The sequence below is a fragment of the Streptomyces sp. NPDC058221 genome (assembly GCF_042882365.1).
Lineage (GTDB): Bacteria > Actinomycetota > Actinomycetes > Streptomycetales > Streptomycetaceae > Streptomyces.
In genome coordinates this window covers 1-48,582 of the sequence record NZ_JBHVWF010000054.1, presented here as the reverse complement: position 1 = coordinate 48,582, position 48,582 = coordinate 1, and the positions used below count along the sequence as shown (strand labels likewise).

Sequence of the window (48,582 nt, the reverse complement as noted above, 5' to 3'; positions counted from 1 at the left end):
ACTGGTCCCCCACGCCCTGTCGTAAAAACCTACCTCCCCCGCCCCGGCGCCAACCGTAAAACGCCCCCCCGGGGGGCGGCCGTTTTCCGTGAGCGGGGGTGGTGCGGTCAGGGGAGCGTGAGGATCTCGGCCCCCGTCTCCGTCACCACCAGCGTCTGCTCGAACTGGGCGGTGCGCTTGCGGTCCTTCGTCACCACGGTCCAGCCGTCGTCCCACATGTCGTAGTCGTGGGATCCGAGCGTCAGCATCGGCTCGATGGTGAACGTCATGCCGGGCTTCATCACGGTGGTGGCGTGCGGGCTGTCGTAGTGCGGGATGATCAGGCCGGAGTGGAACGAGGAATTGATCCCGTGCCCGGTGAAGTCCCGCACCACGCCGTACCCGAAGCGCTTGGCGTACGACTCGATGACCCGCCCGATCACATTGACCTGGCGGCCCGGCCGGACCGCCTTGACCGCCCGCCTCAGTGACTCCTCGGTGCGCTCCACGAGCAGCCGGGACTCCTCGTCCACGTCGCCGCAGAGGTAGGTGGCGTTGTTGTCGCCGTGCACCCCGTTGATGTACGCCGTCACATCGAGGTTCACGATGTCGCCGTCGCGCAGCACCGTCGAGTCGGGGATGCCGTGGCAGATGACCTCGTTGAGCGAGGTGCAGAGCGACTTGGGAAAGCCCCGGTACCCCAGTGTCGACGGGTAGGCGCCGTGGTCACACATGAACTCGTGGGCGACCCGGTCGAGTTCGTCGGTCGTGACGCCCGGGGCGATGTGCTTCGCGGCCTCACCCATCGCCTGCGCGGCGATCCGCCCCGCGACACGCATGCGCTCCAGGGTGTCGGCGTCCTGGACCTCCGGGCCGGTGTACGGCGTCGGAGCGGGCTTGCCCACATACTCGGGGCGCCGGATGTTTCCGGGCACGGAACGGACGGGAGTGAGCTCCCCTGGTACAAGCAGCGACTGGCCAGACATGCCAGCGAGTCTAACCAGCGTGTCTGGGGCAGCATGGCACCGAGGAAAGGAACCGACGATGGCCCTGTTCAAGAAGCGCACGGTCGGCAAGCCCGGCGAGTGGTACTACTGCCTGGAGCACAAGAAGGTCGAAGAGGGCCCCGAGTGCCCGGCCAAGGACCGCTTCGGCCCGTACACCTCCCGCGAGGAGGCGCAGCACGCCATGGACACCGCGAAGGAGCGGAACCTGGAGTGGGAGACCGACCCCAAGTGGCACGACCGCCAGGGGCCGGACGAGAACGCGGGCGGCTGAGGGCGCGGGGCCGGGTGTGACGGCCCGGGCTCAGCCGGTGGCCGTGGCCACCGGGCCCTCCTCGCTCCGCGCGCGCCTGCGCAGCGCGTCCTCGTCCGTCGCGGAGTCGTACGTCAGCAGCTTCGGGAGCGCCGCCGCCAGCAGCGCCACCGAGGCCACGCACGCCACACCCCCGGACCAGACCGCGGACCGGGTCCCCGTCCACCCCGCCATCCCGCCGGCCCGGACCTGGCCCAGCTGCGGGCCGACGCTGTACGAGAGCACCTCGATGCCCGCGAGGCGGCCCCGGAGCTCCTCCGGAATGGTCTGGTTCCAGATGGTGGAGCGGCCCAGCCCGCTCAGCATGTCGCCCGCACCCGCCACCGTCAGGCAGACCAGCACCAGCCACACGTTGCCGAACCAGCCCGCCGCCGCGATGGCCAGCCCCCAGACGGCGGCGCCGAACACCACGAACAGCCCGTGTCTGCGCACCCCTCTGGTCCAGCCGCTGGTCAGGCCCAGTACCAGGGAGCCGACCGAGCCCGCCGCGTACTCTCCCATAGCCTAAAGGGCATGGGAGGTGCCCCCCTGCCCCAGCGACCACTCGGCGTCCAGCTCGTCGCTGAGGAACGGGAAGATCGCGTTCGGGAAGGCGAAGAACATCGCGGCCATGTCGATCGCGTACGTCCCCAGCAGCACCGGCCGGCTCCAGGCGTACCGCGCTCCCTCCGCGATGCCGCGCAGCGACGGCTTCTGCCCCTTTTCCACGGGCGGTGCGGGCGCGAGCCGGCGGCACAGGAACACGGAGACGGTGAACGTGACGACCGTGACCGTGTAGGCCGTGGCGTGACCGGCGTACGCCACCACCACGCCGGCCAGCGACGGGCCCAGGATGGCCCCGAACTGCCAGCGCAGCGAGTTCAGGGCGGCGGCCGCGGCGAGCTGGTCGTGCGGCACGATCCGGGCCATCAGTGAGTCCAGCGCGGGCCGCTGGAGCCCGGAGAGCGCGGAGACGCCGCCGGCGACCAGGTAGAGAGGCCAGAGCAGCGGGTCGGGCAGGGCGGCGTTCACCAGCAGGACGAGCGCGAGCAGCCCGAGCCCCGCCTCGGTGGCCAGGATGACCTTTCGGCGGTCCACGGCGTCGGCGAGCGCGCCGCCGTAGAGGCCGAAGACGACCAGCGGCACCAGCTCCACCGCGCCCATGGCCCCCACGGCGAGCGGGGAGCCGGTCAGCTCCTTGATCTGGAGCGGCAGCGCGATCAGCGCCATGAAGCTGCCGAAGAAGGTGACGAGCCCCTGCACCCACAGCAGCCGGAAGTCGGCGGAGGACCGCCAGGGCGAGAGGTCGGGCAGCAGCGCGGCCAGCCTGGCGGCGAGGGAAGAGCGAGAGGTCACGAGGAGACATGGTCCGTGGAGGTGCGATCCTGGGCAAACTCATTTCCCGGAGCCGGGCGGACCGCCCCGGGGAAGGCGGCGGCCGCCCCGCTCACCACCGCGGCGGCGGGGGCGCCGTCAGCTGGTCGGCGAGCCGGGACAGCCGGTCGCGGAAGCGCCGCCGCCCACGGGCGACAGGCGCGCTGTTCTCCCCGGCCGCCGCGCTCACCAGGTGCTGGACCGTGTCCAGGTCCACATCGTCGCCGTCCGCCACGGACAGCGCCTCATGGGCGAGGCCGCGGACCTCCGGATCGCCGTTGTCCAGCGACAGCACGGTCGCCCCCGCGCGGCGCGCGTCGTGCACCCGCTCCAGCAGGCCCTCGCCCGGCGACCTGGGCACCACCACGAGCAGGGTCTCGCCCCGCCCGGCCGCCTCGATCCGGCCGAGGCCCACGGCCAGGTGCGCCGGGGCCCCGGGCTCCACCCGGTGGCGCACCAGGGTGGGCGTCAGCTCCGGCAGCCCCGACCAGGTGGACTCGTCGACCAGATGCGCCGCCAGATGCCACGGCTCGTACGCCTCGGTCCCCACCAGCAGCATCCCGCCGCGGTGCGGGACGACGGACGAGCGCAGCGTCCCGGCGAAGCGCCGGGTGGCGGCCGGCCACTCGGTCCCGGCGAGCACCTCACGCAGCAGCGCCACACGTACGGCATCCATGGCCCGGCATCATGCAGCACATCCCGGGTCCCGCGCGGGGGAACGGCCGCGCACCATCCGAACGGGGCCGGGGCCGGCGACGGGGCCGGGAACGTGATCCGGATCGCGGTCCGGCGACGGGGCGGCACCTCCCCGCCTGGAAGTACTGTCGGGGCCATGACTACGAATGACAGTGGCAGCGCCCCCAAGCCCCCGGCCAAGGACCCCTGGGACCTTCCCGATGTGTCCGCACTGACCGTCGGCGTACTCGGCGGCACCGGACCGCAGGGCCGCGGACTCGCCTACCGGTTCGCCCGCGCCGGACAGCAGGTCGTCATCGGCTCCCGCGCGGCCGACCGGGCGCAGGCCGCCGCCGAGGAGATCGGCCACGGTGTCCGGGGCGCGGACAACGCCGGGTGCGCCGCCGCCAGCGACGTCGTGATCGTCGCCGTGCCGTGGGACGGGCACGCCAAGACCCTGGAGTCGCTGCGCGAGGAACTCGCCGGGAAACTCGTCATCGACTGCGTCAACCCGCTCGGCTTCGACAAGAAGGGCGCCTACGCCCTGAAGCCCGAGGAGGGCAGCGCCGCCGAGCAGGCCGCCGCCCTGCTGCCGGAGTCCCGGGTCACCGCCGCCTTCCACCACCTGTCGGCGGTGCTCCTCCAGGACGCGGCGATCGAGGAGATCGACACCGATGTGCTGGTGCTGGGAGAGGCCCGCGCCGACACCGACGTCGTCCAGGCGCTGGCCGGCCGGATCCCCGGAATGCGGGGCATCTTCGCCGGACGGCTGCGCAATGCCCACCAGGTCGAGTCGCTGGTCGCCAACCTGATCTCGGTCAACCGCCGCTACAAGGCACACGCGGGGCTGCGCACCACCGACGTGTGAGCGGTATCGCCGTGGCCGCACCCCGAGCGGCTCGGCCCGGGGCATGGGGGACACTGGACGGGACCGCGCGCCATCCCCCGACAGGAGCCACCCCCATGCCCCGCCTCGCTCTCTACGCCTGCGCCTTCTGCGTCCTGTCCGTCGCGGCGGCCGTGATCTCCTTCGTGCAGGGCAGCTGGCCCCTGGGGATCGTCTGGGTGCTGCTGGTCGGACTCTCGTCCAACATGGCCTGGTACTACCTGCGCCGGCAGCGCGCGGCCCGCACTCCGCAGAGCGCCGCCTAAGGGCTGTCCCGTAACCCCTGGTCCGCCGGGCAGCCCTCGTACTCCGGCCGGACGAGTCCTAGCCGTTCAGCGAGCAGACCGGGTTCTGCGTCTGCCAGAACCGGTAGGCGTCGAGGCCGCAGTACGTGTCGAAGTCGCTGACGCCGAGCGAACGCAGCAGCGCGTCGACCGCGTCGAAGAACGCCTCGTTCACCCCCGGGACCCACAGCAGGGCGAAGACCGCGATCAGCCCGAACGGGGCGAACGGCTCCACCTGGCGGCGCACCGAGTGGGAGAGCCAGGGCTCGATCACCCCGTAGCCGTCCAGACCCGGGACCGGTACGGAGTTCAGGATCGCCGCCGTCACCTGGAGCAGCGCCAGGAAGCCCAGCGCGTACCGGAAGGCGGCCGGGACGCCGTCCAGCGCGTCCAGCCAGAACGGCGCCGTGCACACCACCGCGAACAGCACGTTGGTCAGGGGGCCCGCCGCCGAGATCAGGCTGTGCCTCCAGCGGCCGCGGATCCGGCCCCGCTCGATGAACACCGCACCACCCGGCAGACCGATCCCGCCCATGATCACGAACAGCACCGGCAGCACGATGCTCAGCAGGGCATGGGTGTAGCGCAGCGGGTTCAGCGTGAGATATCCCTTGGCGCCGATCGAGATGTCGCCGCTGTGCAGGGCGGTCCTGGCGTGCGCGTACTCGTGGAGACAGAGCGAGACGATCCAGGCCGCCGTGACGAAGAGGAACGTGGCGAAGCCGGGCTGAGAGGCGAAATCCGTCCACACCGCCCAGCCGGACACCGCCGCGACGGCGACGATCCCGAGGAAGACCGGGCTGATCCGCCGGTCGCTGCGGGCTGTTGCGGTGGTCATCGGCGGGCTCCTGGTGGCTGCGGGACGGGCGGGAGCGGGCGGGCGGCGAGCCACGACCGTACAGGCGACACGCCGGAAACGTCTGGCATCCGGGCGGTGGTTCCGTAAAGGGTGGGGGCATGACAGGCAGCACGGCGGACGGCCGGCATGGATACGGCCGGGCCGCGGTCCCGCCTCCCGTCCCGGTCACGGACAATGGGCGCGTGCGCTACAGCATCCTCGGTACCACCCAGGCACTTCGCGACGACGGCACGCCCGTCGCCATCGGCGGGGCGCGACTGCGCGCCCTGCTCACCGTCCTGGCGCTGCGGGCCGGCCGGACGGTGCCGGCCGCCGTGCTCGTCGACGAGGTGTGGGACGGGGACCCGCCCGCGGACGCGCCCGGGGCCCTCCAGGCCCTCGTGGGCCGGCTGCGCCGGGCGCTCGGCCATGAGGCGATCACTTCGGCGGAGAGCGGCTACCGGCTGGCAGCCGAGCCGGACACCGTCGACCTCTACCGCTTCGAACGGCTCGCGGGGGAGGGGGCGCGGGCCCTGGAGGAGGGCGACCCGGCGAAGGCCGTGAGCGTCCTCGACGACGCGCTGGGCCTGTGGCGCGGACCGGTACTCGCCGACCTCCCGGACCGCCACGCCGACGAGGTCCGCTGGACGGCCCGCAGGCTCGACGCCCGCCGCACCCGCCTCACCGCCGCGCTGGCCCTCGGCCGGGCCGAGGAGGTGCTGCCGGAGCTGGCCGCGCTCTGCGGCGAGCACCCGCTCGACGAACCGCTCCAGGCCCTGCGGCTGCGAGCCCTGCGCGATGCCGGACGCACCGCCCAGGCGCTGGCCGCGTACGAGGAGGTGCGCACCGTGCTCGCCGACCGGCTCGGCGCCGACCCGGGCGCCGAACTGAGCGCGCTGCACGCGGGGTTGCTCCGCCAGGAACCGGCGCGTCCGGCCGTACGAGCGACCCCGGCGGGCCGGCCCGCGCGCTCCGGCCCCGCAGCCCCGGCCGCCCCGCACGGCAATCTCCGGGCCAGGCTCACCAGCTTCGTCGGACGCGAGAGCGATATCGACGCCCTGCGCGGCGATCTCTCCCGGGCCCGGCTGGTCACCCTGCTCGGCCCCGGCGGCGCGGGCAAGACCAGGCTCTCCCAGGAGGCCGCGGAGTCCGTCGGTCCCGCCGTCTGGCCGGACGGGGTCTGGATGGCCGAGCTCGCGCCGGTCGACGACCCGGAATCGGTGCCGGAGGCCGTCCTCACCGCGCTCGGCGGCCGTGAGACCGTGCTGCGGGGTGCGGGCGCCGAGGAGCTCCGGGTCGCCGAACGGGGCGGCAGCGAACCGCTCAGCCGGCTCACCGAACACTGCTCCGGCCGCCGCATGCTGCTGCTCCTGGACAACTGTGAGCACGTCATCGAGGCCGCCGCCGCCCTCGCCGACCATTTGCTGGCCCGCTGCCCGGAGCTCACCGTCCTCGCGACCAGCCGCGAACCCCTGGGCGTACCGGGCGAGTTCGTCCGCCCCGTCGACCCGCTGCCCGATCCGACGGCGCTGCGCCTGTTCGCCGACCGCGGCGCCGCCGCGCAGTCCGGCTTCCGGACCGACGCGGACGAGCAGACGGCCGCGGCCGTCGCCGAGATCTGCCGCCGGCTGGACGGTCTGCCGCTCGCCATCGAGCTCGCCGCCGCCCGGCTGAGGATGCTCACCCCGCGCCAGATCGCCGACCGGCTCGACGACCGCTTCCGCCTGCTGAGCAGCGGCAGCCGCACCGTACTGCCGCGCCAGCAGACCCTGCGGGCCGTCGTCGACTGGTCCTGGGACCTGCTGGACGAGGACGAACGCACCGCGCTGAGACGGCTGTCGGTCTTCTCCGGCGGCTGCACCCTCGCCGCCGCCGAGGCCGTCTGCTCGGACCGGTCCGAGGACGCGCACGACGTCGCCGGAGTGCTCGGCTCACTTGTCGACAAGTCCCTCGTCGTCGCCGCACCCGCCGCGGACGGCGGGATGCGCTACCGCCTCCTGGAGACCGTCGGCGAGTACGCCGCCGAACGGCTCGACGAGGCGGGGGAGCGGGAGACGGTGGAGCGGCAGCACCTGGTGTTCTTCCGGGAGCTGGCGCGTACCACCGACCCCGGGCTCCGCGGCGCCGGGCAGCTCGCCGCCATCGGACTGTTCGAGCGCGAGTACGAGAACCTGCGCACCGCCCTGCGGCACGCCGTCGCCGCCCGCGACGAGCAGGAGTCGCTCTGCATGGTGCTGTCGCTCTCCTGGTACTGGCACATACGCGATCTGAGCAGCGACGCCCTGCAGTGGGCCGAGGCCGCCGCGGCGCTCGGCCCCGACCCGTTCGCCCCGCCCGGCAGCCCGGCGCCCTCCCTCCACGAACGCTGCACCGACGCGCCCCCGCCGATGAGCCCCGAGCTGCTCCAGGAGGCGCGGCGTGAGGTGGCGCTGGTCCGGATGGTCAGCACGGACCACGGGATGGACGAGTGGACGAACGTCGACAGCATGGCGCGGCTGCGTGCCATCGCGAACACCTACCGGGCGGGCCAGCCGCAGACCTGCCGCTTCCCGGCGTCGCTCTGGTTCTTCGCGGTGCTGGTCACCGGGGACATGAGCGCCCTGCGCGACCTGCTGGAGGAGACGGTCCGGGCCGCACGGGGGTTCGGTTACGAATGGGAGCTGGCCTCGGCGCTCCAGATGCGCGCCAACGTGCTGGCCAACCGGCTCGACTGGGCGGGCGAGGCCCGCGCGGATGCCGACGAGAGCCTGGAGATCTTCGTCCGCCTCGGGGACGACTGGGGCGTGGCGGAGGCGCTCTCCTCGCGGGGCGAGGCCAACGAGAAGCGTGGCGACTACGGCCGGGCGGCCGAGGACTACCTGGCCGCGGTCGGCTACGCGGAGAAGATCGGCGCACGGGCCCAGGTGTCGGTGCTCCGCACCCGGTACGCCTCCACCCTGACCGAGCTGGGCCGTGGCGCCGAGGGCGAGGTCATTCTGCGGGAGGTACTCGACGAGACATGGCATGCGGGGCACGGGGCGAAGTCCTTTGCCCGGCTCTTCCTGGCCCTGTGGCTCGGGCGGTCCGGCCGTATCGTCGAGGCCCGCGAGCACCTCGCCGCCCTGCGTGAGGAGTTCACGCCGGAGACCGAGGCGGTCTTCCACGGTTTCGTGGTGGGCGGTGTGGCCTGGCTGGACAACCTGGAGGGGCGGTACGCGGATGCCCTGGACCGGAGCCGGCAGGCGCTGGAACGCTCCGGCGACCCGCTGACGCAGATGGTGGCGCCGCACATGGCCGCGATCCACCTGGTCACCGCCGCGCGGGCGCTGGGCGGCCTCGGCGAGGAGCGCGGGGCGGCCCTGGGGGCGCGGCTGCTGGCCACCTGCCGGGAGCTGCTGCCGAGCGGGCATGTGCCGACGTCGATGGAGCGGGAGAACCACGAGGCGGCCGAGAAGCTGATCCGGGCCGCTCTCGGGGACGGCGCCTTCGAGACCGCGTACGACGGGAGCGGCGGCCTCTCCCTGGAGGAGGCCACCGCTCTCGTGGGCGCGTACCGGGCCTGAGCCGGCCCGTCGGTCAGGACTTCTTGCGGAACTTGGACACCGCGAGCGGGGCCATCACCGCGGTGATGACCACGGTCCAGCCGAGCGTGAGCCAGACCGAGTGGCCGAGCGAGGTGCCCATCATCAGGCCGCGTGCGGAGTCGGCCAGGTTGGACAGCGGGTTGTAGTCGGTGAACGCCTGGAGCCAGCCGGGCATCGTCTGCGGCGGGGCGAAGATCGAGGAGCCGAACTGGAGCGGCATCATCACGAGCATCCCCATCCCCTGGACGGCCTGCGCCGTCTTCATGCTCAGTCCGAGCAGGATGAAGATCCACATGATGGCGGCGCCGAACGCGGCCGCGAGGCCGATCGCCCCGATCAGCCCGAGCACCGAACCGTGCAGCTCCATGCCGAGCGCGAAGCCCATGCCCAGCAGGATCAGCGTGGCGACCATCATCCGGCCGAGCTCGACCACGATCTTGGCGATGAGCACCGAGGAGCGGGCGATCGGCATGGTGCGGAACCGGTCCATGACCCCCTTGCGGAAGTCGTCGTTGACACCGCTGCCGACGGCCATGGCGATGTTCATGCCCATCATCGCCATCAGACCGGGGATCAGATAGTTCAGATACTCCTGCCGGCCGCCGCCCATGCTGCCGCCGACGGAGCCGCCGAAGACGTACACGAACAGCAGCACGAAGATGACCGGCATCAGGAGCGCGTCGAACATCGACTCCGGATCCTTCTTGATCTGGAGCAGGTTGCGCCGCACCAGGGCGCCGATGTGCCGCAGGTTGTTCCGCAGCCCGATCCCGCCCTCGTCGTGGAGGTTCGTGGCCGGGGCGGGTGTGGCCGTGCCGGTGGGGGCGGGCGTCAGAGTCGTCGTGCTCATGCCGCGACCTCCTGGGGAATCGTGTCGGTGACAGTGGCCTTGCCGCCCGTGATGGCGAGGAACACCTCGTCCAGGCTGGGCAGCGCGGTGGCGACGTGCGCCAGCGAGAAACCCCGGGTGCCGAGCAGGCCGATGACGGCCGTCAGCTGCTCGTCGCTGAGGATCGGTACGTACAGCAGCCCCTCGTCCGGGACCGCCTGCGCGCCCGCGACGCCGTCGAGACCGGCCTCCCGCAGCGCCTGCGCCATCGCGGCCAGCTGGGCCGGGTCCGACGGGCGGATCTGCAGGGTGCGGCCACCGACCTTGGCCTTGAGCTCGTCGACACCGCCGCGGGCGATGATCTTGCCCTGGTCGATGACGGTCAGCTCGTTGGCGAGCTGTTCGGCCTCTTCCATGTACTGGGTGGTGAGCAGCACGGTCGCCCCCTCCGCGACCATCCTCTGCACCTCGTCCCAGACCTCGTTACGGGTGCGGGGGTCGAGCCCCGTCGTCGGCTCGTCCAGGTACAGCACGGCCGGGCTGCCGATCATGGAGGCGGCGAGGTCCAGCCGGCGCCGCATGCCACCGGAGTACTCCATCGCGGCCTTCTTCGCCGCGTCCGTGAGCGAGAAGCGCTCCAGCAGCTCGTCGGCGCGCGAGCGGGCCTTCCTGCGCGGCAGGTCGAGCAGCCGCCCGATCATGTAGAGGTTCTCCCAGCCGGAGAGCTTCTCGTCGACCGAGGCGTACTGGCCGGTCAGCCCGATGGTGCGGCGCAGCGCGCGGGGCTGCTTCACCACGTCGAAGCCCGCCACGACCGCGTGTCCGGCGTCGGGCAGGATGAGCGTGGAGAGGACTCGCACGAGGGTGGTCTTGCCGGCTCCGTTGGGGCCGAGTACTCCGAGGACGGTGCCCTCGCGCACATCGAGGTCCACACCGTCCAGAGCTTTGGTCGAGCCGTAGTGCTTGACCAGTCCCCGTACCTCGACGGCGTTGGCGCCGTTCCTGGGGTTCTTGTCGATTCGCGTCATGTCCACCATCAGACCAGCCGTCACCGACAAGCCACCGACAGCGGGCCGACAGCCCGCCGATGGGGGAAGTCGGCGGGCTGTCGGTGGTGCCGGCAGTGGTCGTGCGGGTCAGTGGAAGGTGTGCTCCGGCGCCGGGAAGGTGCCGCCCACGACCTCGTCCGCGTACGCCTTCGCGGCGTCGCCGAGGATCTGGCGCAGGTCGGCGTACTGCTTGGTGAAGCGCGGCACCTTGCCGCCGGTCAGGCCGACCATGTCGGTGTAGACCAGCACCTGGGCGTCGGTGTCGGGACCGGCGCCGATGCCGACGGTCGGGATGTGCAGGGTGCGGGTGACCTCGCCGGCCAGTTCGGCCGGTACGAGCTCCAGGACGACGGCGAACGCGCCCGCGTCCTGGACGGCCTTGGCGTCGCGCAGCATCTGCTGGGCGGCCTCCTCGCCGCGGCCCTGCACCCGGTAGCCCATCGCGTTGACGGACTGCGGGGTCAGACCGATATGGGCCATGACCGGGATGCCGGCGTCGACCAGGAGCTTGATCTGCTCGTGGCTGCGCTCGCCGCCCTCCAGCTTGACCGCGCCGACCCCGGACTCCTTGACCAGCCGGGTGGCGTTGCGCAGGGCCTGGACGGGGCCCTCCTGATAGGCCCCGAAGGGCAGGTCGGCGACGACGAGGGCGCGCTTGGTGCCCCGGACGACGGCGGCGGACAGAATGGCGATCTCGTCCATCGTGACGGGCACGGTGGTCTCGTAGCCGAGATGACAGTTGCCCATCGAGTCACCGACGAGCATGACCGGGATGCCGGCCTCGTCGAAGACGGACGCGGTCATCGCGTCGTAGGCGGTGAGCATGGGCCACTTCTCGCCGCGCTCGGTGGCGGCGGCGATGTCGTGGACGGTGACGCGGCGGTTGCTCTTTCCTCCGTACAGCGCCTTGCTGCTGTCGGCGGGGGCTCCCGCGGGGGGTGTGGCGGACTGGTTGTGCGCAGCCTGAAGCGACATTGCCAACGGCTCCTTCGTCATCTCGAGGCGCCCTGACGGCGTCCCCGGATCCCTTCCATGGTGGCATCCCGGGCCCGGTCGCGGGAAGTGGGCCCGCACACCTCGCCCGGACGGCGGCAGAACGGGGCGGGTTCCTGCCCGGTAAAGACTTTCCAATACGAGACGGTCTCGTATCGAAATGAAGCTAGGCTCGTGCCCATGTCCATACCGTCCGGCGCTCCCGCCGTCGTGTCCCAGGTCCCGGAGGCGGTCCACCGCCGCCGCTGGGCGATCCTCGTTGTCCTGATGTTCAGCCTGCTCATCGTGGTGCTGGACAACTCGATCCTGAACGTCGCCGTCAAGACGATCGCTTCGCCCGCGCCCACCGGTCTCGGAGCCACCCAGAGCGAGCTGGAGTGGGCGATCAACTCCTACACGCTCGTCTTCGCCGGACTGCTCTTCACCGCGGGCCTGCTCGGTGACCGCATCGGGCGCAAGAAGGTGCTCCTCCTCGGCATCGTGCTCTTCGGCATCGGCTCGGCCTTCGCCGCCATGTCCGGCTCGCCGGCCGAACTCATCACCTGGCGCGCCGTGATGGGCTTCGGCGCCGCCTTCGTGATGCCGGCCACCCTCGCCGTCCTGATGAACGTCTTCGAGCGCGAAGAGCAGCCCAAGGCCATCGGCATCTGGGCCGGCAGCGTCGGCCTCGGCATCGCGATCGGCCCGATCACCGGCGGACTGCTCCTCGAACACTTCTGGTGGGGCTCGATCTTCCTGGTCAACGTGCCCGTCGTGGTCATCGCGCTGATCGCGATGGTGGTGCTCGTACCGGACTCCAAGGACCCGAAGCCCGGCCGTCTCGACCCGATCGGTGTGGTGCTCTCCATCATCGGCCTGGTGCTGCTGGTCTACGGCATCATCCGCGGCGGCGAACTGGCCGACTTCACCGACGTCTCCGTCCTCCTGCCGGTCATCGGCGGCCTGGCCGTCCTCGTCGTGTTCGTCCTGCACGAGAAGCGCAGCAGCAGCCCGGCCATCGACATCACGTACTTCCGCAAGCCGGCCTTCTCCGCCGCCGTCGCCGCCATCGCCCTGGTCTTCTTCGCGCTGATGGGAGTGACGTTCTTCTCCGCCTTCTACATGCAGAGCGTGCGGGGCTGGAGCGCCCTTCAGTCGGGCCTGCTGATCCTGCCGCTGGCCATCGCGCAGATGGTCTTCGCGCCACGGGCCCGGCTGGTCGTCGCCCGCTTCGGCGCCCGGGCCGTGTGCACCGTCGGCATGCTGATGGTCGCGGCCGGACTGGCGGCGTTCGCGCTGTTCGACGCCGGCACCCCCGTCTGGCTGATGTGTGTGGTCTTCTTCGTGCAGGGCACGGGCATGGCCCATGTGATGCCGCCGGTCACCGTCGCCGTGATGCAGGCGCTGCCGCGCGAGAAGGCCGGCTCCGGATCGGCCGTCAACAACACCTTCCGGCAGGTCGGCGGCGCCCTCGGCATCGCCGTCCTCGGTTCGGTGCTGTCCGCCGTCTACCGCGGCGACATCGAGGGACACCTCGGTACGCTCCCGGCCGGCGCCAGGGACGCCGCGGCGGAGTCCATCGAGGCGACGCTCGGCGTCGCGGAGAAGCTGGGCCCCAAGGGCGCCCCGCTGGTCGCCGCCGCGCACGACGCCTTCCTCGGCGCCATGCACGTCACGGCCATCGGCTCGGCCCTCGTGGCCCTGATCGGAGCGGTCGTGGTCGCGGTGTTCCTGCCGGGCAGGCCGTCCGCCGAGCAGGCCCCGCAGGACGAGAAGAGGGCCCCCGCACCCGCGGCACGGTGACGCCGGCAGCCCCGTAAGGATGACGGCGTCATGCCGCCGACGGCCTCGTACGGCTGAAAGCGGCCGGACGCCGTCCGCTTCGGCGAGAATCGGGGGCGGCGAAAGGTGGATTCACGTGCAGGCTCAGGTATCGGACCGGGACGAGCGGCCTCCGGGCGAGGGCGGTCGCGGCTCCGGCGACGCCCGGGAACCCCGTCGCGGCCGCCCGCGCAGCGCGGCGGCCGAGCGGGCCATCCTGGACGCCGTCGTCGAACTGCTGGAGGCCGGTGAACCCCTTGCCGGCCTCTCCATCGAGCGGATCGCCCGCACCGCCGGGGTCGGAAAGGCCACCATCTACCGGCGCTGGAAGGGCAAGGAGGAGCTCTTCGTCGACGTCCTGCGCGACATCGAGCCCCCCGAACCCGACGTCTCCGGCACCGGCGGCCTCGGCGACCTGCGCGTCCTGCTGGAGTCGATGCGCAGGCGCGGTCTGGCCCAGCGCTCCTCGGTGCTGCTGCACAACGTCTTCGCCCAGATGAAGAGTCATCCCCGGCTCTGGGCCGAGTACCAGTGCACCGTGATAGCCCCACGCCGGATCGCCATGCTCGCGGCCGTGCAGCGGGCCGTCGACGCCGGTGAGCTGCGCGGCGACACGGATGTGGAGCTGATGGACGACCTGTTCCTCGGCCCGATGCTCGTACGCACCATCCACCGGCCGGACGCGCCGTTGCCACCGGACCTCGCCGACCGCATCATCCAGCTGCTCGTCGAGGGTGTCGGACCGCGCCCGACGGGTGCCGGGCCCGGCGAAAGCGCAGGCCAGGACTGACGCGCCCGGCCCGGCAGGAGTGTGAGCGTTCTGTCACAAGCCCCAGCGGACCGCCTCCGGCCGGAACCCGCCGAGCCACCTCGTTCGTCCTCGTGGCAGTACGGCCGTCATCGGCGGCGGGAAAAGCACCGCCCATCGCCTAGGGTCGTTGGCGCGGCGATGTGCACGGCAAGGCAGTGAGGACAGCGCGATGGTGCAGGCGTACAGGGCGGACACCGGGAACGGCGTGGGACCGCAGCCCTCCGGATCCCGCTTCCGGGACCTGCGCGACAGACTGACCCGGGACCGGGGCATCTGGCGGCGCGGGATCGTCCTGGCCGGCTGCTCGGTCGTGCTGACCCTCGTGATGCTCCTCCACTCCCACATGCCGAACACCATCGGCAACCTGGGCAGCCTCACCGAGACGTTCCTGCCGTGGATCGCCGTCTTCGTACCGGTCCTGCTCGTGCTCGGCCTGGTACGGCGCTCCGCGACCGCGCTCATCGCCCTGCTGCTGCCGGTCATCGTCTGGTTCAACGTGTTCGGCGGCCTGCTCACCGACAAGTCCGGCGCCGGCGGCGATCTCACCGTCGCCACCCACAACGTCAACGCCGACAACACCGACCCCGCGGGCACCGCCCAGCAGGTCGCCGGCTCCGGCGCCGATGTCATCGCCCTCCAGGAACTGCCCGCGGGCAAGGTCGCCACGTACGAATCGGCGCTCAAGGGCCGCTTCCCGTACCACTCGGTGAAGGGGACCGTCGGCCTGTGGAGCAAGTACCCGATCAGTGACACCCGCCCGGTGGACATCAAGATGGGATGGGTCCGGGCCATGCGGACCACCGTCACCACCCCGGAGGGCAAGGTCGGCTTCGTGGTCGCACACCTGCCCTCGGTACGGGTCAAGCTGCACGCCGGATTCACCGCCGGCCAGCGCGACCGGAGCGCCGACGCGCTCGGCAACGCCATCGCGCACGAGAAGCTCGACCGGGTCGTCCTGCTCGGCGACCTCAACGGGACCATGAACGACCGCTCGCTCAACGCGGTCACCTCGCAGATGCGCTCCACCCAGGGCGCGGCCGGTGACGGCTTCGGATTCAGCTGGCCCGCCTCGTTCCCGATGGCCCGGATCGACCAGATCATGGTGAAGGGCGTCGACCCCCAGTCGTCCTGGTCGCTCCCCGCGACGGACAGCGACCACCTCCCGATCGCCGCCCGCGTCAAGCTCTGACGTCACGGTCCGTTTACCTCCCGGCATAAACCATCTGAGAGTATTTGTTCCGATCAGGGATCGAGGCCGACCGGCGACGGAGCCGGTCCGCCGCTGTGCGCTCCGGCCCCCACGCCCGGCGCCGCCGCCATGCCTCGGCTCCCTCCTGCGCCTCGTGCCGCGGCCGGCCTGTCCGCCGCGGTCGACAAGGCCCCCTGCGGAAAGGTCTCTCTTCATGCCTCTGGCTCTGCTCGCTCTCGCGGTGAGCGCCTTCGGCATCGGTACCACGGAGTTCGTGATGATGGGCCTGCTGCCCGACGTCGCGGACGATCTCGGCACGTCCGTCCCCACGGCGGGCTACCTCGTGTCGGCCTATGCGATCGGGGTGGTGCTCGGCGCCCCGCTGCTCACCGCCCTCGGCTCCCGGATCCCGCGCAAGCGGATGCTCCTGCTCCTGATGGCGCTCTTCACCGTCGGCAACCTCGCCTCCGCCCTCGCCCCCGGCTTCGGCTGGCTGCTCGCGGGCCGGGTCCTGGCCGGACTGCCGCACGGCGCGTTCTTCGGCGTCGGCGCGGTCGTCGCCGCCCGGCTGGTCGCCGACGGGCGCCAGGCACGGGCCGTGGCGACGATGTTCCTCGGCCTGACCGTCGCCAACATCGTCGGCGTACCGGCCGCCACCCTGCTCGGCCAGCACCTGGGCTGGCGGGCCACGTTCGTGGTGGTCGCGGTGATCGGGCTGTGCGCGATGGCCGCGCTGGCCCGGCTCGTCCCGCAGATCCCCGTCGAGGCCCACCACAACGTCCGCCACGAGCTGCGGGCCCTGGGCAACCGGCAGGTGCTCCTCGGACTGCTCACCGCCGTCTTCGGCTTCGCCGGCGTCTTCGCCGTGTACTCCTACCTCTCGGCGATGACGACCGAGGCGATGGGCTTCGGCGAGTCCTCGGTGACGCTGGTGCTGGCGCTCTTCGGCATCGGCATGACCCTGGGCGCGCTGGCCGCCGGGCCGCTCACGGACCGGGCACTGCGCCCGACCCTGTACGGGTCGCTGGGCGCGCTCGCGGTCGTCCTGGTGGTCTTCCCGTTCGCCGCCCATGTGCAGTGGGCCGCGCTGGTGATGGTGGTGCTGCTGGGCGGGGTCGGCTTCATGACAACCACACCGTTGCAGATGCTCGTCATGAACAAGGCCAAGGACGCCCCGACCCTGGCGTCGGCCTCCAACCACTCGGCGTTCAACCTGGCCAACGCGGGTGGTGCGTGGCTGGGCGGGATGGCCATCGCGGCCGGCTGGGGCTGGACGTCCCCGGCCCTGGTCGGCGCGGTACTCGCCGTGGCGGGCCTCGCGGTGGCGGTCACCGCGGGCGTACTGGACCGCGACCGCACCCCGTCCCGCGTGGTGGCGGGTGCGGACCCGGCTTCCGCACGGAGCGATTACCGAGTGGACGCGTACTGAGCCAGGCGGCCGCACATCGGATCGGCCTCGCCCTCAATCGCCGGGCCGGCTTGATTTTCGAGCCCGCCCGGCGATTGAGGACAAACCCTCGGCCGGACGGGCCCGAAGCACCGCACCCCCGGCGTCAGCCGGACTCGCGCCAGCGGTTCGTGATCGGCAGCCGCCGGTCCTTGCCGAACCCCTTGGGCGAGATCTTCGTCCCCGGCGGATACTGCCGCCGCTTGTACTCCGCCGTGTCCACCATCCGCAGGGTCTTCGCCACCAGTGCCGCGTCGAACCCGGCCGCCACGATCGCGTCGAGCCCCTGGTCCCGGTCGACGTACATCTCCAGGATCCGGTCCAGCACGTCGTAGTCCGGCAGCGAGTCCGTGTCGACCTGCCCCGGGCGCAGCTCCGCGCTGGGCGGCTTGGTGATGGAGGCCTCCGGGATCGGCGGGGTCTGCCCGCGCTCCTCGGCGGCCCGGTTGCGCCACTTCGCCAGCCGGAAGATCGACGTCTTGTAGACGTCCTTGATCGGCCCGTACGCGCCGACCGAGTCCCCGTACAACGTCGAGTAGCCGACCGCCAGCTCCGACTTGTTGCCCGGCGCCAGGACGATCTGCCCCTCCTGGTTGGAGACGGCCATCAGCATCGTGCCGCGCAGCCGCGACTGGAGGTTCTCCTCGGCGAGACCGGTGAGCCCCAGCGAGCCCATGTACGCGTCGAACATCGGCTCGATCGGTACGGTGCGGAAGTTCAGCCCGGTACGCCGCGCCAGCTCCGCCGCGTCGCCCTTGGAGTGGTCCGAGGAGTACTTCGACGGCATCGAGATGCCGTACACGTTCTGGGCCCCCAGCGCATCGCAGGCGATCGCGGCGACCAGTGCCGAGTCGATCCCGCCGGAGAGCCCGATGAGCACGCTGCTGAAGCCGTTCTTCGCGGCGTACGCCCGCAGGCCCACCACGAGCGCGGAGTACAGCTCCTCGTCGTCGTCGAGCCGGTCCGCGTACCCTCCGGCCAGCTCGGCCTCGTACGGCGGCAGCGGCTTCTCGGAGAGGACCACGTGGTCGATCCGCAGCCCGTCGTTCACCACCCCGGACGGCGCCTCGTCCGCCGCGGCCGGCAGATCGAGGTCGATGACCACGCTGCCCTCGGCGAACTGCGGGGCACGCGCGACCACCTCGCCGTGCCTGTCGACGACGATCGAGTCGCCGTCGAAGACGAGCTCGTCCTGACCGCCGATCATCGCCAGATAGGCCGTCGTGCAGCCGGCCTCCTCGGCCCGCCTGCGGACCAGTTCCAGCCGGGTGTCGTCCTTGTCCCGCTCGTACGGCGAGGCGTTGATGGAGAGCAGCAGCCCGGCCCCGGCGGCCCGGGCGGCGGGCACCCGGCCGCCGTCCTGCCAGAGGTCCTCGCAGATCGCGAGTGCGACGTCGATGCCGTGCACCCGTACGACGGGCATCGAGTCGCCCGGCACGAAGTACCGGAACTCGTCGAAGACGCCGTAGTTGGGCAGATGGTGCTTGGCGAAGTTCAGCGCGATCCCGCCGCGGTGCAGTACGGCGGCGGCGTTGCGCGGGGACCCGGCGGGCTGGCCGTAGCGCGGCGCCGGGAACTCGGAGCGGTCCAGGTATCCGACGACGACCGGCAGCTCCCCGAAGCCCTCCTCGTCGAGGCGGGCGGCGAGCGCACGCAGCGCGTCCCGCGACGCCTCGACGAAGGACGACCGCAGGGCCAGGTCCTCGACGGGGTAACCGGTCAGCACCATCTCGGGGAACGCCACCAGGTGGGCGCCCTGCTCGGCGGAGTGCCGGGTCCAGTGGAGGATCGCCTCGGCGTTGCCGGCGAGGTCACCGACGGTCGAGTCGATCTGATTCAGTGCGAGGCGTAGTTGAGGCACGCCGCCCAGTGTAATCGTCTGACTGACGCGATGTCCTGGCGGGCCGCGTGAAAGGCCGTGCGGCCCGCCAGGGGGCGGGTCAGCGGCGGTAGCCGACGACCGTCATCATGCCCGCCTCCGCGTGGTAGAGGTTGTGGCAGTGGAGCATCCACAGTCCCGGGTTGTCGGCGTCGAAGTCCACCGTCAGCGACTGCCGGGGCAGCACGACCGCGGTGTCCTTGCGCGCCCCGGACGCCTCGCCGGCCAGCGCGAACGTGTGCCCGTGCAGATGGACCGGGTGCCACATCGACGTCGCGTTGCGGAACTCCAGCCGCACCCGCTCCCCGGCCTGCACCGGATGCCGCTGGTCGGCGCTGTACGGCTTCCCGTCGAAGGCCCAGTCGTACGCCGCCATGGAACCGGTCAGCCGGATCCGCACCGTCCGGTCCGGCTCCTTGGCGGCCAGGGCCACGGACGCGTCCGGGACCAGCCGGTCGGCCGTCACCAGCTCACCGTCCAGTTCCTTCGGCTGCACCGAGGCGGCGGGCGCCGCTCCCGAGCCGGTCCGCAGCAGCGCCCTCGCGGAGGCCTTCTTGCCCTCGGCCAGCGCGGTCAGCGGGAACACCCCGTCCCCGGCGGTCACCAGCACGTCGTACCGCTCGCCCATGCCGAGCAGCAGCGCGTCCGTCGTGGTGTGCCGGACCGGGAAGCCGTCGGTGTGCGTGACCGTCATCCGGTGGCCGCCGAGTGCGACGCGGAAGGCGGTGTCGCCGCCCGCGTTGACGATCCGCAGCCGGATCCGGTCACCGGCCTTGGCGCTGAACACGGAAGGGTCCTCGGGGACACGGCCGTTGACCAGGTAGTACGGGTAGCCGACATCGCCCGCGTCACCGCCCAGCAGCTCGCTGGTGGCGCCCATCAGCATGCGGGACGGGCCGTCGTCGCCGGCACCGGACGGGGACGGCGCGGGCATGGCGTGCCCGCTGTGACCGGCGCCGCCGGTGAGCTCCTTGAGCACCGCGTCGGGTGTGGAACCGTCCACGCCGTCGACCCAGTCGTCCAGGACGACGACCCACTCCTTGTCGTACGACAGCGGCTCCTTCGGGTCCTCGACGATCAGCGGCGCGTACAGCCCGCGGTCCAGCTGGACGCCGGAGTGCGGGTGGAACCAGTACGTGCCGGGGCTGGGCACCGCGAACCGGTAGGTGAAGTCCGCACCCGGCTCGACGGCCCGCTGCGTGAGCCCGGGAACCCCGTCCATGTCGTTGCGCAGGGCGAGCCCGTGCCAGTGCAGCGAGGTCGGCTGCGGCAGGTGGTTGGCCAGGGTGAGGGCGAGCGTGTCGCCCGCGGTGACCCGCACCTCCTTGCCCGGCAGCCGGTCCCCGTACGCCCAGGAGCTGACGGTGCGGCCGCCGCCCAGGTCGAGCCGGGACGGGGTGGCGGTGAGGGCGACCTTGCGCACGGGGCCTGATCCCCGGCGCTTCTCGGCCGCCGCGACCTCGGGGCCGTCGGGAGTGACGTACCCCTCGGGGGCGGTGGTGCCGGACGGGCCGCCGTGATGCATGCCGGAGTGGTCCGGCATACCGCCGCCGCCTGAGCAGGCGGCGAGGACGCCCGTACCGGCCAGGGCGATCGATGTGCCGAGCACGGCGCGTCGGGTGTGCTGAGCGGGCATGACTGAGTGCACCTCAAAGATGTTGTCGGTGTGGTGAAAGGCGGATGGGCGCGGTGCGCCTATATCCGCAGTACCGACAGATCGGTGAGGACGGCCTTGCGCGGCCGTGGTGGGGGAGGGGGCCGCGGCAGGCGTGACGGGCCGGCTGCGGTGTTCCGGGGCAGACCGCCCGCGGGCCGCCGGGCCGTCAGCAGTGCGGTGAGGAGGGCGAGGCCCCAGACGGACAGCACGGCGAGGCAGACGGCCATCGGATCCATGCCCCGCATCGGCGCGGGACGGTCCGGGCGGAGGGCGTGCGTGTTCACCGCCCGGGTATCCGCTCCGGCGGACGTCGCACCAGCCATGACCATCGAGTGCGACGCGTGCGAGGACGTCGTCCCGGTGCCGTGTCCACCGTGCTCCGCCGGGTGCCCGACGGTGTGCATGGTGAAGATCCCGAAGAGCAGCGCGGCGAACAGCAACAGCTGCCCGTACCTCGCACTCCTCGTCCCGAACATGCCGGCCACCTTACCCCTGCCGGGTATATGAACGCCGGTGGCCCGCCACCCCGCGCGCGGCGGTGGCGGCGGGCCGTCCGGCCGTACGTCGTGCCGGTGCGGTGCTGCTCAGCCGCGGGAGTAGACCTTCTCGGCCCAGCCGGCGATCTGGTCGTCGGAGAGGTGCTGGGCCAGATCGGCCTCGCTGATCATGCCGATCAGCATCTTGTTCTCGACCACGGGAAGCCGGCGGATGCGGTGACTCTGCATCTCCTCCAGCACCTCCTCCACCTCCGCGGCCGCGTCGATCCAGCGGGGCGTGCCCTGGGCGAGGTCGCCGGCGGTCACCTTCGACGGATCCCGGCCCATCGCCACACAGCCGACCACGATGTCGCGGTCCGTGAGGATGCCGACCATCCGGTCATGCTCGCCGTTGGCCGAGATGGGCAGCGCGCCGACGTTGTGTTCACGCATCAGCTGGGCGGCGCGGTCGAGGGTCTCGTGCGCCGGGATCCAGGTGGCGCCGGTGTGCATGATGTCCTTGGCGGTGGTCATGAGGGGTTCCTCCTGCGTGCCGATGGGCACTGCCGTACGGCCCCGAGCGAACCCATCGTGGGGGGCCCGCCCGGGGCACGCGACCGCTATCACCCATTCGGGTGCATCTGCGGCATCGGGGAACCTTTCGGCTGACCTCAGCTCCGCGGAGCGGCCCCGCGCTCCGCCAGCATCTTGGCCATCGCGTCCAGTTCGGACTGCTGGGCCTCGACCATGCCCTGGGCGAGCCGCTTCTCCGCCTTGACCGTGCACAGGCTCGCGCAGCCGCGGGCCATGTCGATACCGCCCTTGTGGTGGTCGGTCATCAGCTGGAGATACAGGATCCCGGCCTGCTTGCCACTGGCCTCGCGGAGCCGGCCGAGCTCGGTGCGGGTCGCCATGCCGGGCATGAGGGAACCGTCATGGGCCCGGTACCCGCTCCCCGCCGCCGTCCCCGCCATGTCATCCGTGCCGTCCATGTCACCCATGTCGTGCCCGTCGTGACCGGCGTGCTGCCCGTCCATCCAGGCCATCGGCTCCTGCCCGGCGGCCACCTTGGGCAGCTCCCACAGATCCAGCCAGCCGAGCAGCATGCCCCGCTGGTTGGCCTGCGTGTTGGCGATGTCGTACGCGAGACGGCGCACGTCCTCGTCCTTCGTGCGGTCCCGCACGATGAAGGACATCTCCACGGCCTGCTGGTGGTGGACGGCCATGTCGCGGGCGAACCCGGCGTCCGCCGAGTCCGCCGACGGGGTGCGCGGGGCCGACGCGGCCGTGTGCTGGCCCGCCCCGCCGTCCCGCCCGTCGTCCCGCGCGGAGGCCACCGTCGCGGCCCCCGCGAACAGCACCGCGAGTGCGACGGCGGAACCCGCCACCCAGCGGGTGCGCCGGGTGCGCTCCGTAACCGTCACTCCGCTCCCCGCCCGCCGGTGCACGCCGCGCCCGGCTCGGGGGTCTGCGGGCCCTGCACGTACTTGGTGAAGAACTGCGCCACCCGCGGGTCGTCGGCACCGTCCACCGTGACCTGCTTGCCCCAGGCACTCAGCATGATCGTGCCGGCCTGGTCCTTGTACGGGCTCATCAGCGAGTACGGGGTCTTCCCGACCCGCTCGGCGAGCTTGTCCACGTCGGCGGCCGGGGCCTTGTCCGTGTACGTCACCCACACCGAACCGTGCTCCAGCGAGTGCACGGCGTTCATGTCGGGGATCGCCTCCTTGTATACCTCCCCGTCGCAGTTCATCCAGACGGGGTTGTGGTCACCGCCGACCGGGGGCTTCATCGGGTACGTCACGGTCTTGGTGACGTGGTTGCGGGTCAGCTTCTTCGCGTCCCAGGTCCTCTCGCCCTCGATCGCCCCGCTGGCCGGGTCCTTCGCGTCGGCCCCTGACGTCTTCGGGTCCTTCGCGGCGCTGTCCTGCTGGTCCGCGGACGCCTCGGACCTGTCGATGATCATGTAGCTGCCGAAGCCGACCAGACCTGCGACGACGACGGCACTGAGGCTTATGGCCAGCACACGGTTGCGGCGGTCTCGCGCGCGGTCGGAGTTGCGCATCTGCTCTATGCGGGTCCTGCGGTCGTGGCTGTCGTTGCTCATGTCGTGGGTCCTTCTGCGAAGGGGCGATGAGGGATCGGAACGGGGCGGGAAACCGGTGTGCGCAGGGCAGTTGCGAGGCCGCCGCAGCCCGTGCACACCATGGCCGACGATCGTAGTGGGTGGCCGGGTGCTCCATCTCACGTCGTGTGCGTAATCTGGGTGAAATCCCGGGTCGTGATACTGGCAGTGTCTCCCCTACCCCGGGCGGTGGTGCACGGACCGTCTGAACTGCAAGGATGTGGCTATGGACAAGCAGCAGGAATTCGTCCTCAGGACACTTGAGGAGCGCGACATCCGGTTCGTCCGGCTGTGGTTCACCGACGTGCTCGGTTACCTCAAGTCCGTGGCCGTGGCCCCTGCCGAGCTGGAGCAGGCGTTCGACGAGGGCATCGGCTTCGACGGCTCGGCCATCGAGGGCTTCGCCCGGGTGTACGAGTCGGACATGATCGCCAAGCCGGATCCGGGCACCTTCCAGATCCTGCCGTGGCGCGCGGAGGCCCCCGGCACGGCCCGCATGTTCTGCGACATCCTGATGCCCGACGGATCGCCGTCCTTCGCCGACCCGCGCTATGTGCTCAAGCGCATCCTCGCCAAGACCTCCGACCTCGGGTTCACCTTCTACACCCACCCGGAGATCGAGTTCTTCCTGCTGAAGAACAAGCCGGTCGACGGCACACGCCCCACCCCGGCGGACAGCTCCGGCTACTTCGACCACACCCCGCAGAACGTCGGCATGGACTTCCGCCGCCAGGCGATCACCATGCTCGAATCGATGGGCATCTCGGTCGAGTTCAGCCACCACGAGGGCGCCCCCGGCCAGCAGGAGATCGACCTGCGGTACGCGGACGCGCTCTCCACCGCCGACAACATCATGACGTTCCGTCTGGTCATGAAGCAGGTCGCGCTGGAGCAGGGCGTGCAGGCGACGTTCATGCCGAAGCCGTTCTCCGAGTACCCCGGCTCGGGCATGCACACCCACCTCTCCCTCTTCGAGGGCGACCGCAACGCGTTCTACGAGTCGGGCGCCGAGTACCAGTTGTCGAAGGTCGGCCGCTCCTTCATCGCGGGCCTGCTCACCCACGCCGCGGAGATCTCCGCCGTGACCAACCAGTGGGTCAACTCCTACAAGCGCATCTGGGGCGGCTCCTCCCGCGCCGCGGGCGCCGGCGGCGAGGCCCCCTCGTACATCTGCTGGGGCCACAACAACCGCTCCGCCCTCATCCGGGTCCCGATGTACAAGCCCGGCAAGACCGGTTCGGCCCGCGTCGAGGTCCGCTCCATCGACTCGGGCGCCAACCCCTACCTGACCTACGCGGTGCTGCTGGCCGCGGGCCTCAAGGGCATCGAGGAGGGCTACGAACTCCCGGCCGGCGCCGACGACGACGTCTGGGCCCTGTCCGACGCCGAGCGCCGCGCGATGGGCATCGAGCCGCTCCCGCAGAACCTGGGCGAGGCGATCTCGCTGATGGAGAAGAGCGAACTGGTCGCCGAGACGCTCGGCGAGCACGTCTTCGACTTCTTCCTGCGCAACAAGAAGCAGGAGTGGGAGGAGTACCGCAGCGAGGTCACGGCCTTCGAGCTGAAGAACCTGCTGCCGGTGCTGTAGGTCGCCTGCACGGGTGAACGCGGCTTCGGGTCGACGGTCCAGAACCGTCGGCCCGTTCGTGCGCGGGCCGGGTATCCGCTCGTACCGTCGGGCGCTTCACGGGGGCGGTCTCCGGCGCAGGGGCCTGGATGGCGTGGCCGGCCCCGTTCCCCTCGTCGCGCGGCCGGGGTGAGCTGTGGGCAGATTAGTCTGACCGGCATGCCGAAATCCCTGTTGCAGCAGACCCTTGATTCGCTCGGTAGTGCCATCGTCGCCGGTCGGCTACCTGCAGGTCACGTCGTTCCCACGCAGGACCTCGAAGCGGACTTCGGCGTCTCCCGATCCGTTATGAAGGAAGCGGTTCGCGTCCTTCACACCCTTGGCATGGTCAGCAGTGTCAAACGGGTCGGTGTCCGGGTTCTGCCGTCAACAGCGTGGAACTACTTCGATCCGCTGGTCATGCGCTGGCGCCTGGAGAGCGATGGCTACCCGGCTCAGCTGCGCTCGCTCAACGAACTCCGCGGCGCGATCGAGCCGGTGGCGGCCGACCTGGCGGCGCGCTACGCCCCTGACGCCCTGTGCAGCCGACTGCTGTCCCTCGCTGCCGAGATGCGTGCGGTCGTCCGGGCTCACGACGTGGAGCGCTTCATTGAAATCGACGTAGATTTCCATAATGTCGTCCTTGTGGCATCAGGGAACGAGATGTTCGCGCAGCTTCGGAGCGCCGTGGGGAACACCGTCTCGGGGCGGAGCGATCTCGGACTGCTGCCGAACCTGCCTGACGAGGAATCCCTGCAGCTGCACGTGAGTCTGGCCGATGCCATCCAGGGGCGGCGCCCGGAGGAGGCGCGGGCCGTCGCGAACAAGCTGGTCGGCGCGATCTTCTCCGAGACGGCGGAGGCGTGGGCCAGTGAGCCCCGGATCTTCGGCGATGGCACCCGGTAGGGCGCGGCGCCATCCATCCTTGCTCAAAAAAGATGCTTACTATCGTTTACGGAGGCTATAAAAGATGCTTACATAACTGGACTCGGTGATGCCGAGGCACCCGGCAGTAGGCAAGGGAGCCCCCACACGATGCCCAGGGACAGTGCGATACGTGATCGCAGCGTCACCGCGAAGGTGACGGTACGGCTGATGTTGTTCGTCGCCTTGATGTACCTTCTCAACCAGTTTGACCGAGGGAACCTCGCCTTCGCGCAGGAGAGCCTCTCTGCCGATCTCGGGCTGAGCCATGCGGCCTTCGGTCTCGGAGCCGGCATCTTCTTCATCGGCTACTTCATCTTCGAAGTGCCGAGCAACCTCATCCTCCACAAGGTGGGGGCCAGGCGGTGGCTGGCGAGGATCATGGTGTCCTGGGGAGTCGTCACCGTCCTCATGACGCTCGTACAGAACGAGTACACGTTCTATGCCATGAGGTTCCTTCTCGGTGTGGCCGAGGCGGGATTCTTCCCCGGGGCCGTCTACTACATCGCTCTGTGGCTGCCCGGACGTGAGCGCGGAAAAGCGCTGGCACTTCTCAGTGCGGCCGGACCGGCCGCATACCTGCTGGCCGGTCCGTTCTCGGGGCTGCTTCTCGAACTCGAGGGTTCCGCGGGTCTCCATGGCTGGCAGTGGCTGTTTCTGTTCGAGGGTGCGGCCACTGTCATCGTCGGTATCGCGGCCTGGTTCGTCCTCACTGACCGGCCGGCGGACGCGAAATGGCTCACGCCTGCCGAGCGTGCGGAACTCACCACGCGTATCGAGAACGACAGGGACGCGGAAGAGCCGCACCGGCAGAGCCTGTTCCAGACCCTGCGCGAACCGAAGGTGCTGCTCCTCGCCGGTGTCTACGCCTGTATGCAGATCACCAATGCCGGCCTGATCTTCTGGCTTCCGTCGGTGACGAAAAGGATCGGTGACCTGTCCACCTTCCAGGTGACGACCCTGTCCGTCACTCCGTACGCCTTCCAGATCGTCGGGCTGTTTGTTCTCGGACGCTCCTCGGACCGGCGCGGACGGCATCAGCTGCACGTTCTGATCGGCTGCCTGTGCATCGCGCTGGGGCTCGGAATCGGTGCGGTCGTCAACCCGGTGATCGGCTTGATCGCCCTCTGCCTGGCCTTCTTCGGCTACGGGACGATGTCCGCGTTCTGGTCGCTTGTCTCGTTGAGTCTCGGGACTACGTCAGCCGGAGCGGGCGGACTCGCCTTCATCAACTCCGTGGCCGCGCTGGGAGGTTTCGTCGGCCCCACCCTCTTCGGCTACCTGCTCGACGTCACCGGGTCCGTCACGGGCTCGCTCTGGGCGCTGGCGGGCGTCGCGGCTGTATCCGCCGTGCTCGTCCTGTTCGTACGTTCCTCCTCGGGTCCCAGCATTCCCGCGGCGCGAGTCGCACCTCTCCAGAAGAAGGAATAACCATGTCGGAAACAATTCTCTGGATCGGTGAAAAGGACGAGGGCGTCCTTGAGATTCTCCGCGGCGAGATCCCCGACGGGTTCGAGTTGCTGGTCCCCGACAACGGGACCCCCACCGCGGAAGACCTCGGAAGGTCCGCGTACATACTGAACGGCGCCGGGGGTGTCCGGGCGGACTATCTGAGGTCGGCACCGCAACTCAGGCTGGTGCAGCGGCTGGGTGCGGGACTCGATGGCGTGGACGTGGAGACCGCGCGGGAACTCGGCATCGAGGTCGCCAATCTTCCCGCGCTGAACTCCATCGCTGTAGCCGAACACACGATGCTTCTCGCTCTCGCGTCAGCACGCCATCTGTGCGCTCTGCACACCAATATGGTCGATGGCCGCTGGGCGCCCAACGAGCAGCTTTCGTCAACGTTCGAACTGCACGGCAAGACCTTCGGCATCATCGGTTTCGGCAGCATCGGACGCGAGGTCGCCCGACGGGCCCAGGCTTTCGGCATGAACGTCCGGTACTTCGATGTCATCCGTGCTCCCTCGCACGTGGAATCCGAGACCGGAGCCGTCTACACACCGCTCCGGGAGCTGTTGACGCGGGCTGATGTCGTCAGCGTGCACGTGCCGCTCACCGAACAGACCGCCATGCTGATCTCGCACGAGGAACTGGCCTCGATGAAGCCGGGGTCGGTACTGGTGAGCGTCTCCCGTTCGGGCGTCATCGACGAAACAGCGGTACGCCGGCACCTGGAGGACGGGCACCTCGGCGCCGCCGGCATCGATGTCTGGGCCACGGAGCCGGTGAGCCCCTCGGACCCGCTTCTCACGGCGCCCAACGTCACTGCCACCCCGCACTCCGCCGCTCAGACGCGTGACACGGTCGTCCGTTGCTTCCGCGCGGCACTGGCGAACATCGAACAGGCCCGTCGCAACGGGGCCGCGGGCCTCAGGACCGCGCGCGGGGCCTGACCCGGGCCCTCCCCGCAGGCTGCAGGTTCCGCAGTCTCGCGACAGGACGGAAGCCGTCCCGAGTCGCGCCCCTCATCGCTTCGCAGTACTACACAGGAGAAATTCATGACCTTGGCCGCCCCCCTTCGCGGGGTCATACCGCCCGTCTGCACTCCGCTGAACAGTGCCGGCGACATCGATACACCGTCACTCGCACGTCTGGTCGAACATCTCATCGCCGGAGGCGTACACGGTCTCTTCGCGCTGGGCTCGACCAGCGAGGTCGCCTACCTGACCGACACGCAGCGCACCACCGTCCTGGAAACGGTCGTGCGTACCGCCGCCGGCCGGGTGCCGGTGCTCGCCGGGGTGATCGACACGACCACGCAGCGGGTCGTCGACCACGCCCGCGCCGCCGCTGAACTCGGAGCGGACGGACTCGTGGCCACCGCGCCGTTCTACACCCGCACCCACCCGGTCGAGATCGCCCGGCACTTCCGGCGCGTCCGGGAGTGTGTGGACCTGCCGCTGTTCGCCTACGACCTGCCGGTCTCCGTCCACACCAAGCTCTCGCCCGGTCTGGTGCGGGAGCTCGCGGAGGACGGAACGCTCGCCGGACTGAAGGACAGCAGCGGCGACGAGGGCGGATTGCGCCGTCTGATCGTGGACCTCGGCGGCCGGGAAGGACGCGCCTCCGGCCCGGCCGCCGGTTTCAGTGTTCTCACGGGTTCCGAACTGACTGTGGACGCAGCCCTGTTGGCCGGAGCCGACGGCTTTGTTCCCGGCCTGGGCAACGTGGACCCGGCGGCCTATGTCCGCCTCTACGGGGCGGCACGTGCTGGAGACTGGGAGCTGGCGGCGAAGGAGCAGGAGCGTCTTGTGCGGCTCTTCGGCATCACCGATGTCGGGCCGGAAGCGGAGATGGGCCGCAGCTCCTCGGCCCTGGGCTCGTTCAAGGGCGCGTTGCGGCAACTGGGGGTCATCGACTGCGGTGATACCGCTTTCCCCCAGGTTCAGCTGGGCGAAGCCGCGCTCTCGCGGGTGTCCCGGCGGCTGCGTGACGTCGGCCTCCTCCCCGCGCGATAGCGGAACAAGCGGTTCCGCCGGGGTGGGGCCGGTCGCAGAGGCGGTGGTGGGGTCACCACCGCCGCGCGGTCGCCCTGCCGCCGGTCACCGGACCGGTCGGCGGTACGTCGTCGGCCACGACCGGGCCGGAAGTGACCCCCTGACGTCCACAGCCGTCCCGGAGTCATCGGTGACCACCTGCGGGCAGGGGCGCGATCCGTGACCGCAGCGCTGCTGACTATTCGTCAGTTCTCTGCGATGCTGCGCGCCATGCCGGACGAATCGGGAGCAACGAGGGGCGCTGCCCAGGGCGCGCCAGATGTGCTGGGGCCCGCCCGGCTGGGGCCACTGAGGCTGCGCAACCGGGTGATCAAGGCCGCTACCTTCGAGGGCGTCACCCCGGAGGCGCTGGTCACCGACGAACTCATCGACTACCACCGGCGCCCGGCTGCGGGCGGCGTCGCGATGACCACCGTGGCCTACTGCGCGGTGTCCCCGGAGGGCCGTACCGAGCGCCGCCAGCTGTGGATGCGGCCCGATGCCGTGCCCGGGCTGCGCAGGCTGACGGATGCGGTGCACGACACCGGCGCCGCGGTCTGCGCCCAGCTGGGCCATGCCGGGCCGGTCGCCGACGGCCGCTCCAACGGCGTGCCCTCCCTCGCGCCCATGGCCGGCTTCAACGCGCTCAGCATGCGCCGCAACAGGGCGGCCACCGCCGAGGACATCGCCCGCGTCACCGAGAACCACGCCCGGGCGGCGTTACTGGCGGCCGAGGCCGGCTTCGACGCCGTGGAGATCCACCTCGGCCACAACTACCTGGCCAGCGCCTTCCTCAGCCCCCGGCTGAACCGCCGCACGGACGCCTTCGGCGGCTCCCTGAGCGCCCGCGCATCCGTGGCGCTGGGCATCGCCCGGGCGGTGCGCGACGCACTGGGCGACCGTCTGGCCATCACCGCCAAGCTGAACATGAAGGACGGCGCACCCGGCGGACTCACCCTGGACGACAGCCTCCAGGTCGCGAGCTGGCTGGAGGCGGACGGCAGCGTCGACGCCCTCGAACTGACGGCGGGCAGCTCCCTGCTGAACCCCATGTACCTCTTCCGCGGCGACGCCCCCGTCGCCGAGTTCGCCGCGAACTTCCCGCTTCCGCAACGCCTGGCGATCAGGGCGGCCGGCCGCGCGTTCTTCCGCACCTACCCGTATCAGCCGCTGTATCTGCTGGACGCCGCCCGGCAGTTCCGCACGGCACTGCGTCTGCCGCTGATCCTCCTCGGCGGGATCACCGACCGGCAGGGCATGGACCGGGCCATGGCCGAGGGCTTCGAGTTCGTCGCCATGGCCCGCGCCCTGCTGCGCGAGCCCGACCTGCTGCACCGCATCCGGCGCGACACCGCCACCCGCTCGGAGTGCATCCACTGCAACCGCTGCATGCCCACGATCTACACGGGGACGCACTGCCCGCTGATCCGCGAACGGTGACGGTGCCGGGCGAGGGCCGACCGGGAATCGGGGTGCCCGCCGCTGCTCTGTCGGCGATAATGGCAGCGGCAGCCACGGCGTAGCGGACAGGGGGACCATGGCTGAGATCCTGATGCTCCTCGGCGTGCTGTTCGCGCTGACCGCCCTCCTCGTCGTGAGGCTGATGCTGAAGGAACGGCGGTCCCGTACGGACAACTTCGACGGCCAGCAGATCGAGCGGCACCACAGCGCCGAGATGCGGCACATCCGGGCCGCCAACACGTCGAACGCCGTCCACAACCGCTTCATCGACGGCGGAAACGACTGGCGGCCCCGCAAGCGCTGACTCCCGGCGGGACGGGAGACGCCGGAGCCCCCGGAGCCCCGCTGGGGTAAGGTGACGCTCCCCGCACGGGGACGTACTCAAGTCCCCACGGGACGTACTCAAGGAGGTGGGACCCATTACCGCTGTATCAGGCTGGGTGCTCACCCCTTGTCACCACGTGGTCGACCGGACGTAACAGACGTATCCGACCGCGGAGCATCCATCGGCGTCATCCCGAAAGGCTCCGCTCCATGCCGGTCCCGCTGTCACCGCTCGCCCTCTCCTCGCTCGTCACCACGCTCCGCACCGCCGGCTGCGTGTTCGCCGAGGACGAGGCGGCACTCATCACCTCCACCGCCGACGACCCGGCCGCACTCACCGCCATGGTGGAGCGCCGCGTCGCCGGACTCCCGCTGGAACACGTACTCGGCTGGGCCCAGTTCAGCGGGCTGCGGATCGCCGTGGACCCCGGGGTCTTCGTCCCCCGCCGCCGCACGGAGTTCCTGATCCGGCAGGCCGTGGAACTCGCCCCCGGCCCGGCCGTCGTGGTCGACCTCTGCTGCGGTACGGGCGCGCTCGGCGCCGCCCTCGCCGCCGCCCTGGACGGGGTCGAGCTCCACGCCTGTGACGTCGAACCCGCCGCCGTGCGCTGCGCCCGGCGCAACATCGGCGAGCTGGGCCGGGTCTACGAGGGCGACCTCTTCGCACCGCTGCCCGGCTCGCTGCGCGGGCGCGTCGACGTCCTGCTCGCCAACGTGCCCTACGTACCGACGGAGGATGTCGCGCTGCTCCCCGCGGAGGCGCGCGTGCACGAGCCGCTGGTGGCGCTGGACGGCGGCGGTGACGGGCTCGACGTCATGCGCCGGGTGGCCGCCGAGGCGCCGCAGTGGCTGGCACCGGGCGGCAGCCTGCTGGTCGAGACGAGCGAACGCCAGGCTGCCCGTGCCGAGGAGACCATCGGCGGCAGCGGGCTGATCCCGCGGGTGGTCTCCTCCGACGAGCTGTACGCCACCGTCGTGATCGGCACCATGCCCGCCGCCCCCTGAGGGGCGGGCGGGGGCCTGTCAGCCGAGGCGCCACCGGGTCTGGGTGAACGGATCGCCCTTGCCGAAGCCGAAGACCGTACGCGGACGCACGGCGAAGACCTCGGCCCGGTTGCCCTGGGCGCCGACGAACACGCCGTCGCCCACGTCGAAGTGCCAGACCGGCCCGCACTTCTCCTCCCAGGCCGCGGCGAGGCCGGTCAGCAGGCTTCCGTCCGTCACCCGGTCCGCCCGGCCCTCCACCACCACGTCGAAGCCCTCCGCCCAGGTGTTGGTGCCGGTCGTGAGGACCACTTCGGCATTGGCCGCCAGATTGCGGGCCTTGCGTTCCTCGGCACCGGTGCAGAAGTGCAGCGCGCCCTGCCACCAGAGGCCGATCAGCGGGGTGACGTGCGGGCGGCCGTCCGGCCGGACCGTCGTCAGCCAGTACAGCTCGGCCTCCGTCAGTGCCTTCGCCGCGTCGGCCCAGGGGCGGGCCTCGGCGTCCGCGCTGCTGTAGCGGGCATCCAGTGCGCCGTGCTGTCCGGTGTTCGGATCGTCTGCGGGCATGGTGGGGCCTTCCGGTCGGGTCCTCGAAGAGATCGTGCCTGTGAAGTGCGGACTCCGCGCCCGCTCCGTATTCATCGGTGCGCGACTAGGCTCGTCATGCTGGAAGGTGATCGGGCGGCGAGCAGGAGAGCGCGGAATGACGACGTTGCCGGGGCGCAGGAGCAGTACGTTCACCCGACTGCTGCGGCATGGATTCACCGACCCGTCCGCCGCCGAACGGCTGCTCGACCTGCCGGACCTGTCCTCCGTACGCTCCGACCCCGTCCTCCTCGAAGCGCTCGGCGCCACCGCCGACCCCGATCTCGCGCTGCGCGGGGTCGTACGGCTCGTGGAGGCCGAGGAGGCGGACGAGCGGCAGATCCTGCTGGACACACTCGTCACTGCCAAGCCCCTGCGCGACCGGCTGCTCGGGGTGCTCGGGGCGTCCGAGGCGCTCGGCGACCACCTGGCCCGCCACCCGCGCGACTGGCAGGCCCTCGTCACGTACGAGGCCAGCGATCTGCACCCGGGCGTGGCCGAATTCGAGCAGGAGCTCTCCGGGGCCGACGATCCGGACGCGCTGCGCGTCGCCTACCGCCGGTGTCTGCTGTCGATAGCGGCCCGGGACGTGTGCGGCACGACGGATGTCGCCGAGACCGCCGCCGAACTGGCCGACCTCGCCACGGCGACCCTGCGGGCCGCGCTCGCCATCGCCCGGACGTCCGCGCCCGCCGACGCCGCGCTGTCCCGGCTCGCGGTCATCGCGATGGGCAAGTGCGGCGGCCACGAACTGAACTACGTCTCGGACGTCGACGTCATCTTCGTGGCGGAACCCGCCGACGGCGCCGACGAGAGCGACGCCGTCCCGGCGGCCACCCGGCTGGCCGCGCACATGATGCGGATCTGCTCCGACACGACCGCCGAGGGCACCATCTGGCCCGTCGACGCCAACCTGCGCCCGGAGGGGCGCAACGGGCCCCTGGTCCGCACCCTGTCCTCACACCTCGCCTACTACCAGCGCTGGGCCAAGACCTGGGAGTTCCAGGCGCTCCTCAAGGCCCGGCCGGTGGCCGGCGACCCCCTGCTGGGCGCCGAGTACGTCGAGGCCGTCTCGCCGCTCGTCTGGCAGGCAGCCGACCGGGAGAACTTCGTACCCGACGTGCAGAAGATGCGCCGCCGCGTCATCGACACGATCCCCGTCGACCGGGTCGACCGCGAGATCAAGCTCGGGCCCGGCGGACTGCGGGACGTCGAATTCGCCGTGCAGCTGCTCCAGCTCGTGCACGGCCGCAACGACGTCACCCTGCGCAGCGGCTCGACCCTGGACGCCCTGGGCGCGCTCGCCCGGGGCGGTTACGTGGGCCGGGTGGACGCCGCGCAGCTGGACGACGCCTACCGCTTCCTGCGCGCCATGGAGCACCGCATCCAGCTCTACCGGCTGCGCCGCACCCACCTGGTCCCCGAGGACGAACCGGATCTGCGCCGGCTCGGCCGCTCCCTGGGTCTGCGCACGGACCCCATCGCCGAGCTCAACCAGGCCTGGAAGCGGCACGCCGCCGTGGTGCGGCGGCTGCACGAGAAGCTGTTCTACCGGCCGCTGCTCGACGCCGTCGCCCAGCTCGCACCCGGTGAGTCCCGGCTCAGCACCAAGGCCGCCGCGCACCGGCTCGAAGCCCTCGGCTACGAGGACCCGGCGGCGGCCCTGCGGCATCTGGAGGCGCTGTCGTCCGGTGTCTCGCGCAAGGCGGCCATCCAGCGCACCCTGCTGCCGGTGCTGCTCGGCTGGTTCGCGGACTCCGCCGACCCGGACGCCGGACTGCTCGGATTCCGCAAGGTGTCCGACGCGCTCGGCAAGACCCCGTGGTACCTGCGGCTGCTGCGGGACGAGGGCGCGGCGGCGGAGAATCTCGCCCGGGTGCTGTCGGCCGGCCGGCTCGCCCCCGATCTGCTGCTGCGCGCCCCCGAGGCGGTGGCGATCCTCGGCGATCCGCAAGGGCTCAAGCCACGCAGCCGGGACCACCTGGAACAGGAGGTGCTGGCCGCTGTGGGGCGGGCGGCGGACGCCGAGTCGGCCGTCGCGGTGGTGCGCGCGGTGCGGCGGCGCGAACTGTTCCGGACGACGTCCGCGGATCTCATCGGCTCCTACGGCACCGAGGAGAGCCCCGCCGAACCGGACCCGGGCGCGCTCGTCGACCGGGTCGGCAGCGCGGTCACCGATCTGAACGCCGTCACGATCGCCGGGGCGCTGCGGGCCGCCGTGCGCGCGGAGTGGGGCGACACGCTGCCCACCCGGTTCGCCGTGATCGGCATGGGCCGCTTCGGCGGACACGAGCTCGGCTACGGATCCGACGCGGACGTCCTGTTCGTCCACGCGCCGCGTGAAGGCGTCGACGAGCAGGAGGCGTCCCGGGCCGCGAACCGGGTGGTCTCCGAGATGCGCAGGCTGCTGCAGCTGCCCACCGCGGACCCGCCGCTGATCATCGACGCGGATCTGCGCCCCGAGGGCAAGAGCGGGCCGCTGGTACGCACGCTGAAGTCGTACGAGGCGTACTACCGGCGCTGGTCGCTGGTCTGGGAGAGCCAGGCCCTGCTGCGCGCCGAGCCGATGGCGGGGGACATGGACCTGGGCCGCGACTTCATCGGGCTGATCGACCCGCTGCGGTACCCGGTCGAGGGGCTGGGCGAGGACGCGGTCCGCGAGATCCGGCGGCTGAAGGCCCGGATGGAGTCCGAACGGATGCCGCGCGGGGCGGACTCGACGCTGCACACCAAGCTGGGCCGGGGAGGGCTGAGCGACGTCGAGTGGACGGTCCAGCTGCTGCAGATGCAGCACGGCTGGGCAGAGCCGGGGCTGCGGACCACCCGGACCCGTGAGGCGCTGGCCGCAGCGTGTGCGGCGGAGCTGATCCCCTGCGAGGACGCGCAGACGCTGGACGAGGCGTGGGTGCTGGCGACGCGGGTCCGCAACGCGGTGATGCTGGTACGGGGGAGGCCCGGCGACACGTTCCCGTCCAACCCCCGGGAGCTGACCGCGGTGGGACGGTATCTGGGGTACGAGCCCGGGCATGTCGGGGACATGTTGGACGACTACCGGCGGATTACGCGGCGGGCCCGGGCGGTGGTGGACGAGCGGTTCTACGGGGCGGCGATGTGATTCCAGGCAACTCAGCCGCTCCGGGCAACTCAAGCCCCTCCGGCGATTGAGGAGCGGGGTCCGGGGCGGAGCCCCGAAACCCGAGCGTGCCCGCGTCTGATCCGGCGGCCCCGGGCCGTCGTCAGTTCCGGCCCGCCGCGGTTTTCGCCCGGTGCACCGAGAGCGCGGACAGCCGGGCCCGGCCGGCGGTCTTCGGAGGGATCCGTTTCGGCAGATGGTGCGGCAGCGCTCCGTACCACGCGTACGACACCGCGTAGCCGAAGGCCAGGCACGCCATGCCGCCCACCGCGTCCAGCCAGAAGTGGTTCGCGGTCGACACGATCACCATCAGGGTGACCGTGGGGTAGAGCAGCCCCAGGATGCGGGCCCAGGGCGCGGAGGCCAGCGCGAAGACGGTCAGGCCGCACCACAGCGACCAGCCGATGTGCATCGACGGCATCGCCGCGTACTGGTTCGACATGTTCTTGAAATTGCCCGACGCCATCGAACCCCAGGTCTGGTGAACCAGGACGGTGTCGATGAAACTGCTGCCGTTCATCAGCCGCGGCGGCGCCAACGGGTAGAGGTAGTAGCCGACCAGCGCGGCCGCCGTGGTCGCGAACAGAGCCAGCCGGGCTGCCGCGTAGCGCCCGGGGTGGCGGCGGAACAGCCATACGAGCACACCGATGGTGACGACGAAGTGCAGGGTCGCGTAGTAGTAGTTCATCGTCACGATCAGCCATGTCACCGAGTTGACCGCGTGGTTGACCGACTGCTCGACCGCGATGCCCATGAAGCGCTCGACCGACCAGAGCCAGTCGGCGTTGGCCAGGGCGGCCGCCTTCTGCTCGGGAACAGCGTTGCGCACCAGCGAGTACAGCCAGTAACTGACCGCGATCAGCAGGATTTCGAACCAGAGGCGTGGCCTTCGGGGGGACCGTGGACCGCGCAGTCCCGCCAGACCGCGGTTGAGCAGTCTGCCCATGCGGTGCGCGCTGCCGTCCTGCTTCGTGTTCGCCTCGGGAGCCGCCTCGTTCACGATGGGTGACGGGGTGGCCTCCGTGCGGCCTTCGTCGTGTGGTTTCACGCTCAATTCACCCATAGGCACAGAGTCTGCCAGATTTGCCCCTTCCGCCCGATGATCCTCCGGTCGGGAGCGGCCTGCACGTCCTGCGGACTACCGCTGCGCGTGGGATCCTTGGACGGGCGGGGCGGCAGAGGCCGCGTCCTGGCCGGGTCCCGCGGCTGTCGAGCCGCGCACGACGAGTTCCGGCATGAAGACGAACTCGCTGTGCGGGGCGGGTGTGCCGCCGATCTCCTCCAGGAGGGTACGCACAGCGGCCTGGCCCATCGCCGTCACCGGCTGCCGGATCGTGGTCAGCGGCGGATCGGTGAACGCTATGAGCGGGGAGTCGTCGTAACCGACCACCGACAGATCGCGCGGTACGTCCCTGGAGAGCCTGCGGGCGGCCCGGATCGCGCCCAGCGCCATCATGTCGCTCGCGCACACCACCGCTGTGCAGCCCCGCTCCATCAGCGCCGATGCGGCCGCCTGGCCGCCCTCCAGCGTGTACAGGGAGTGCTGGATCAGCTCCTCCACCTCGTCCGAGGTGAGCTTCAACTGCTCCCGCATCGTGGCGTGGAAGCCCTCGATCTTGCGGACCACGGGGACGAACCGCTTGGGGCCGACCGCGAGTCCGATCCTGGTGTGGCCCAGCGACACCAGATGCGTCACCGCCAGCCGCATCGCCGCCCGGTCGTCCGGTGAGATGAACGGCGCCTGCACCTTGGGCGAGAAACCGTTTACCAGTACGAAGGGGACTCCCTGGGCGCGAAGTTGCTCGTAGCGCTGCATATCGGCCGAGGTGTCGGCGTGCAGTCCGGAGACGAAGATGATCCCCGAGACGCCCCGGTCGACCAGCATCTCGGTGAGTTCGTCCTCGGTGGAGCCGCCGGGGGTCTGGGTCGCCAGCACCGGTGTGTATCCCTGCCGGGTCAGTGCCTGTCCGATGACCTGGGCGAGCGCCGGGAAGATGGGGTTCTCCAGCTCGGGCGTGATCAGCCCGACCAGACCCGCGCTGCGCCTGCGCAGCCGTACCGGCCGCTCGTAGCCGAGGACGTCGAGCGCGGCAAGGACGGATTCGCGGGTGGCAGCGGCTACCCCGGGCTTGCCGTTCAGTACACGGCTGACCGTCGCTTCGCTGACCCCCGCCTGAGTTGCGATATCGGCAAGCCGTGCGGTCATGGGACTGGACTGTACCGGGAGTGGGTCGGATTGCCCACCATGCGCAGGAATCGGACGCAGTGGGCGGCGTGGCCGGTCGGCGGGGCCGTTCCAGAGGTACCTCAGCAATATCTTGCAAGGTCTTGCGAGGACGGCCCCCGGGCTGCAGTCAGATCGTCGCACTGCGAAATCGTGGGTGGTGACCCGCCCCTGTCAGGGATCGGGGGTGTGCGTCAAGGGGCTTGTCGGCAACCGTGAGGACACGCGAATGTAACGATCAATGGAGCTTGCAGAAATCTTCCGCAAACTCTTTCGGCCTTCTTTCATCCTTGTTACGTTCACGTCGACCCGGCGCCGCGACGGAGCGGTACGGCAGTTGAAGGAGTTCAGATGCGACGTGGCATAACGGCCACCGCCCTGGTCGCGGCCCTGGCGCTCGCGGCGACCGCCTGCGGCAGCGACGACAGCAGTTCCGACGGCACCTCCAAGAGCTCGGGCGAGCTCTCGGGCACCGTGACGTGGTGGGACACCTCCACCGCGGGCAGCGAGGACAAGGTCTTCAAGAAGATCGCCGAGGGCTTCGAGAAGGAGCACCCGAAGGTCGACGTCAAGTACGTCAACGTCCCCTTCGGTGACGCGCAGAACAAGTTCAAGAACGCCGCGCAGTCCGGCTCGGGCGCCCCCGACGTGATCCGCTCCGAGGTCGCCTGGACGCCGGAGTTCGCGGACCTCGGCTACCTTGCCCCGTTGGACAGCACCCCCGCCCTGCAGAAGACGGACGACTTCCTGAAGCAGGCCGCGGCGTCCACCAAGTACAACGGCAAGACGTACGCGGTACCGCAGGTCATCGACTCCCTGGGCATCTTCTACAACAAGAAGATCTTCAAGGAGGCCGGTGTCGAGGTCCCCCAGACCGTCGACGGACTCAAGGCCGCCTCCAAGAAGATCAAGTCCAAGACCGGCAAGACCGGCCTCTACCTGCGCGGCGACGACGCGTACTGGTTCCTCTCCTTCCTCTACGGCGAGGGCGGCGACATGGTCGACGCCTCCAGCAAGTCCGTCACCATCGACAACCCGGCCGGCGTCAAGGCGATGAAGGTCGTCAAGGACCTGGTCGACTCCGGTGCGGCGAAGACCGACGCGACGGACGGCTGGGAGAACATGCAGTCGTCCTTCAAGGACGGCAAGGTCGCGATGATGATCAACGGCCCGTGGGCCGTCGCCGACACCTACGCCGGCAAGGAGTTCAAGGACAAGGCCAACCTGGGCGTCGCCCCGGTGCCGGCCGGCTCCGCCGCGCAGGGCGCCCCGCAGGGCGGTCACAACCTGGCCGTCTACGCCGGCTCCAAGAACCTCGACGCCTCCTACGCCTTCGTCGACTACATGACCTCCGTCAAGACCCAGGCCCAGGTCACCAAGGAGCTCAACCTCCTGCCGACCCGCACCTCGGCCTATGCGCAGGAGAGCGTTGTCGACAACGAGATCGTCGGCTTCTTCAAGCCCGTCGTCGAGAGCGCCGTCGAGCGCCCCTGGATCCCGGAGACCGGCAGCCTCTTCGCGCCGCTCGTCACCGAGTACACCAAGGTCCTCACCGGACAGACCACGCCGGAGAAGGCCGTCGACACGACCGGCGACTCCTACCGCAAGCTCCTCAAGGGCTGGAAGTAACTCAGGAAGGCAGGCCGGCTGATGGCTGTCCACACCAGCCAGTCGGTGGCGAAGGCCGCGGGCGACGACACCGTCACCCGCGGCCGGAGCCGCGGTACTGGTAACCCACCGCCCCCGGGCAGGCTCCGGCGGGCTCTGTCGACGCACTGGTACGCCTGGACCATGGTCGCCCCGGTCGTCGTCGTGATCGGCGTGATCATCGGGTATCCGCTGGTCCGCGGCATCTACCTGTCGCTCACCGACGCCAACGAGCGCAACGTCGAACGGTCCATCGGTGTCAACCACCTGCCCGCCACGTACAAGTTCGTGGGCCTGGACAACTACACCGACGCCCTCACCGGCGACCAGTTCCTCGGCACGCTCGGCTGGACCCTGGTGTGGACGGTCTCCTGTGTGGCCATCACCTTCGGCCTCGGCATGGCCCTCGCCAACATCCTGAACCGCAGGATCGCCGGCCGTTCCGCGTACCGGATGGCGCTCATCCTGCCCTGGGCCATCCCCGGCTTCGTCTCCGTCTTCGCCTGGCGCTTCCTCTACAACGAGGACCGCGGGCTGCTCAACAAGCTCCTCTCCGGCGGCGGGATCGACGGCATACCGTGGCTGAACGACCCCACCTGGGCGAAGTTCTCCGTCATCGCCGTCAACGTCTGGCTCGGTGTGCCGTTCATGATGGTCGCCCTCCTCGGCGGCCTCCAGTCCATCCCCAGCGAGCACTACGAGGCCGCCGAGATGGACGGCGCCACCGCCTGGCAGCGCTTCCGCCACATCACGCTGCCCGGACTGCGCCCCGTCTCCACGACGGTGATCCTGCTCTCCACCATCTGGACCTTCAACATGTTCCCGGTGATCTTCCTGCTGACCCGCGGCGGACCCGGCGACGCCACCCAGATCCTGGTCACCCAGGCGTACAAGTTCTCCTTCGAGATCAGCCCGCGCGACTTCGCGCAGTCCTCCACCTGGGGCGTGCTGATCCTCGTACTCCTGCTGATCTTCGCCGCCGTGTACCGGCGGGTCCTGCGCACCCAGGGAGATGACTGGTGACCACCATCCCCACGGCGCGCCCCTCCGCGCCCAAGTCCCGGCTGCGCGGCGAGCGTTCACCACTGGCCTCCACCGCACTGCACCTGACGCTGATCGTCGCGTCCGTGATCGCCGTCTTCCCCGTGCTCTGGGTGCTGCTCACCTCGCTGAAGCCGGCCGAATTCGCCACCACCACGGACTTCTTCAAAGAGACGACGACCCAGAACTACACGAACCTGATCCAGAACACGAAGTTCCTGACCTGGTTCGGTAATTCACTGCTCGTCGCGGGGCTCACCACGCTCCTGGGCGTCATCATCTCGGCCTCCACCGGCTACGCCGTCAGCCGCTTCCGTTTCCCCGGCAAGCGCGGACTGATGTGGACGCTGCTGATCACCCAGATGTTCCCGGTCGCCGTCCTCATCGTGCCGATCTACAACATCATGGCGGGCATGGGGCTGCTCAATAAGCCCGCCGGACTGGTCATCACCTACCTCACCATCTCGGTGCCGTTCTGCGCCTGGATGATGAAGGGCTTCTTCGACACCATCCCGCGCGAGATCGACGAGTCGGGTCAGGTCGACGGACTCACCCCGTTCGGCACGTTCTGGCGGCTCATCCTGCCGCTGGCCAAGCCCGGTCTCGCCGTCACCGCGTTCTACTCCTTCATCACCGCCTGGGGTGAAGTGGCGTACGCCTCCGCCTTCATGGTCGGCGAGGACAACCTCACGCTCGCGGGCGGACTCCAGCTGTTCGTCAACCAGTACGGGGCCCAGTGGGGACCGATGACCGCCGCGTCCGTGCTCATCGCGATACCCGCGGCCCTGGTCTTCCTGTTCGCGCAGAAGCACCTCGTCACCGGCATGTCCGCCGGAGCCGTCAAGGGCTGACGTCCCCGCGGCAGCAGCACGACCCGCACGCACCAGTCACGGTGGCGCCGGCATCCCGACCCGGTCCCGGCGCCACTCCCCACCCAGACACCCCAGGGACGACATGACCCAGCACCTCGCTGCCCCCTCCTCCGGCACGTCCGACGACGCCCCGGGCCACCGCACCGGCTGGTGGCAGGACGCGGTGATCTACCAGGTCTATCCGCGCAGTTTCGCCGACGGCAACGGCGACGGCATGGGCGATCTCGCAGGCGTCACCGCCCGGCTCCCGTACCTCAAGGGCCTCGGCGTCGACGCCGTGTGGCTCAGCCCCTTCTATTCCTCCCCGCAGGCCGACGCCGGGTACGACGTCGCCGACTACCGGGCCATCGACCCGATGTTCGGCACCCTGCTGGACGCCGACGCACTGATCCGCGAGGCCCATGACCTGGGCCTGCGGATCATCGTCGACCTGGTGCCCAACCACTCGTCCGACCAGCACGAGTGGTTCAGGCGCGCACTCGCCGAGGGCCCCGGCTCCGCCCTGCGTGACCGCTACCACTTCCGCCCCGGCAAGGGCGCCGACGGCGAACTCCCGCCCAACGACTGGGAGTCCATCTTCGGCGGACCGGCCTGGACCCGGACTACGGACCCGGACGGCACGCCCGGCGACTGGTACCTCCACCTGTTCGCGCCCGAGCAGCCCGACTTCAACTGGGAACACCCGGCCGTCGCCGACGAGTTCCGCTCGATCCTGCGCTTCTGGCTCGACATGGGCGTCGACGGCTTCCGGGTCGATGTGGCACACGGCCTGGTCAAGGCCGAGGGTCTGCCCGACCTGGGCACGCACGACCAGCTGAAGCTGCTGGGCAACGATGTCATGCCGTTCTTCGACCAGGACGGTGTGCACGAGATCTACCGCAGCTGGCGCACCATCCTGGATGAGTACCCCGGCCACCGGATTGCCGTGGCCGAGGCCTGGACGCCGACCGTCGAGCGCACCGCCAACTACGTGCGCCCCGACGAGATGCACCAGGCCTTCAACTTCCAGTACCTGGCGACCGCGTGGGACGCCGCCGAACTGCGCGCGGTGATCGACACCTCGCTCGACGCGATGCGCCCGGTCGGCGCCCCCACCACCTGGGTGCTCTCCAACCACGACGTCACCCGGCACGCCACCCGCTTCGCCAACCCGCCCGGCCTCGGCACCCAGATCCGTACCGCGGGCGACCGCGAGCTGGGTCTGCGACGGGCCCGCGCGGCCAGCCTGCTGATGCTGGCGCTGCCCGGCTCCGCCTACGTCTACCAGGGCGAGGAGCTCGGCCTGCCCGACGTCACCGACCTGCCGGACGAGGCACGCCAGGACCCGTCGTTCTTCCGGGCCGAGGGCCAGGACGGCTTCCGCGACGGCTGCCGGGTGCCGATCCCATGGACCCGCGAGGGCAGTTCGTACGGCTTCGGCGACGGCGGCAGCTGGCTGCCGCAGCCCGCGGGCTGGGGCGAGCTCAGCATCGAGGCGCAGAGCGGCAAGGCCGGCTCCACCCTGGAGCTGTACCGGGCCGCGATCGCCGCGCGCCGGGTACACCCCGGACTCGGGGCGGGTACCGGGGTGGAGTGGCTGGACGCCCCCGACGGGCTGCTGGTCTTCGCCCGCCCCGGCTTCGTCTGCACCGTCAACACGACGGGCGCCGCCGTCCGCATCCCCGTACGTGGCACCGTCCTGCTGTCCAGCGCCCCGGTCGACACCGACGGCGCCGAGATCGAGCTGCCGGCCGACACCACGGTGTGGTGGACGGTGTGACCGTCCCCCCGCCCAGGGCCGGCAGCGCGCTGAGGCTCTCGGACATCGCCGGGCAGGCCTCGGTCAGCGAGGCGACTGTCAGCCGGGTGCTCAACGGCAAGCCGGGGGTCGCGGACACCACGCGTCAGCGGGTGCTCGCGGCGCTCGACATCCTGGGTTACGAACGTCCGGTGCGGCTGCGGCAGCGCAGCGCCGGGCTGATCGGACTGGTGACGCCGGAGCTCACCAACCCGATCTTCCCGGCGTTCGCGCAGTCCGTCGAACAGGTCCTGGCGGGCCACGGCTACACGCCGGTGCTCTGCACCCAGCTGCCCGGCGGCGCCACCGAGGACGAACTCGTCGAGCAGCTCGTCGAACGCGGCGTCGGCGGCATCGTGTTCCTCTCCGGACTGCACGCGGACACCTCGGCCGACCCGGCGCGCTATGCCGCGCTCACCGACCGCGGCGTTCCGTTCGTCCTGATCAACGGCTACAACGAGCGGATCAGCGCCCCGTTCGTCTCGCCCGACGACACCGCCGCCGTGCGGATGGCTGTGGGGCACCTCGCCGAACTCGGCCACCGCAAGGTCGGACTGGCGATCGGGCCGCAGCGCTATGTGCCCTCCCGCCGCAAGCGGGACGGCTTCGTGGACGCCGCGGTCTCGCTGCTGGGCCTGGACCGCTCCGATGCCGAACTCCTGGTGTGCTCGACGCTGTTCAGCGTCGAGGGCGGCCAGGTGGCGGCCGGTGCACTGCTCGACCGGGGGTGCACGGGCATCGTCTGCGGCAGCGACCTGATGGCGCTGGGTGTGGTGCGCGCGGCCCGGGACCGCGGTCTCGATGTGCCGCGCGACGTGTCCGTGGTGGGCTTCGACGACTCGCAGCTCATCGCGTTCACCGACCCGCCGCTGACCACCGTGCGCCAGCCCGTGCAGGCGATGGCGGCGGCCGCGGTGGGCGCCCTGCTGGAGGAGATCGGCGGAAGCCCCGTACAGCGCACGGAGTACGTGTTCCAGCCGGAGCTGGTGGTACGGGGCTCGACGGCGGCGGTGCGCGGCGCCTGAACGGGCGCGGAGGCGGGGCCGGGTCCGGAGGGGGGTCCCGGCCCCGCCCCTCAGCCCTGCCCGTCGCCCTCCTTGAAGAGCCGTACCGTGCTGAGGATCCGGCGGATGGTGGCGTCGGGCACCTCGGCGGGCACTCCGTGCGCGCCGATGTAGGTCCACGACACGAATCCGCCCTGCGCGTTCTTGAAGGCGAACGTCACCGCCTTGCCGTCGGTGTCGCACTTGCCCTTCTTCGCCGACCCGGACGAGGTGACGGTCACGAGTCGGCCCTCGACCCCGGACTTCGTCCGGTACGGCTTGGCCTCACCGACCGTGAGACGGCTGCGGTCGGGCTGGGTGTAGGCGCCGTAGACCCAGTTCTTCGCGGTGTCCCTGGCGGCCTCGGCGGCGTTCTTCGAGCCCTTTTCCCCGGTGGTGCCCGTCGAGGCGAGCGGGGTGTCCTCCTTGGTGCCGTCCTTGTCGTCGTCGGACGTGCACCACTTCTCCTTCAGGACCGCCGGGCCCATCATCGCGACCAGCGGCTTCTCCTGGGGGTCGTTGTCCTCCGCGACGTAGCTGACCCAGCTTGCGGACTGCCGCTTCCAGGAGGCGGGCACGTCGAAGGTGATGCCGCGTTTGGCGTTGACCACCGTGTTCCAGCCGGGGACGAGCGGGCCCGAGCCGCCCTCGGTCGCGGACCGGCCCTTGTCGTCGGCGCTTGCCGAGCCCGTCGCCGTGGGCTTCGGACCGGCCTTGTCGTCCCCGTCGCCGCGGAGCACCAGGAAGCCGGTCACCGCGCATGCCACGACGACCGCGGCGGAAGCGGCCACGACGGTGACCACGGTGCGGTTCCAGCGGGGGCGGGGCGGTTCCGGGGCGCCCATGCCGAGCGTGGGTGCGGCGTGCCAGTCGGGGCCGGGCCGGCCGTACTGCGGGGGAGTCGAACCGGTGTGCGCGTTCTGGGAGTTCGGCTGTTCGGGGGGCGACTGCTGTCCTGGCCACATGGGAGATCAGTCTAGTTGGCCGCGTCCGAGCTGTTCGAACGATGTGTTCCTGTCGGTCCGTCACGCACGGGAGAGGCCCCGAGGCCGGCCCGGGGTGGGCCGGCGGGGAAGCGGCCTCGGGGCCTCTCCGGTGCGACCGGTCCGGCCGGCCGGGCGCGTGGGGCCCGGGGTGACGGGACCCCCGGCCGACCGGACCGGAGTCGAGAGAAACGTAACAGGGCTGCAATGTCTTGCGTAAGACCTTGCAGTCAGGAATTCCTGATATTTCGTGGGTGTGAGCAGGATGTGAGCGGGTCATGCCCAAAGGGTTGACCGGGACCTGGTGGGCTCGTACGGTCGCCCCGCGACAAGGTTTGCATTCTTGCAGCAAGAACATTCAGGAGCCTTGAGGGCAGCGGGCGCCGCCGCCCTCGTGGGTTCGCACGGGCCCCGCCGCCCCAGGCGCGTGCCCGTCCGCCCCGCACCCGCACGCCTTCGAGGAGAACCCCGAGTGATACGTCCGACCCCGCGCGTGCCCGCGCGAAGAGCGGCGCCCGCCGTCGTCGTCGCCGCCCTGTGCGCGGCCCTCGTGCCCGCCCCGCCCGCCGCCGCACAGCCGGACGCCGGGCCCCCGGTCACGCTGACGGCACCGGCCGCCGGTGCCGTCGAGGCCCCCGACCTCACCAAGTCCGAGGCGCAGTGGATCGACTCCGGCACCGTCGTCTGGAAGGTGAAGGCCACCGAGGCCACCAGCCAGCAGCTCGTCTACGCGGAGAGCGGCGGCGTCTCCGTCGTCGACGGCGCCCTGTCCGGCGAGGGCCGGCGGCTGCGGCTCAGCCCGTCCGCGCTGACCGACGCGCAGAAGGCGAAGTACCCGCATCTCAAGGACTATCCGGCGTTCACCGTCGACGCCAGGGACCGGGGCAGGGTCGTCAAGGCCCTGCGCGGCCAGCTGATCGCCACCCAGCGCGGGGCCGACGGCGCCCTGCTCGCGGCCACCGGGGTGCAGAGCGCCGGCGTGCTCGATGACCTCTACGGGAAGAAGGCGAGCGGCGCCTCACTCGGCCCGGTCTTCCGGCACGGCACGCCCACCCTGTCCGTGTGGGCGCCCACCGCCCGTACCGTCTCGCTCGAACTCGGCGGCCGTACCGTCCCGATGCGGCGCGACGACCGCACCGGCGTGTGGTCCGTCACCGGGAACAGGAGCTGGAACGGCAAGCCCTACCGGTACGTCGTGGACGTCTGGGCGCCCACCGTCCAGAAGCTCGTCACCAACAAGGTCACCGACCCCTACTCCACCGCACTGACCACCGACTCCGCCCGGAGTCTCGTGGTCGACCTCGACGACCGCAAGCTCGCGCCCAAGGGCTGGAGCACGCTGCGCAAGCCCGCCGCGGTGCCGCTGCGGGACGCACAGATCCAGGAGCTCCAGATCCGCGACTTCTCGATCGCGGACCCCACCTCCAAGCACCCCGGTGAGTACCTCGCCTTCACCGACACCCGCTCCGACGGGATGAAACACCTCAGGCAACTCGCCGACTCCGGCACCGGCTACGTGCACCTGCTGCCCGCCTTCGACATCGGCACCATCCCCGAGAAGAAGAAGGACCAGCAGAAGCCGGCCTGCGATCTGTCCGTCTACGCCCCCGACTCCAAGGAGCAGCAGGCCTGCGTGGCCGAGACCGCCGCGAAGGACGCCTTCAACTGGGGCTACGACCCGCTGCACTACACCGTTCCGGAGGGCAGCTACGCCTCCGACCCCGACGGCACCAAGCGCACCGTCGAGTTCCGGCAGATGGTGCAGGGACTCAGCAGGGCCGGCCTGCGGACCGTCATGGACGTCGTCTACAACCACACCGTCGCCGCCGGCCAGGACGACAAGTCCGTACTCGACCGGATCGTGCCCGGCTACTACCAGCGCCTCCTGGAGGACGGCACCGTCGCCACCTCCACCTGCTGTGCCGACACCGCGACCGAGAACACCATGATGGGCAAGCTCGTCGTCGACTCGGTCGTCACCTGGGCCAAGGAGTACAAGGTCGACGGCTTCCGCTTCGACCTGATGGGACACCACCCCAAGGCCAACATCCTCGCCGTCCGCAAGGCCCTCGACGCCCTGACCGTCGCCAGGGACGGCGTCGACGGCAAGAAGATCATCCTGTACGGGGAGGGCTGGAACTTCGGTGAGGTCGCCGACGACGCCCGCTTCGTCCAGGCCACCCAGAAGAACATGGCCGGCACCGGCATCGCCACCTTCTCCGACCGGGCCCGCGACGCCGTGCGCGGCGGCTCCCCGTTCGACGAGGACCCCGGCGTGCAGGGCTTCGCCACCGGTCTCTACACCGACCCCAACACCTCCGCGAACAACGGCACGAAGGCGGAGCAGAAGGCCCGGCTGCTCCACTACCAGGACCTGATCAAGGTCGGGCTCACCGGCAGTCTCGCCGGGTACACCTTCACCGACACCTCGGGCCGGACGGTCAGGGGATCGGACGTCGACTACAACGGAGCCCCGGCCGGATACGCCGCGGCCCCCGGTGACGCCCTCGCCTACGCCGACGCCCACGACAACGAGACGCTGTACGACACCCTCGCCTTCAAGCTTCCGGCGGGCACATCGGCAGCCGACCGGGCCCGTATGCAGGTGCTCGCCATGGCGACGGCCACCCTCTCGCAGGGCCCTTCGCTCTCCCAGGCCGGCACCGACCTGCTGCGCTCCAAGTCGCTTGACCGCAACTCCTTCGACAGTGGCGACTGGTTCAACGCCCTGCACTGGGACTGCCGCGCGGGCAACGGCTTCGGGCGCGGGCTGCCGCCGGCCGCCGACAACGAGGCCAAGTGGCCCTATGCCGGGCCGCTGTTGACCAACCCCGCGATCAGCCCCGGCTGCGCGCAGATCAACGGCGCCTCGGCCGCGTACCAGGACCTGCTCACCATCCGCGCCACCGAGAAGGACTTCGGCCTCTCCACCGCCGGGCAGGTGCAGTCCGCGCTCTCCTTCCCCCTCTCCGGCACGGACGAGACCCCCGGGGTGATCACCATGCGGCTCGGAAGGCTCGTGGTCGTCCTCAACGCAGCCCCCGGCACCGCCACCCAGAAGGTCGCCGCCCTGGCGGGCCGGGACTACACCCTGCACCCCGTCCAGGCAGCGGGCGCGGATCTTACCGTCAAGAAATCGAGGTACGAGAGGAGTTCGGGAAGTTTCACCGTTCCGGGACGCACGGTGGCGGTGTTCACCCTGCGCTGACCGCAACGGGTCTACCGTGAGGCCAGCCGCCGGGGAGAGCCGCAGCACCACACTCCCGGGCGCGCCCTCCCACTCCACCCGGCCGGGCCCCGGCCCCGCCCCCCGCACGCACCGGCAGCCGCACCGTCGGCCCGCAGGTGC

At 70.8% G+C, this 48,582-nt stretch carries 39 protein-coding genes and 1 pseudogene; 23 read left to right on the top strand and 17 right to left on the bottom strand.

From position 1 onward, the window contains the following. Nucleotides 1–107 precede the first annotated feature (107 nt). Nucleotides 108–965 (bottom strand): type I methionyl aminopeptidase, encoded by an 858-nt coding sequence (gene map, locus ACFVW8_RS19005; protein ID WP_389691367.1) that lies wholly within the window; start codon nucleotides 963–965, stop codon nucleotides 108–110. A gap of 58 nt (nucleotides 966–1,023) precedes the next feature. Here map and ACFVW8_RS19000 point away from each other — a divergent pair, with 58 nt between their 5' ends. Further along, nucleotides 1,024–1,257, top strand: coding sequence for a hypothetical protein (locus ACFVW8_RS19000; RefSeq protein ID WP_389691365.1), 234 nt, complete (start codon nucleotides 1,024–1,026; stop codon nucleotides 1,255–1,257). Nucleotides 1,258–1,287: 30 nt separating this feature from the next. Here the strand turns inward: ACFVW8_RS19000 and ACFVW8_RS18995 are convergent. Continuing rightward, a pseudogene (locus ACFVW8_RS18995) lies at nucleotides 1,288–2,631 on the bottom strand (MFS transporter). Nucleotides 2,632–2,722: 91 nt separating this feature from the next. Continuing rightward, complete coding sequence (locus tag ACFVW8_RS18990; RefSeq protein WP_389691363.1) at nucleotides 2,723–3,325, bottom strand: hypothetical protein; 603 nt, start codon at nucleotides 3,323–3,325, stop codon at nucleotides 2,723–2,725. A gap of 156 nt (nucleotides 3,326–3,481) precedes the next feature. Between ACFVW8_RS18990 and npdG the strand changes: the two genes are divergently transcribed. Further along, nucleotides 3,482–4,192: an NADPH-dependent F420 reductase gene (gene npdG / locus ACFVW8_RS18985; RefSeq protein WP_389691361.1), complete on the top strand. Its 711-nt coding sequence runs from the start codon at nucleotides 3,482–3,484 to the stop codon at nucleotides 4,190–4,192. A gap of 95 nt (nucleotides 4,193–4,287) precedes the next feature. Continuing rightward, complete coding sequence (locus tag ACFVW8_RS18980) at nucleotides 4,288–4,476, top strand: hypothetical protein (protein ID WP_389691359.1); 189 nt, start codon at nucleotides 4,288–4,290, stop codon at nucleotides 4,474–4,476. A gap of 58 nt (nucleotides 4,477–4,534) precedes the next feature. On the opposite strand, the gene ACFVW8_RS18975 is transcribed toward ACFVW8_RS18980, so the two are convergent. Next, nucleotides 4,535–5,332, bottom strand: coding sequence for a site-2 protease family protein (locus tag ACFVW8_RS18975; protein WP_389691357.1), 798 nt, complete (start codon nucleotides 5,330–5,332; stop codon nucleotides 4,535–4,537). Nucleotides 5,333–5,535: 203 nt separating this feature from the next. On the opposite strand from ACFVW8_RS18975, the gene ACFVW8_RS18970 reads away from it, so the two are divergent. After that, complete coding sequence (locus tag ACFVW8_RS18970) at nucleotides 5,536–8,874, top strand: BTAD domain-containing putative transcriptional regulator (RefSeq protein ID WP_389691355.1); 3,339 nt, start codon at nucleotides 5,536–5,538, stop codon at nucleotides 8,872–8,874. Between the two features lie 13 nt (nucleotides 8,875–8,887). Here the strand turns inward: ACFVW8_RS18970 and ACFVW8_RS18965 are convergent, their stop codons facing one another. The 3 genes from ACFVW8_RS18965 to panB all read right to left on the bottom strand — a co-directional run bounded on the left by ACFVW8_RS18965 (nucleotide 8,888) and on the right by panB (nucleotide 11,748). Beyond that, entirely contained in the window at nucleotides 8,888–9,745 is an 858-nt protein-coding gene (locus ACFVW8_RS18965; RefSeq protein ID WP_389691353.1) for an ABC transporter permease, read from the bottom strand. Continuing rightward, nucleotides 9,742–10,761, bottom strand: a complete 1,020-nt coding sequence (locus ACFVW8_RS18960) for an ATP-binding cassette domain-containing protein (protein WP_389691379.1) — start codon at nucleotides 10,759–10,761, stop codon at nucleotides 9,742–9,744. The genes ACFVW8_RS18965 and ACFVW8_RS18960 overlap by 4 nt, the downstream gene beginning before the upstream one ends. 99 nt (nucleotides 10,762–10,860) lie before the next feature. After that, nucleotides 10,861–11,748, bottom strand: coding sequence for a 3-methyl-2-oxobutanoate hydroxymethyltransferase (gene panB, locus ACFVW8_RS18955; RefSeq protein WP_389691351.1), 888 nt, complete (start codon nucleotides 11,746–11,748; stop codon nucleotides 10,861–10,863). A gap of 198 nt (nucleotides 11,749–11,946) precedes the next feature. Between panB and ACFVW8_RS18950 the strand changes: the two genes are divergently transcribed. The 4 genes from ACFVW8_RS18950 to ACFVW8_RS18935 all read left to right on the top strand — a co-directional run bounded on the left by ACFVW8_RS18950 (nucleotide 11,947) and on the right by ACFVW8_RS18935 (nucleotide 16,995). Then, complete coding sequence (locus tag ACFVW8_RS18950) at nucleotides 11,947–13,548, top strand: DHA2 family efflux MFS transporter permease subunit (RefSeq protein ID WP_389691349.1); 1,602 nt, start codon at nucleotides 11,947–11,949, stop codon at nucleotides 13,546–13,548. Between the two features lie 115 nt (nucleotides 13,549–13,663). Continuing rightward, complete coding sequence (locus tag ACFVW8_RS18945) at nucleotides 13,664–14,356, top strand: TetR/AcrR family transcriptional regulator (RefSeq protein WP_389691347.1); 693 nt, start codon at nucleotides 13,664–13,666, stop codon at nucleotides 14,354–14,356. A 190-nt stretch (nucleotides 14,357–14,546) separates the two neighbouring features. After that, on the top strand, nucleotides 14,547–15,566 hold the full coding sequence (locus ACFVW8_RS18940; protein WP_389691345.1) for an endonuclease/exonuclease/phosphatase family protein: 1,020 nt from the start codon (nucleotides 14,547–14,549) through the stop codon (nucleotides 15,564–15,566). Nucleotides 15,567–15,780: 214 nt separating this feature from the next. Beyond that, nucleotides 15,781–16,995, top strand: a complete 1,215-nt coding sequence (locus ACFVW8_RS18935) for an MFS transporter (protein WP_389691343.1) — start codon at nucleotides 15,781–15,783, stop codon at nucleotides 16,993–16,995. A gap of 124 nt (nucleotides 16,996–17,119) precedes the next feature. Here the strand turns inward: ACFVW8_RS18935 and ACFVW8_RS18930 are convergent, their stop codons facing one another. The 6 genes from ACFVW8_RS18930 to ACFVW8_RS18905 all read right to left on the bottom strand — a co-directional run bounded on the left by ACFVW8_RS18930 (nucleotide 17,120) and on the right by ACFVW8_RS18905 (nucleotide 23,132). Then, nucleotides 17,120–18,874 carry an NAD+ synthase gene (locus ACFVW8_RS18930; protein WP_389691341.1) on the bottom strand — a complete coding sequence of 585 codons (1,755 nt, stop codon included), beginning with the start codon at nucleotides 18,872–18,874 and terminating at the stop codon, nucleotides 17,120–17,122. A gap of 79 nt (nucleotides 18,875–18,953) precedes the next feature. Then, nucleotides 18,954–20,528 (bottom strand): multicopper oxidase family protein, encoded by a 1,575-nt coding sequence (locus ACFVW8_RS18925; protein WP_389691339.1) that lies wholly within the window; start codon nucleotides 20,526–20,528, stop codon nucleotides 18,954–18,956. Nucleotides 20,529–20,587: 59 nt separating this feature from the next. Next, nucleotides 20,588–21,025, bottom strand: a complete 438-nt coding sequence (locus ACFVW8_RS18920) for a DUF6153 family protein (RefSeq protein WP_389691337.1) — start codon at nucleotides 21,023–21,025, stop codon at nucleotides 20,588–20,590. Between the two features lie 108 nt (nucleotides 21,026–21,133). Next, the gene (locus ACFVW8_RS18915; RefSeq protein ID WP_389691335.1) at nucleotides 21,134–21,559 is read right to left on the bottom strand and encodes a CBS domain-containing protein; all 426 of its coding nucleotides are present in this window, start codon (nucleotides 21,557–21,559) and stop codon (nucleotides 21,134–21,136) included. 137 nt (nucleotides 21,560–21,696) lie between these two features. Beyond that, nucleotides 21,697–22,449 carry a DUF305 domain-containing protein gene (locus tag ACFVW8_RS18910; protein ID WP_389691333.1) on the bottom strand — a complete coding sequence of 251 codons (753 nt, stop codon included), beginning with the start codon at nucleotides 22,447–22,449 and terminating at the stop codon, nucleotides 21,697–21,699. Continuing rightward, nucleotides 22,446–23,132, bottom strand: coding sequence for a DUF3105 domain-containing protein (locus tag ACFVW8_RS18905; RefSeq protein ID WP_389691331.1), 687 nt, complete (start codon nucleotides 23,130–23,132; stop codon nucleotides 22,446–22,448). Before ACFVW8_RS18905 ends, ACFVW8_RS18910 begins: the two co-directional genes overlap by 4 nt. A 244-nt stretch (nucleotides 23,133–23,376) precedes the next feature. On the opposite strand from ACFVW8_RS18905, the gene glnA reads away from it, so the two are divergent. The 8 genes from glnA to ACFVW8_RS18865 all read left to right on the top strand — a co-directional run bounded on the left by glnA (nucleotide 23,377) and on the right by ACFVW8_RS18865 (nucleotide 31,949). Further along, nucleotides 23,377–24,738, top strand: coding sequence for a type I glutamate--ammonia ligase (gene glnA, locus ACFVW8_RS18900; RefSeq protein ID WP_389691329.1), 1,362 nt, complete (start codon nucleotides 23,377–23,379; stop codon nucleotides 24,736–24,738). A 198-nt stretch (nucleotides 24,739–24,936) separates the two neighbouring features. Further along, nucleotides 24,937–25,662, top strand: a complete 726-nt coding sequence (locus ACFVW8_RS18895; protein ID WP_389691327.1) for a FadR/GntR family transcriptional regulator — start codon at nucleotides 24,937–24,939, stop codon at nucleotides 25,660–25,662. Nucleotides 25,663–25,791: 129 nt separating this feature from the next. Continuing rightward, a complete protein-coding gene (locus ACFVW8_RS18890) occupies nucleotides 25,792–27,111 on the top strand; it encodes an MFS transporter (protein WP_389691325.1) in 1,320 nt (439 codons plus the stop codon). A gap of 2 nt (nucleotides 27,112–27,113) precedes the next feature. Next, entirely contained in the window at nucleotides 27,114–28,076 is a 963-nt protein-coding gene (locus ACFVW8_RS18885) for a 2-hydroxyacid dehydrogenase (protein ID WP_389691323.1), read from the top strand. 105 nt (nucleotides 28,077–28,181) lie between these two features. Further along, a complete protein-coding gene (locus ACFVW8_RS18880; RefSeq protein WP_389691321.1) occupies nucleotides 28,182–29,141 on the top strand; it encodes a dihydrodipicolinate synthase family protein in 960 nt (319 codons plus the stop codon). Between the two features lie 249 nt (nucleotides 29,142–29,390). Beyond that, nucleotides 29,391–30,599: an NADH:flavin oxidoreductase gene (locus ACFVW8_RS18875; protein WP_389691377.1), complete on the top strand. Its 1,209-nt coding sequence runs from the start codon at nucleotides 29,391–29,393 to the stop codon at nucleotides 30,597–30,599. Nucleotides 30,600–30,696: 97 nt separating this feature from the next. Continuing rightward, entirely contained in the window at nucleotides 30,697–30,924 is a 228-nt protein-coding gene (locus ACFVW8_RS18870; RefSeq protein WP_389691319.1) for a hypothetical protein, read from the top strand. Between the two features lie 230 nt (nucleotides 30,925–31,154). Then, nucleotides 31,155–31,949, top strand: a complete 795-nt coding sequence (locus ACFVW8_RS18865; RefSeq protein WP_389691317.1) for a putative protein N(5)-glutamine methyltransferase — start codon at nucleotides 31,155–31,157, stop codon at nucleotides 31,947–31,949. Between the two features lie 18 nt (nucleotides 31,950–31,967). Here the strand turns inward: ACFVW8_RS18865 and ACFVW8_RS18860 are convergent, their stop codons facing one another. Then, nucleotides 31,968–32,495 carry a pyridoxamine 5'-phosphate oxidase family protein gene (locus tag ACFVW8_RS18860; RefSeq protein WP_389691315.1) on the bottom strand — a complete coding sequence of 176 codons (528 nt, stop codon included), beginning with the start codon at nucleotides 32,493–32,495 and terminating at the stop codon, nucleotides 31,968–31,970. Between the two features lie 136 nt (nucleotides 32,496–32,631). On the opposite strand from ACFVW8_RS18860, the gene ACFVW8_RS18855 reads away from it, so the two are divergent. Next, complete coding sequence (locus ACFVW8_RS18855; protein WP_389691313.1) at nucleotides 32,632–35,628, top strand: bifunctional [glutamine synthetase] adenylyltransferase/[glutamine synthetase]-adenylyl-L-tyrosine phosphorylase; 2,997 nt, start codon at nucleotides 32,632–32,634, stop codon at nucleotides 35,626–35,628. 121 nt (nucleotides 35,629–35,749) lie between these two features. On the opposite strand, the gene ACFVW8_RS18850 is transcribed toward ACFVW8_RS18855, so the two are convergent. After that, entirely contained in the window at nucleotides 35,750–36,646 is an 897-nt protein-coding gene (locus tag ACFVW8_RS18850) for a phosphatase PAP2 family protein (RefSeq protein WP_389691375.1), read from the bottom strand. A 138-nt stretch (nucleotides 36,647–36,784) separates the two neighbouring features. Then, nucleotides 36,785–37,852: a LacI family DNA-binding transcriptional regulator gene (locus ACFVW8_RS18845; RefSeq protein WP_389691311.1), complete on the bottom strand. Its 1,068-nt coding sequence runs from the start codon at nucleotides 37,850–37,852 to the stop codon at nucleotides 36,785–36,787. 369 nt (nucleotides 37,853–38,221) lie between these two features. On the opposite strand from ACFVW8_RS18845, the gene ACFVW8_RS18840 reads away from it, so the two are divergent. From ACFVW8_RS18840 to ACFVW8_RS18820, 5 genes are all read left to right on the top strand, one after another. Then, nucleotides 38,222–39,499 (top strand): extracellular solute-binding protein, encoded by a 1,278-nt coding sequence (locus ACFVW8_RS18840; protein WP_389691309.1) that lies wholly within the window; start codon nucleotides 38,222–38,224, stop codon nucleotides 39,497–39,499. 21 nt (nucleotides 39,500–39,520) lie between these two features. Beyond that, the gene (locus tag ACFVW8_RS18835) at nucleotides 39,521–40,540 is read left to right on the top strand and encodes a carbohydrate ABC transporter permease (protein WP_389691307.1); all 1,020 of its coding nucleotides are present in this window, start codon (nucleotides 39,521–39,523) and stop codon (nucleotides 40,538–40,540) included. Next, nucleotides 40,534–41,409 (top strand): sugar ABC transporter permease, encoded by an 876-nt coding sequence (locus ACFVW8_RS18830; RefSeq protein WP_389691373.1) that lies wholly within the window; start codon nucleotides 40,534–40,536, stop codon nucleotides 41,407–41,409. The genes ACFVW8_RS18835 and ACFVW8_RS18830 overlap by 7 nt, the downstream gene beginning before the upstream one ends. Nucleotides 41,410–41,512: 103 nt before the next feature. Beyond that, nucleotides 41,513–43,189, top strand: a complete 1,677-nt coding sequence (locus ACFVW8_RS18825) for a glycoside hydrolase family 13 protein (RefSeq protein ID WP_389691305.1) — start codon at nucleotides 41,513–41,515, stop codon at nucleotides 43,187–43,189. Continuing rightward, nucleotides 43,174–44,232 (top strand): LacI family DNA-binding transcriptional regulator, encoded by a 1,059-nt coding sequence (locus tag ACFVW8_RS18820; protein WP_389691303.1) that lies wholly within the window; start codon nucleotides 43,174–43,176, stop codon nucleotides 44,230–44,232. The genes ACFVW8_RS18825 and ACFVW8_RS18820 overlap by 16 nt, the downstream gene beginning before the upstream one ends. Before the next feature lie 50 nt (nucleotides 44,233–44,282). On the opposite strand, the gene ACFVW8_RS18815 is transcribed toward ACFVW8_RS18820, so the two are convergent. Beyond that, on the bottom strand, nucleotides 44,283–45,095 hold the full coding sequence (locus tag ACFVW8_RS18815) for a hypothetical protein (RefSeq protein WP_389691371.1): 813 nt from the start codon (nucleotides 45,093–45,095) through the stop codon (nucleotides 44,283–44,285). A 613-nt stretch (nucleotides 45,096–45,708) separates the two neighbouring features. On the opposite strand from ACFVW8_RS18815, the gene pulA reads away from it, so the two are divergent. Continuing rightward, complete coding sequence (gene pulA, locus ACFVW8_RS18810) at nucleotides 45,709–48,441, top strand: pullulanase-type alpha-1,6-glucosidase (protein WP_389691369.1); 2,733 nt, start codon at nucleotides 45,709–45,711, stop codon at nucleotides 48,439–48,441. The last annotated feature ends 141 nt before the right edge of the window (nucleotides 48,442–48,582 follow it).

Bases quoted from the DNA above. Each gene is read 5' to 3' on its own strand.
- map (WP_389691367.1), bottom strand. From the start codon at position 965: ATGTCTGGCCAGTCGCTGCTTGTACCAGGGGAGCTCACTCCCGTCCGT.
- ACFVW8_RS18840 (WP_389691309.1), top strand. From the start codon at position 38,222: ATGCGACGTGGCATAACGGCCACCGCCCTGGTCGCGGCCCTGGCGCTC.
- ACFVW8_RS18845 (WP_389691311.1), bottom strand. From the start codon at position 37,852: ATGACCGCACGGCTTGCCGATATCGCAACTCAGGCGGGGGTCAGCGAA.
- ACFVW8_RS18885 (WP_389691323.1), top strand. From the start codon at position 27,114: ATGTCGGAAACAATTCTCTGGATCGGTGAAAAGGACGAGGGCGTCCTT.
- ACFVW8_RS18940 (WP_389691345.1), top strand. From the start codon at position 14,547: ATGGTGCAGGCGTACAGGGCGGACACCGGGAACGGCGTGGGACCGCAG.
- ACFVW8_RS18960 (WP_389691379.1), bottom strand. From the start codon at position 10,761: ATGGTGGACATGACGCGAATCGACAAGAACCCCAGGAACGGCGCCAAC.
- ACFVW8_RS18815 (WP_389691371.1), bottom strand. From the start codon at position 45,095: ATGGGCGCCCCGGAACCGCCCCGCCCCCGCTGGAACCGCACCGTGGTC.
- ACFVW8_RS18905 (WP_389691331.1), bottom strand. From the start codon at position 23,132: ATGAGCAACGACAGCCACGACCGCAGGACCCGCATAGAGCAGATGCGC.
- ACFVW8_RS18975 (WP_389691357.1), bottom strand. From the start codon at position 5,332: ATGACCACCGCAACAGCCCGCAGCGACCGGCGGATCAGCCCGGTCTTC.
- ACFVW8_RS18825 (WP_389691305.1), top strand. From the start codon at position 41,513: ATGACCCAGCACCTCGCTGCCCCCTCCTCCGGCACGTCCGACGACGCC.
- ACFVW8_RS18980 (WP_389691359.1), top strand. From the start codon at position 4,288: ATGCCCCGCCTCGCTCTCTACGCCTGCGCCTTCTGCGTCCTGTCCGTC.
- ACFVW8_RS18950 (WP_389691349.1), top strand. From the start codon at position 11,947: ATGTCCATACCGTCCGGCGCTCCCGCCGTCGTGTCCCAGGTCCCGGAG.
- ACFVW8_RS18895 (WP_389691327.1), top strand. From the start codon at position 24,937: ATGCCGAAATCCCTGTTGCAGCAGACCCTTGATTCGCTCGGTAGTGCC.
- ACFVW8_RS18860 (WP_389691315.1), bottom strand. From the start codon at position 32,495: ATGCCCGCAGACGATCCGAACACCGGACAGCACGGCGCACTGGATGCC.
- ACFVW8_RS18965 (WP_389691353.1), bottom strand. From the start codon at position 9,745: ATGAGCACGACGACTCTGACGCCCGCCCCCACCGGCACGGCCACACCC.
- panB (WP_389691351.1), bottom strand. From the start codon at position 11,748: ATGTCGCTTCAGGCTGCGCACAACCAGTCCGCCACACCCCCCGCGGGA.
- ACFVW8_RS18920 (WP_389691337.1), bottom strand. From the start codon at position 21,025: ATGTTCGGGACGAGGAGTGCGAGGTACGGGCAGCTGTTGCTGTTCGCC.
- ACFVW8_RS18990 (WP_389691363.1), bottom strand. From the start codon at position 3,325: ATGGATGCCGTACGTGTGGCGCTGCTGCGTGAGGTGCTCGCCGGGACC.
- npdG (WP_389691361.1), top strand. From the start codon at position 3,482: ATGACTACGAATGACAGTGGCAGCGCCCCCAAGCCCCCGGCCAAGGAC.
- ACFVW8_RS18835 (WP_389691307.1), top strand. From the start codon at position 39,521: ATGGCTGTCCACACCAGCCAGTCGGTGGCGAAGGCCGCGGGCGACGAC.
- ACFVW8_RS18880 (WP_389691321.1), top strand. From the start codon at position 28,182: ATGACCTTGGCCGCCCCCCTTCGCGGGGTCATACCGCCCGTCTGCACT.
- ACFVW8_RS18925 (WP_389691339.1), bottom strand. From the start codon at position 20,528: ATGCCCGCTCAGCACACCCGACGCGCCGTGCTCGGCACATCGATCGCC.
- ACFVW8_RS18870 (WP_389691319.1), top strand. From the start codon at position 30,697: ATGGCTGAGATCCTGATGCTCCTCGGCGTGCTGTTCGCGCTGACCGCC.
- ACFVW8_RS18915 (WP_389691335.1), bottom strand. From the start codon at position 21,559: ATGACCACCGCCAAGGACATCATGCACACCGGCGCCACCTGGATCCCG.
- ACFVW8_RS18935 (WP_389691343.1), top strand. From the start codon at position 15,781: ATGCCTCTGGCTCTGCTCGCTCTCGCGGTGAGCGCCTTCGGCATCGGT.
- glnA (WP_389691329.1), top strand. From the start codon at position 23,377: ATGGACAAGCAGCAGGAATTCGTCCTCAGGACACTTGAGGAGCGCGAC.
- ACFVW8_RS18875 (WP_389691377.1), top strand. From the start codon at position 29,391: ATGCCGGACGAATCGGGAGCAACGAGGGGCGCTGCCCAGGGCGCGCCA.
- ACFVW8_RS18865 (WP_389691317.1), top strand. From the start codon at position 31,155: ATGCCGGTCCCGCTGTCACCGCTCGCCCTCTCCTCGCTCGTCACCACG.
- ACFVW8_RS19000 (WP_389691365.1), top strand. From the start codon at position 1,024: ATGGCCCTGTTCAAGAAGCGCACGGTCGGCAAGCCCGGCGAGTGGTAC.
- ACFVW8_RS18890 (WP_389691325.1), top strand. From the start codon at position 25,792: ATGCCCAGGGACAGTGCGATACGTGATCGCAGCGTCACCGCGAAGGTG.
- ACFVW8_RS18855 (WP_389691313.1), top strand. From the start codon at position 32,632: ATGACGACGTTGCCGGGGCGCAGGAGCAGTACGTTCACCCGACTGCTG.